This window comes from Acidimangrovimonas sediminis, assembly GCF_002871005.1.
Lineage (GTDB): Bacteria > Pseudomonadota > Alphaproteobacteria > Rhodobacterales > Rhodobacteraceae > Acidimangrovimonas > Acidimangrovimonas sediminis.
The window spans coordinates 111201-168620 of record NZ_PHSN01000017.1 but is presented as its reverse complement, the minus strand read 5'-3'; the positions used below and the strand labels follow the sequence as shown (position 1 = coordinate 168620).

General features: G+C 67.8%; 48 protein-coding genes (2 of these 48 running past the window's edge). 24 read left to right on the top strand and 24 right to left on the bottom strand.

Features of this window, described 5'->3' with window-relative positions; genetic code table 11:
- Positions 1–484, top strand: partial view of a glycosyltransferase gene (locus CVV76_RS16540; RefSeq protein WP_102225789.1) — the end only. It extends 758 nt beyond the left edge of the window; only the last 484 of its 1242 coding nucleotides appear in the window; its start codon lies beyond the left edge, outside the window; it ends in the stop codon at positions 482–484.
- 25 nt (positions 485–509) lie between these two features.
- Here the strand turns inward: CVV76_RS16540 and CVV76_RS16535 are convergent, their stop codons facing one another.
- Complete coding sequence (locus tag CVV76_RS16535) at positions 510–1811, bottom strand: BamA/TamA family outer membrane protein (protein ID WP_102225788.1); 1302 nt, start codon at positions 1809–1811, stop codon at positions 510–512.
- Between the two features lie 260 nt (positions 1812–2071).
- On the opposite strand from CVV76_RS16535, the gene CVV76_RS16530 reads away from it, so the two are divergent.
- Positions 2072–3694, top strand: coding sequence for a pilus assembly protein TadG-related protein (locus CVV76_RS16530; RefSeq protein WP_102225787.1), 1623 nt, complete (start codon positions 2072–2074; stop codon positions 3692–3694).
- 6 nt (positions 3695–3700) lie between these two features.
- Here the strand turns inward: CVV76_RS16530 and CVV76_RS16525 are convergent, their stop codons facing one another.
- From CVV76_RS16525 to CVV76_RS16480, 8 genes are all read right to left on the bottom strand, one after another.
- Entirely contained in the window at positions 3701–4165 is a 465-nt protein-coding gene (locus tag CVV76_RS16525; protein WP_102225786.1) for a TadE/TadG family type IV pilus assembly protein, read from the bottom strand.
- Positions 4166–4183: 18 nt separating this feature from the next.
- Positions 4184–4795: a hypothetical protein gene (locus CVV76_RS16520; protein WP_146010317.1), complete on the bottom strand. Its 612-nt coding sequence runs from the start codon at positions 4793–4795 to the stop codon at positions 4184–4186.
- 4 nt (positions 4796–4799) lie between these two features.
- Positions 4800–6182, bottom strand: coding sequence for a type II and III secretion system protein family protein (locus CVV76_RS16515; RefSeq protein ID WP_102225784.1), 1383 nt, complete (start codon positions 6180–6182; stop codon positions 4800–4802).
- A 48-nt stretch (positions 6183–6230) separates the two neighbouring features.
- Positions 6231–7406, bottom strand: coding sequence for an HlyD family efflux transporter periplasmic adaptor subunit (locus CVV76_RS16510; RefSeq protein ID WP_102225783.1), 1176 nt, complete (start codon positions 7404–7406; stop codon positions 6231–6233).
- Positions 7403–9535, bottom strand: coding sequence for a type I secretion system permease/ATPase (locus CVV76_RS16505; protein WP_102225782.1), 2133 nt, complete (start codon positions 9533–9535; stop codon positions 7403–7405). Before CVV76_RS16505 ends, CVV76_RS16510 begins: the two co-directional genes overlap by 4 nt.
- A 36-nt stretch (positions 9536–9571) precedes the next feature.
- Positions 9572–10858 (bottom strand): TolC family protein, encoded by a 1287-nt coding sequence (locus tag CVV76_RS16500; protein ID WP_158243184.1) that lies wholly within the window; start codon positions 10856–10858, stop codon positions 9572–9574.
- 76 nt (positions 10859–10934) lie between these two features.
- Positions 10935–12077, bottom strand: a complete 1143-nt coding sequence (locus CVV76_RS24990) for a BapA/Bap/LapF family prefix-like domain-containing protein (protein WP_158243183.1) — start codon at positions 12075–12077, stop codon at positions 10935–10937.
- A 270-nt stretch (positions 12078–12347) separates the two neighbouring features.
- Positions 12348–14975 (bottom strand): BapA/Bap/LapF family prefix-like domain-containing protein, encoded by a 2628-nt coding sequence (locus CVV76_RS16480; RefSeq protein WP_146010314.1) that lies wholly within the window; start codon positions 14973–14975, stop codon positions 12348–12350.
- A gap of 360 nt (positions 14976–15335) precedes the next feature.
- Between CVV76_RS16480 and CVV76_RS16470 the strand changes: the two genes are divergently transcribed.
- From CVV76_RS16470 to CVV76_RS16440, 8 genes are all read left to right on the top strand, one after another.
- Complete coding sequence (locus CVV76_RS16470; RefSeq protein ID WP_102225776.1) at positions 15336–16121, top strand: tetratricopeptide repeat protein; 786 nt, start codon at positions 15336–15338, stop codon at positions 16119–16121.
- Between the two features lie 80 nt (positions 16122–16201).
- Positions 16202–16423 carry a hypothetical protein gene (locus tag CVV76_RS16465; RefSeq protein ID WP_102225775.1) on the top strand — a complete coding sequence of 74 codons (222 nt, stop codon included), beginning with the start codon at positions 16202–16204 and terminating at the stop codon, positions 16421–16423.
- A 60-nt stretch (positions 16424–16483) separates the two neighbouring features.
- Positions 16484–17389 (top strand): CpaB family protein, encoded by a 906-nt coding sequence (locus tag CVV76_RS16460; RefSeq protein ID WP_102225774.1) that lies wholly within the window; start codon positions 16484–16486, stop codon positions 17387–17389.
- An 8-nt stretch (positions 17390–17397) separates the two neighbouring features.
- Positions 17398–18738 carry an AAA family ATPase gene (locus CVV76_RS25450; RefSeq protein WP_233192987.1) on the top strand — a complete coding sequence of 447 codons (1341 nt, stop codon included), beginning with the start codon at positions 17398–17400 and terminating at the stop codon, positions 18736–18738.
- Positions 18725–20128: a CpaF family protein gene (locus CVV76_RS16455; protein ID WP_233192986.1), complete on the top strand. Its 1404-nt coding sequence runs from the start codon at positions 18725–18727 to the stop codon at positions 20126–20128. The genes CVV76_RS25450 and CVV76_RS16455 overlap by 14 nt, the downstream gene beginning before the upstream one ends.
- A complete protein-coding gene (locus CVV76_RS16450; RefSeq protein WP_102225772.1) occupies positions 20128–21099 on the top strand; it encodes a type II secretion system F family protein in 972 nt (323 codons plus the stop codon). The genes CVV76_RS16455 and CVV76_RS16450 overlap by 1 nt, the downstream gene beginning before the upstream one ends.
- 29 nt (positions 21100–21128) lie before the next feature.
- The gene (locus tag CVV76_RS16445) at positions 21129–22016 is read left to right on the top strand and encodes a type II secretion system F family protein (protein ID WP_102225771.1); all 888 of its coding nucleotides are present in this window, start codon (positions 21129–21131) and stop codon (positions 22014–22016) included.
- Between the two features lie 14 nt (positions 22017–22030).
- Positions 22031–24490, top strand: coding sequence for a hybrid sensor histidine kinase/response regulator (locus CVV76_RS16440; RefSeq protein ID WP_102225770.1), 2460 nt, complete (start codon positions 22031–22033; stop codon positions 24488–24490).
- A gap of 57 nt (positions 24491–24547) precedes the next feature.
- Here the strand turns inward: CVV76_RS16440 and CVV76_RS16435 are convergent, their stop codons facing one another.
- From CVV76_RS16435 to CVV76_RS16370, 15 genes are all read right to left on the bottom strand, one after another.
- On the bottom strand, positions 24548–25543 hold the full coding sequence (locus CVV76_RS16435; protein WP_102225769.1) for a type VI immunity family protein: 996 nt from the start codon (positions 25541–25543) through the stop codon (positions 24548–24550).
- A gap of 37 nt (positions 25544–25580) precedes the next feature.
- Entirely contained in the window at positions 25581–26534 is a 954-nt protein-coding gene (locus tag CVV76_RS16430) for a PAAR-like domain-containing protein (RefSeq protein WP_102225768.1), read from the bottom strand.
- Complete coding sequence (locus CVV76_RS16425) at positions 26531–27673, bottom strand: hypothetical protein (RefSeq protein ID WP_102225767.1); 1143 nt, start codon at positions 27671–27673, stop codon at positions 26531–26533. Before CVV76_RS16425 ends, CVV76_RS16430 begins: the two co-directional genes overlap by 4 nt.
- Positions 27670–28713 (bottom strand): DUF2169 family type VI secretion system accessory protein, encoded by a 1044-nt coding sequence (locus CVV76_RS16420; RefSeq protein WP_102225766.1) that lies wholly within the window; start codon positions 28711–28713, stop codon positions 27670–27672. Before CVV76_RS16420 ends, CVV76_RS16425 begins: the two co-directional genes overlap by 4 nt.
- A gap of 33 nt (positions 28714–28746) precedes the next feature.
- Complete coding sequence (locus tag CVV76_RS16415; protein ID WP_102225765.1) at positions 28747–28998, bottom strand: hypothetical protein; 252 nt, start codon at positions 28996–28998, stop codon at positions 28747–28749.
- Positions 28985–30181 (bottom strand): hypothetical protein, encoded by a 1197-nt coding sequence (locus tag CVV76_RS16410; protein WP_102225764.1) that lies wholly within the window; start codon positions 30179–30181, stop codon positions 28985–28987. Before CVV76_RS16410 ends, CVV76_RS16415 begins: the two co-directional genes overlap by 14 nt.
- A 67-nt stretch (positions 30182–30248) precedes the next feature.
- Complete coding sequence (locus tag CVV76_RS16405; protein ID WP_146010313.1) at positions 30249–31340, bottom strand: hypothetical protein; 1092 nt, start codon at positions 31338–31340, stop codon at positions 30249–30251.
- 42 nt (positions 31341–31382) lie between these two features.
- Complete coding sequence (locus tag CVV76_RS16400; protein ID WP_102225762.1) at positions 31383–33440, bottom strand: type VI secretion system Vgr family protein; 2058 nt, start codon at positions 33438–33440, stop codon at positions 31383–31385.
- A gap of 191 nt (positions 33441–33631) precedes the next feature.
- Positions 33632–35452: an adenylate/guanylate cyclase domain-containing protein gene (locus CVV76_RS16395; protein WP_102225761.1), complete on the bottom strand. Its 1821-nt coding sequence runs from the start codon at positions 35450–35452 to the stop codon at positions 33632–33634.
- A gap of 87 nt (positions 35453–35539) precedes the next feature.
- Entirely contained in the window at positions 35540–36448 is a 909-nt protein-coding gene (locus tag CVV76_RS16390) for a formylmethanofuran dehydrogenase subunit E family protein (protein ID WP_102225760.1), read from the bottom strand.
- Positions 36449–36785: 337 nt separating this feature from the next.
- The gene (locus CVV76_RS24985) at positions 36786–36929 is read right to left on the bottom strand and encodes a hypothetical protein (RefSeq protein WP_158243182.1); all 144 of its coding nucleotides are present in this window, start codon (positions 36927–36929) and stop codon (positions 36786–36788) included.
- Positions 36930–37365: 436 nt separating this feature from the next.
- Positions 37366–38709, bottom strand: coding sequence for a c-type cytochrome (locus CVV76_RS16385; RefSeq protein ID WP_102225759.1), 1344 nt, complete (start codon positions 38707–38709; stop codon positions 37366–37368).
- A gap of 13 nt (positions 38710–38722) precedes the next feature.
- Positions 38723–40327, bottom strand: a complete 1605-nt coding sequence (locus tag CVV76_RS16380; protein WP_102225758.1) for a GMC family oxidoreductase — start codon at positions 40325–40327, stop codon at positions 38723–38725.
- Positions 40328–40364: 37 nt separating this feature from the next.
- Positions 40365–40871 carry a sugar dehydrogenase complex small subunit gene (locus tag CVV76_RS16375; protein ID WP_269844495.1) on the bottom strand — a complete coding sequence of 169 codons (507 nt, stop codon included), beginning with the start codon at positions 40869–40871 and terminating at the stop codon, positions 40365–40367.
- Positions 40872–41227: 356 nt separating this feature from the next.
- Positions 41228–42178: a helix-turn-helix domain-containing protein gene (locus tag CVV76_RS16370; protein ID WP_158243180.1), complete on the bottom strand. Its 951-nt coding sequence runs from the start codon at positions 42176–42178 to the stop codon at positions 41228–41230.
- 216 nt (positions 42179–42394) lie between these two features.
- Between CVV76_RS16370 and CVV76_RS16365 the strand changes: the two genes are divergently transcribed.
- The 14 genes from CVV76_RS16365 to CVV76_RS16300 form a co-directional block, all read left to right on the top strand.
- Positions 42395–43846 carry an aldehyde dehydrogenase gene (locus CVV76_RS16365; RefSeq protein WP_102225755.1) on the top strand — a complete coding sequence of 484 codons (1452 nt, stop codon included), beginning with the start codon at positions 42395–42397 and terminating at the stop codon, positions 43844–43846.
- Between the two features lie 80 nt (positions 43847–43926).
- Positions 43927–45246, top strand: coding sequence for an ABC transporter substrate-binding protein (locus CVV76_RS16360; RefSeq protein ID WP_158243179.1), 1320 nt, complete (start codon positions 43927–43929; stop codon positions 45244–45246).
- Positions 45247–45253: 7 nt separating this feature from the next.
- Positions 45254–45991 carry an ABC transporter ATP-binding protein gene (locus tag CVV76_RS16355; RefSeq protein ID WP_102225753.1) on the top strand — a complete coding sequence of 246 codons (738 nt, stop codon included), beginning with the start codon at positions 45254–45256 and terminating at the stop codon, positions 45989–45991.
- The gene (locus CVV76_RS16350) at positions 45991–46701 is read left to right on the top strand and encodes an ABC transporter ATP-binding protein (RefSeq protein WP_102225752.1); all 711 of its coding nucleotides are present in this window, start codon (positions 45991–45993) and stop codon (positions 46699–46701) included. The genes CVV76_RS16355 and CVV76_RS16350 overlap by 1 nt, the downstream gene beginning before the upstream one ends.
- Positions 46702–46703: 2 nt before the next feature.
- Positions 46704–47570 (top strand): branched-chain amino acid ABC transporter permease, encoded by an 867-nt coding sequence (locus CVV76_RS16345; protein ID WP_102225751.1) that lies wholly within the window; start codon positions 46704–46706, stop codon positions 47568–47570.
- A 4-nt stretch (positions 47571–47574) separates the two neighbouring features.
- On the top strand, positions 47575–48597 hold the full coding sequence (locus CVV76_RS16340) for a branched-chain amino acid ABC transporter permease (protein WP_102225750.1): 1023 nt from the start codon (positions 47575–47577) through the stop codon (positions 48595–48597).
- Positions 48597–49370 carry an SDR family NAD(P)-dependent oxidoreductase gene (locus CVV76_RS16335; protein WP_102225749.1) on the top strand — a complete coding sequence of 258 codons (774 nt, stop codon included), beginning with the start codon at positions 48597–48599 and terminating at the stop codon, positions 49368–49370. The genes CVV76_RS16340 and CVV76_RS16335 overlap by 1 nt, the downstream gene beginning before the upstream one ends.
- Positions 49371–49423: 53 nt before the next feature.
- Complete coding sequence (locus CVV76_RS16330) at positions 49424–50875, top strand: aldehyde dehydrogenase (RefSeq protein WP_102225748.1); 1452 nt, start codon at positions 49424–49426, stop codon at positions 50873–50875.
- A gap of 279 nt (positions 50876–51154) precedes the next feature.
- A complete protein-coding gene (locus CVV76_RS16325) occupies positions 51155–52591 on the top strand; it encodes a hypothetical protein (RefSeq protein ID WP_102225747.1) in 1437 nt (478 codons plus the stop codon).
- Between the two features lie 404 nt (positions 52592–52995).
- Positions 52996–53796: a M55 family metallopeptidase gene (locus tag CVV76_RS16320; protein WP_102225746.1), complete on the top strand. Its 801-nt coding sequence runs from the start codon at positions 52996–52998 to the stop codon at positions 53794–53796.
- 121 nt (positions 53797–53917) lie between these two features.
- Entirely contained in the window at positions 53918–55471 is a 1554-nt protein-coding gene (locus CVV76_RS16315) for an ABC transporter substrate-binding protein (RefSeq protein ID WP_158243178.1), read from the top strand.
- A 90-nt stretch (positions 55472–55561) separates the two neighbouring features.
- Positions 55562–56497 (top strand): ABC transporter permease, encoded by a 936-nt coding sequence (locus tag CVV76_RS16310; RefSeq protein WP_102225744.1) that lies wholly within the window; start codon positions 55562–55564, stop codon positions 56495–56497.
- On the top strand, positions 56494–57366 hold the full coding sequence (locus CVV76_RS16305; protein ID WP_102225743.1) for an ABC transporter permease: 873 nt from the start codon (positions 56494–56496) through the stop codon (positions 57364–57366). The genes CVV76_RS16310 and CVV76_RS16305 overlap by 4 nt, the downstream gene beginning before the upstream one ends.
- An 11-nt stretch (positions 57367–57377) precedes the next feature.
- Positions 57378–57420, top strand: partial view of an ABC transporter ATP-binding protein gene (locus CVV76_RS16300; protein ID WP_102225742.1) — the 5' end (the start) only. It continues 983 nt past the right edge of the window; the window shows 43 of its 1026 coding nt (coding positions 1–43); it begins with the start codon at positions 57378–57380; its stop codon lies off the right edge, out of view.

The window sequence follows — 57420 nt, the reverse complement described above, 5'->3', positions numbered from 1 at the left end:
CTACGAGGCGCAGTGGGTGCAGCGCACCTACAAGGGCGAGGTCAAGAACTTCTGCGAGCATGTCCTGCGCCAGCATCCGCGCGCGGCCGAGGCGATCGAGTTCATCGGCAAGCTGCCGTACGACGCCTATGTCTCGCGGCTGGAAGAGGTGGACATGTTCCTCTACCCGCTGCGCCACGGCGTGGGAAACTGGGGGCTGATGGAGGTGCTGGCCCGGGGCGGATGCGTCCTTGCCCCGAACCGAGGCTACACCGCCGAGATGATCTTCGACGATGTGAATGGCCGCCTGCTGCCCGATGACGACGACGCCTGGATCGAAGAGATCCTTGCGCTGCGCAACGACCCCGAGCGGCGGCTGCGCTATCGCCGCGCGGCGCGGACGCTGGGGCTGCGCTATCACATCAAGTCGGTCGCGCCGCGCTACATGCAGCTTTTCAACCAGGCGGTCGCCAATCGGCGGGAGCGGATCGGCGCCCCCGCCTGAGGGTGCCCGCGCCCGAGAACTCCGATCAGAACCGGGTGGTGATCGTCAGGCCGAAGTTGCGGACGGAATCGCCCGGTTCCTTGTTCAGCGGCTTCGCGACATAGAGCGAGACCGGAACCTTGCCTACGTCGAAGGTCATGCTGATGCCGATCGAGCTGCGCAGCTTGATCCCGTCGTCGATCCGCCCGCCGTCGGTATCGTCGAGCGACCAGAGCGAGCCCACGTCGACGAAGGCCCCCAGCCGCGCGGGCGTGTTCCACAGCTCGCCGATGGAACGCTGCACCTCGACCGAGGCCACGAAATACTTGTTGCCGCCCACCGCATAGCCACCCTCGCGCGGGCCGATCCCGCGGGGAGAGAAGCCGCGGAAGGTGTCGCCGCCGATCTCGAAGCGGTCGGTTGCCCGTGTGGAGCCCCCGTCAAGCGCCGCCACCGCCCCGGAATGCAGGCCGAGGAGAAGGTCGGTCTTGGTGCCGAGCGGCAGCCGACTGCGCGCATCAAGGCGCGCCTCGGCGACCTTGTGATCGGTGCCGATGCCCCAGAGATAGGTCTCGATCTTCAGCGAGGAGCCGGGCGCGTTCGGCGCATCGGCACCTGGCGTCGCGAAACTGTAGCCCAGGCGCAAGTACGGCGCGTCGGTCGACCCGGCTTCGCGGCCCAGAAGCGGGCTTGCGCCGTTCGAGGCATCGGTCATCTTGTCGGACCGGTAGCCGAGGCCCGCCTCCAGCCGGCCGCCGCCCTCGATCCGCTTGGCGATGTAGGCGCCGATCCGGGCGCGGGTGTCCTTGAACCCCTGGTCGTCGTATTCCGTGTGCCGCAGTTCGGTATCGAGCCCGAGCCCCCAGCCGTTCTGCAACCCGCTGTAATAAAGCGCCGTCGATAGCGCCCGCGAATCCCGCGACAGCGCAAGGTGGAAGGCGCCGAAGGTATGGGGGAACAGGTTGTAGCGCTGGAAGTCGAGCGCGCCGAGGATGTTGTCCTCGGTGTTGTAGGCAAGGCTGAGCGAGAAGCTTCCCGGCCGCATCGGGATTTCCTCGACATCCACGACCAGTGTCCGGCCCTCGGGGCGCAGGGCCACGGATTTGAAGACACCGGCGGAACGCAGACACGCCTCACGCGCGCGCAGATCGTCGGGGGTGTAATCGACCCCGGGCGCGATCTGGCACCCCGTCAGGATCGACTGCTTTGCGACGAACTGCGTTCCCTCGACCTTCACCGCATCGAAGACCCGGGCATTCGCGGGCCGGGGCCCGGCAAGACCCGGCAGAACCAGAAGCCCCAGGCTGAGGGCAGAGACCTGACGCGAGAAGCTGCGTTTCCTGGGCACGGTCGATCCTTTCCGGACGCGGTTTCAGAGGGAGGGAGCCGCACGGAGCGATCTTCCGTCAGGATGTATCGGAAAGAATTCGTAGGATCTCAAGCGCATTGCGTCAAACACTGTGGCCAAATTGCAATCTGTGGCTGATTTATGCAGTTTCATTTCCACTTGCGCCGCCGTGACTGTCCTTAAATCTCTATGAAGTCAGGACGGGCAGACGATAGACGATCGTTCGATCCGTTCGACAGAATCTGGAGAGGGGATGCGGCGTGCGGCGGATCTGGCTGCCCGAAGCTGGGACGATCACCGTTCTGTGGCTTATCCTGCTGCCCGGTATGCTGCTGGTGGGCGGGTTCGCCACCGATATCTCGCTTGCCAATGCCCAGAAACGCTATGTCCAGTCGCAGGCCGATCTTGCGGCCCGCAGCGCGGTGCAGTTCCTGCCCGACCTCGCCGCGGCACGCGATGCCGCGGACCGGGTGGTCGCGCTGAACGACGGTTACGGAACGATCTCGCTCGCGTCGGACGACGTGATCTTCGGTACGGTCTCGTCCGACGGCAGCTTCGTCGCGGCGTCCGACCAGACGGATGCGACCGGGGTGAACGCGGTCGAGGTGATCGTGCCTTCGCCGTTCTCGCCGCTGTTGCTGCGGTCTGTGCTGACGGCGGACGATTACACGATCACCCGCAGCGCGATCGCCAAGCAGCAGGCGGCCCTTGCCTTCACCTTGCGAAACCGGCTGCTCGGGGTCGACACCTCGCGGTCGATCCTCGATCCGCTGCTGAACAATCTGCTGGGGCTCGGGGTCACGGCGCAGGTGCTGGGCTACCAGGGGCTGGCGAATGCCTCGGTCGGGATCAACGACCTGCTCGGGGTGCTCAGCACCGGGGTTGGCGTGGATGCCGTGACCTTCCAGGACATCCTTGATGCGACCGTCGGCACGTCCGATTTCGTCTCGGCGCTGACATCTGCGGGGGCCCTGCCTTCGACGGTGTCGAGCGGCTCGTCCAAGGGGCTCTCGCTCGGGTCGCTGCTGTCGCTGTCGCCGCAGGTGCTGGAAGCCAAGATTGGCCGGGTGCTGCCCGACCTGCAGGTGGACGCCTTCGACCTTCTGATGGCGGCGGCAAGCCTGAACGGCACCGGGGCGGCAAATCCGCTGGGCACAGCTTCGGTCGGGCTGTCGCTGCCGCCGCTGACCGACACCGCCCTCTCGCTCTCGCTGATTTCGCCGCCGGTGATCGCGGCGGGCTTCATCGACGACACGCCGCCGGTGACCGCGCATCTGGCGCAGGTGGATCTTGCTGTCTCGGCCTCGCTCCTGAACCTGCTCACGCTCGATCTGAAGGTCGAGGGGGCCTCGGCCACCGCGACGGCGCTGACGCTGAATTGCAGCGCGACGGAGCCGGGCGATACCCTTGCGACGTTCCAGGTCGACACCTCGCCCGTCACGCTGACGCTCACCGCGTCGCTGCTCGACCTGATCCAGGGCAAGCGGATGAGCGACAGCGTTCCCATTTCGGTGCTGGGCGACAGCCAGATCGTCACCGTGCGCAAGGACCAGCTGGGTAAGCCGATCGCCGTCTCCAACCCGCTGAAGCTGTCCTCCGTCACCACCGCGCTCAGCTCGGTCCTCGAACAGCTGCGCGACAGCACCGATACCGAAAAGCCAAGCTCCTGCGGCCTTCTTGGCCTCGGGTGCCTGCTGGGCACGACGCTTCGGGCCGTGTTCGATTTTGTCGACGGGCTGGTGAACCAGCTCAACGCGCTCCTGGTCAACACCGCCGTCCTCGACAGCGTGGCGCAAAGTCTGCTCGATGCGCTGGGTATCCAGGTGGCGCAGGCGGACCTTATCCTGAACGACTACAGCTGCGGCAGCCGCCTCGTGCGCTGAGCGCGCTCAGTCTACGATGACCGAGGCCTCGCGCGTGATCTCGCCCAAGTTGATGCCCAGATCGCTGGCGAAGGCCTGCGCGTAGCTGCTGGCAAGATTGTAGGTGACGTCGATCGTCAGGACATCGCCCGATGGCTGCCCGGGGCAGGCCTGAAGCGCCGAGAAGCCGGAGGAGGACAGCGTCACGCTGTTGGCGATCAGCTTGGGCAGGTATTCTGTGTTGAGGGTGGAGCAGATGTCGCCCGAGAACTTCGGATCGTCCGCCAGCACCAGCCCGAAGCGCGCCAGTTCGAAGGCCACCTGCTGAACCTCGCTTTGGGCCGAGATCGCGAAGCTGACGAAGCCGATGAACGCCAGCAGAAGGATGATGACCGGCAGCAGAACGACGAATTCCATCGTGACCACGCCGCGTTCGTCGCGCAGGAAACGCAGGATCTTGCGGATCAGCAGGGAGACGGTCGAGATCGGCATCGGGTCACTCCTGTCAGGTCAGTTGATCAGACCGCTCGTCGTCGTCATCGTCGTGGTCCGGGTCGAGGTGGAAGTGCCGGAATTGCCGCCGGTCGTGCCGGCGGGGTGCACCCAGTAGCGGTTGCCGGTGTCCGGCAGGAAGGTGTCGCGCGGGTCGGCGATCATCGCGGCGAGGTTTTGCGACTGAACGCAATGCCCGTCCTTGGCGCAGGTGGCGCTGTCGACGGACACGCCGGTGACATGGGCGATCCGCACGATGCCGCGGCGTGTCACGGGGTCGTCGGCATGCGCGATCTCGAACCGGACCTCGTCGCCGCTCCGGCCGATCAGGCCGTGCAGCGTGACAAGCCGCTGGTCGCTGACGCGCCGGTTGCAGGCGCGCGGCACTGAGACGACCACGACCGAGTCGCCGCCGACGTTGGCGTGCAGGTAGCTGCGGATCCGCCGTGCCTGCGCCGCCGGCAGCGAAGCCGAGCAGCTGCCCGCGAAACTGTAGGAGATGTGCTGGCTGGCGACGCTGGGCTGAAGCCGCTCCACCGTGGTGGGGGTCGGGTCTGCCGTGCATCCGGCCAGCGCGAACGCGGCAAGCAGGGCAGGGAGGGTGGATCGGGCAGGAAACGAATGGGCCACGCTGTCACCTGTTCAGAAGGAAGGTCGCGCCACTGCGCGTGTTGACGCCGTTGAACGGGCGCGCGCGACCCGACAGCTTGCCGGTCGCCATCTGGGAAACGCCGTCGGCCGCGGGGCGCAGATTGTCGAGCGGCGTGTGCAGGTTCTTCCTGTCGGTCGGGCGCACGATGTAGGGCGTCACGATGATCACCAGCTCGGTCTCGCCGCGCTTGAAGGCCGAGGACCGGAACAGCGCGCCGAGGATAGGGATCCGCGCGATGCCCGGAAGCTCGGACAGCGATTGCTGCCGCGTCGCGCTGAACAGGCCCGCGATGGCAAAGCTCTGGCCGCTGCCCAGCTCGACCGTGGTCTGGGCGGAGCGTTCGGCAAAGGCCGGGTTGTCCGCGGTCGAGTTGCTCTCGTCGAGCTGCCGCACCTTGGTCGAAAGCTGGATCTGGATCTGGTTCTTCTTGAACACGCTGGGGGTGAAATCCAGCTCCACCCCGATCTTCTCGAACTGGACGCGGGTGTCGTCCTGGGTGGCGCCAACCTTCACCGGGATCAGGCCGCCGGCCAGGAAATTCGCCTGCTCGCCCGACCGCGCGGTCAGGTTCGGTTCCGACAGGATCGTCGCCAGCCCCGAGGTGGCAAGCGCGTCGAGCACGGCGTTCAGGTTTCCGCCGTTCGCGCTCAGCGCAAGCTGGAACCCGCCCGAGGCGGAGCTGGGGGAGCTGAAGGATTGGCGCCCCGACGCGGTGCTGGACGAGAGCGAGATGCCCAGATCCTGCTGCACCTGCCGCGATACCTCGGCAATGGTGACCTGCAGGTTCACCTGCGGCGGTGTCGTCAGGGTCAGGTTGTTCACCACGACCGCCGCCTTGCCGACCAGCTTGGTCACGATACGGTCGGCGGTCTTGGCGTCCTCCTCGGTATCGACGGTGCCGTCGATGAACACCGCCCCCTGGTCGGTCGACAGGTTGATCGCGCCCGATTGCAGGGCCCGGGTGACCGCCCGTTCGATGCGCCCGAGGTCGAGGTCGACCTGCACCTTGCCCTGGATCAGCGGCTTGTCGTCGTCGCCCAGCACGAAGAGGTTCGTGGTGCCGATGGCATGCCCGACGATGTAGATGTAGCTTGCCGATTGCAGCGTCACATCCGCGACGTTCGGGTTCGACAGGAACACCGCCTTGGCCGGGCGGTCCAGCTTGATGAACTTGGCCTCGCCCACCTTCAGCGACAGCGAGGTCTTGTCGCCGCTCGCGATCTCCTGTGCCGCCGCCGGGGTCGGCGTCAGCGCGCCGAGGCAGGCAAGGCCAAGCCCCGCCACCAGCGCAAGACGCGCGAGAAGGGACGCCGCGCCGCGGCAGGCGGACCGGTCGGGGGCGCTCTGCAGGCGGGGGGCGGTCATCGGCGGGGCTCGTTCATGGGCAACCTCGGATCGGGGGAAGGGCGGTCTTCAGCGTAGCTGGGCACGCAGAAGCGGACGGACGATGTAACTCAGTACCGACCTCTGGCCGGTCTCGATGTCGACCTGGGCCACCATGCCGGGGCGGATCGGGTATTTCTGGCCGTCCCGCTCAAGGAAGTTGCGGTCGGTCTTGACCATCACCTTGTAATACTGCTGCTGGTTCGGCGACTTGCTGTCGGAGGTCACGGTATCTTCGCTGATCTGGGTCACCTTGGCCTTCAGGTCGCCGTAGACGGTGTAGTCGTAGGCTGTGATCTTCACGCTGGCGGGCATGCCCGGCGCGATGAAGGCCACGTCACGCGGGCGCACCTTGGTCTCGATCAGCAGCTGGTCGTCGATCGGGGTGACCTCCATGATCGTCTGGCCGGGCTGGACCACGCCGCCGAGGGTGGTGATGTTGATGTTGTTCACCCGCCCCGCCAGCGGCGACCGGATGTCCGTCCGGGCCAGCAACTCCTTCTTGTTGACGATGTTCTCCTTCAGCGAGGCGAGCTTGGCCTTGCGGTCGGCGAGGTCGTTGTAGGCGTTCTGGACGTAGGTGTTGCGGATCTCGGTTTCCTTGCCGACGATCGTCGACTTCTGCTGTTGCAGCTTCAGCAGGTCGACCTTGCTGATCGACCCGTCCTTGGCCAGCGGCTCGGTGATGTCGATCTGCGCCTGGATCGACTGCTCCTCGTCCTTGAGCGCGGCGATCGACTCTGTCAGCTTGGAGCGGCGGGCCGTGAACAGCTTTTCCTCGGTGGCCTGGACATCGGACATCGGCTGGGGAAAGCCGATGTCGGGCTTTTCCAGCACCTCGGCCTGGAGCCGGGCGACCTCGGCGGTCAGTACCTCGATTTCTGATTTCGTCTGGAGGTAGTCGGAGCGGGCCTGCGTCGGATCCATCTTGACGAGGATCTGCCCGGGTTTGACCTGCTCCCCCTCCTGCACCATCAGCTTCGACAGGATCCCGCCCTCCAGGCTCTGGATCGTCTGCTGGCGGCTCAGCGGGATCACCCGCCCCTCGCCCTGGGTCACGTCGTCGACCGTGGCGAAGGCGGACCAGAGGATCCCGATCAGCACGCTGGCGGCCACCAGCCAGATGGTGAGGCGGGCCACGCGGACCGCCTGCTTGCGGTGGGTGCCGTCGATATGGCTCGGGTCGATCGTGCTGACGCTGGTCATTGGACGGCCTTCACGTGGTTGGGATTGGCAAGGCCGCGCGCGGCCATCTCGAGGATCTGCCCGAGCTGGCCGTCATGGGTGACCTGGCCGTCCTTCAGGACCACCGCGCGCTCGGTCAGCGTCAGCAGTTCCTTCTTGTGGGTCGCGATGATCGCGGTGCGGCCGGCAAGCCAGTTCTTGAGGTGCAGGATGACGTTGCGCTCCGTCACCTGGTCGAAGGCCGAGGTGGGTTCGTCCAGCAGGACGACCTTCGGGTCCTGCAACAGCACGCGCGCCAGCCCGATCGCCTGCCGTTGGCCGCCCGACACGTTGGAATTCCCGTCGATCTGCAGGTCCAGCCCGCGCGGATGGCGCCGCACGAAGACGCCGAGGCCCACCGCGTCGAGCGCGGACATCAGTTCGGCGTCGGTGTGCAGCCCGTGGTCGAGCAGCAGGTTGTCGCGCAGGGTGCCCTGAAACAGCGCGACGGATTGCGGCAGGTAGCCGATCTGGCGGCGCCGGTCGAGCGGGTCGATCTGCCCGAGCGCGAGGTTATCGAGCAGGATGCTGCCCGCCTGCGGATCGAGATATCCCGCGACCAGCCGCAGGAAGGTGGACTTGCCCGCGCCGTTGCTGCCCAGAAGCGCGACCGTCTCGCCCGGCGCGATCTGAAGCGACTTGATCGAGACGACCGGCGGCGCGTCGCGGTCGTGGCCGAAGGTCACGTCGCTCACGTCGAACTTGCCGGTGATCTCGGACGCGCGGACAAAGGCGCGGTCGGCCGGGCGTTCCACCGGCATCGCCATGATGTTGTCGAGCACCTCGAGCGCCGCCCGAACCCCCTGCCAGCGCGCCAGCAGCCCGGCGACCTGGCCCATCGGGCGCAGGCCGCGGCCCGACAGCAGGGAACAGGCGATCAGCGCCCCTACGGTCATGTGCCCCTCGCTGACCTGGTAGACCCCCACCAGGACCACCCCCGCGTAGGAGAATTGCTGCACCGAGGCGACGAACTGGTTGATCACGGTCGTCAGCTCGCGGTTGCGGATCGAGGATGCGGCGATCGTCTCGGACAGCTGGGCATGGGCGCGCTGCAGCCGGTTCTCGGCCCGCGCGGCCTTCACCGTCTCGAGGTTCGACACGGTTTCCAGCAGAAGCCCGTTCAGGGCCGAGCTTTCGAACGCATGTTCGCGTGAGGCCTTGGCAAGGCGCTTCTGCAACACGATGCCGGGCAGCACGATCAGCACCGCCGCGGCGACCGGAACAAGTGCGACCGGCCCGCCGATGAAGGCGATGATCCCCACGAAGATGAAGACGAACGGAAGGTCGCTTACGGCCGCGACCGTGCCCGAGGTGAAGAATTCGCGCACGGTGGCGAATTCCCTGACCTGGTTGGCGAAGACCCCGGTCGACTTCGGCTGATGCGACAGCCGCAGGTTCGCCACCCGCTCGAACAGCTGGGCGGAAAGCTTGAGGTCGAGGTCGCGCCCCGAGACGTCGATCAGCTTGGAGCGCATGACCCGAAGCATCCATTCCAGTGCGATCGCCAGCCCGACGCCACTTGCCAGGATCCACAGCGTGTCGAAGGCACCGGTGGGCACCACCCGGTCATAGACCTGCATCGAGAACAGCGAGGTGCTGATGGCAAGAAGGTTGGCCACGAAGGCCGCGATGATCACGTCGCGGTAAAGCCGGGCATTGTCGAACACCGGCCCGAGGATCCAGTGGCGGCGATCCTTCAGCTTCTCGCCCAGCCGGTCGGTGAGCACGTCGATCGGACGCGAGAAGAGAACCCGCCCGGTGCAGGCCGCACGCAGCGCCTTGCGGCTGATTTCCTCGCGGCCGCCGCCGGTTTCCGGACGCAGGATCGTGGCCCCCTCGGCAGTCAGCGCCTCGAGGATGACCACCGCGCCGTCCTTGAGGAACAGCAGCACGGGAAGGGAGGACAGCGGGATCTCATCGAGTGCGACATCGGCGATGCGGCAGCTCATGTTGACCCGCCGCAACGCGACCGTCACCTCCTGCGCGCCAAGGCCGCCCTCCGCCGCGATCAGCCCGTCGGCCAGCCGATCGGGGTGGACCTGTACGCCGTTCAATCGGCACAGCTCGACGAGTCCGAGAATAAAGGGGTCATTGCCGGTCTGACGTGTCATTCTCGAACCTCCTGGCGTCTGGCGCCTTCTGTTCCGCTAGTTCCGCTTTCCCGAAGCGATGATCAGCGAACCCAGCATGCCCACCGCGTGGGCCGCCTCGTATTCGGTCTTGAGCCGCTGGCTGAAAGTGTCGGTCTCGTCGATCTGGGCGTCGTAGAGATCGCGCCCCGCGGTCAGCACATCCACCAGCTCGCGCTGGCCCCCTGTGAACTGCTGTTCGTAAACCTGGCGCACCGCCTCCGCCTGCGTCAGCTGCGCGCTCTGCGCCTGCTCGGTCGTCGCAAGCGACTGGATCTGGCTGACATAGGTTCGCAGCTGGTTCTGAAGCTTGCGTTCAACCGCCAGCTGGTTGGCCTTGGCGGCGGCCAGATCCTGGCGCGCGCCCTGCACGCCCCGGCCCGCCAGATTGCCGGCATCGAAGCTGAGCGAAGTGGTGATCCCGATAGAGGCACTGGTGCCATGGCCGCCGTCCAGTTCTTGCAGGCCGACCGCCTTGAGGATGATCTTCGGCTTGCGCGAGGCGCGGGCGGTATCCACCGCGGCCGCGGCGATCTGCACCTCGGCCTTCGCGGAAAGATAGTCCGGCGCATTCATCGCCGCACGGATGACCGCGGCGCTCGACTTGAAGCGGCGGGTCACGGACAGGGCAGGGGGCGGGCCGATCTCGGCGACCGGCTGACCGGTGTAGAACTCCAGCTCCGTCATCGCCGTCTGGCGGTCCGAGTCGAGCTGCGCGATCTGGTCTTGCGCCCGCGCGACCTCCAGCCGGGCGCGGGCGATCTCGGAGCGGTCCGCAGCCCCGGCGGTCACCCGCCGGTTGGACACCTTCTCGATGCGCTGCGCGAACTCAAGATAATCCTGCGTTTTCCGAAGCTTGATCTTGTCGATTGCGACCTCGATGTACAGGTTCGCGACGTTGAGCGCGAGGTCCTCGACCGCGCTCTTGAGGTCGGCGACGGCCTTGATGCGCGCCTGCGACGCGCTGCGGATCTTGCTGCGGGCGAGGCCCCAGTCGAACAGCACCTGCGACAGCGTCAGGGTCGCGACGGGAATGTTGTCGCCAACCGATGTCGTATCGCCGGCAAGCGCGAGCGAGGGGCGAAGCGCGTCCTTGGCCGACTGGATGTTGGTGGTCTGGCGGGCGATCTTCTGCCGGTTGCCGGAGATGCCCGCATCGCGGGCCGACGCGGTTTCAAGTGCCTGGCGCAGGCTGAGCGGTGCGGCCTGCTCCGCCGCCCTGCCGGCGCCCGCCGCCAGCGCGAGGCACAGCGCGCCCAGACAGCCCGCTTGCAGAACGGCCCCGGGCACCCGTGTCCGTGGCACGCGTGTCCGTGGCAGGCGCGTCCCTGGCCGGCGGGGGCGGAAACCGGGCCGTCCCATATCAGACCCCGCGCTCATGTCAGACCCCGTGCGAGGTGTCGGTGTTAAGCAGGTCGTCCAGCAGGGATTGCGTCGTGTCGGTGCTGGCGGTGTCGGCGCTGGTACCCAGCACCTGCGACGTGCTGCTGTCGGTGCCGGAATCCGTGCTGTCGGCAAAGATCCCGCCCGAAAGCGCGCTGGAGCCGGTGCTGTCCGAGCTGGTCACGGTGCCGTCGCTGCTGGTCGTGCTGTCGGTTGTTCCGCTGTCCAGCCCCAGAAGCGTCAGCACGTGGTCGAGGGTTCCCTGCACGACCTGGGTGTCGGTCGTGTCCGTGGCATCCGTCGTATCCGTGCCGTCGGTCCCGTCCGTCGCATCGGTGGTGTCCGTCGCAACGGTGGTGTCCGTGGTATCGGTGGTATCGGTCGTGTCCGTGGTATCGGTTGCATCCGTGGTATCGGTCGCATCCGTGGTGTCGGTCGTGTCCGTCTGGTCCGTGGTATCGGTCGCGTCGGTCTGGTCCGTCGCGTCGGTGGCCTGGGTGTTGTCCGTCGGGTCGGTCGTATCCGTCGTATCCGTCGTGTCGGTTGCCTCGGTGGCCGAGTTGCCGCCCGAGGAGTCGAACCCGTGAAAGGCGATCAGCCCGCCCGCGATGGTGGCCCCGCCGATCAGCAATTGCCCCGCGTCCAGGCCGAAGCCGAAGCCGCCGCTTGCCCCGGTGTCGCCGGTGCCGCTGCTGTCACCGCTTCCGTCGGCGGCCTGGTCGGGCGATCCTGCCGCCGCGCCATCCCCCGCCGCGGCATCCGCTGCGCCGGCTGCGGCGGCCGCCGCATGATCCGAGGACGCGGTGGTCATGTCGTGCTGCGGTTGCGCGTCGTGCGGGGCGGAGGGGTCGGGCTCCGGCTCGGGGGCCAGCATGCCGGTCACCTCGGCCGGGCCGTTCTGGCTCAGCAGCAGCCGGCTGAAATCCCCCTTGGCATCGACGACGAAGAAGTCGTGCAGCAGGATCTCCTGCCCGTCGAGGAGGGTAACTTTCAGATCCGCGCCGGACTTGTCGAAATAGGCGATGCCGGGCGCATCGGGGCCGAAAAACACATCAGACGAAGAGCTAAGCGTCGCTGAACTTCCGTAGGTCCGGTGAATTCTTCCGTCAGACTTGGACAGGCTGAAAATCTCTACAGCCATTCAGCTCTCCATTCGCGCGCGGACATACATTCGGATCCGTTACCATCTGGAGTTTGTCCATGCAAACTAATGCTGAATAAGTTTTCCAAACGATATATGCCCGCATTCCGCTGGAAATTAAGGATATTCGAACGGCTTTCGCCGTGAGAGGGATTGCGGATCGTTTCCCGGTCGTGGCCGCCGCGCCACAGGCGGCGACGATTCTCGTCCAGGTTGGGTCTCGTGCAGGTTGGGTGCTGGGCGGGCGGACCCGCCCAGCAGCTGTGATCGTCAGCCGATTCCCGTATCGCTGAGCGAGCTGGCCTCGTGCAGGAGCGACGAGACCAGATCTTCGCCGGTCGACGCGCCAAGCAGGCCCGAGGCGGTGTCGCCCACCGTTCCCAGCAAGCCCCCCACGGCCGAGCTGGCGCTGCCGGTGTCGCCCAGCGAGCTGGTCAGCGAGGACACCGTGTCGGTCAGCGAGGAGGTGGCGCCGCTGGTATCGCCCCCGGTCAGACCGGCCAGGATCTGGTCGACCCCGCCGCCCAGAAGGCTGCTGACCGTGTCGGTCACGCCGCTGAGCGGGTCGGAGCCACCGAGCAGGCCGTCGGTGAGACCACTCACGGTATCCGTGAGCCCGCTGAGCGGGCTGGATCCGTCGCCACCCAGAAGGCTGCTGACCGTATCGGTCACGCCGCTGAGCGGGTCGGAGCCACCGAGCAGGCCGTCGGTGAGACCACTCACGGTATCCGTGAGCCCGCTGATCGGGCTGGATCCGTCGCCACCCAGAAGGCTGCTGACCGTATCGGTCACGCCGCTGAGCGGAGCGGAGCCACCGAGCAGGCCGTCCGTCAGGCCACCCACCGTATCCGTGAGCCCGCTGAGCGGGCTGGATCCGTCGCCACGCAGAAGGCTGCTGACCGTAGCGGTCACGCCGCTGAGCGGGTCGGAACCACCGAGCCGGCCGTCGGTGAGGCCACTCACCGTATCCGTGAGGCCGCTGATCGGGCTGGACCCGTCGCCACCCAGACGGCTGCTGACCGTATCGGTCACGCCGCTGAGCGGATCGGAGCCGCCGAGCAGACCGTCGGTCAGGCCACTGAGCGTATCCGTGAGCCCGCTGATCGGGCTGGACCCGTCGCCGCCCAGAAGGCTGCTGACCGTATCGGTCACGCCGCTGAGCGGATCGGAGCCACCGAGCAGGCCGTCGGTCAGGCCACTCACGGTATCCGTGAGGCCGCTGATCGGGCTGGATCCGTCGCCACCCAGAAGGCTGCTGACCGTATCGGTTACACCGCTGAGCGGATCGGAGCCGCCGAGCAGACCGTCGGTGAGGCCGCTGAGCGTATCCGTGAGTCCGCTGATCGGGCTGGACCCGTCGCCGCCCAGACGGCTGCTGACCGTATCGGTCACGCCGCTGAGCGGGTCGGAGCCACCGAGCAGGCCGTCGGTCAGGCCACTCACGGGATCCGTGAGGCCGCTGATCGGGCTGGATCCGGCGCCACCCAGAAGGCTGCTGACCGTATCGGTCACGCCGCTGAGCGGGTCGGAACCGCCGAGCAGGCCGTCGGTGAGGCCGCTGAGCGTATCCGTGAGTCCGCTGATCGGGCTGGACCCGTCGCCGCCCAGAAGGCTGCTGACCGTATCGGTCACGCCGCTGAGCGGATCGGAGCCACCGAGCAGGCCGTCGGTCAGGCCGCTGAGCGTGTCGGTCACGCCGCTGAGCGGGTCGGAACCGCCGAGCAGGCCGTCGGTCAGGCCGCTGAGCGTGTCCGTTACGCCGCTGAGCGGATCGGAACCGCCGAGCAGACCGTCGGTCAGGCCGCTGAGCGTGTCGGTCACGCCGCTGAGCGCATCAGTGCCACCGAGCAGCCCCCCGAGGAGGTCGCTTCCACCGCTGCTGTCCGAGGTGTCGTCCCCGAGGAGCGGCTGACCCGTGAGCTCGCCGACCAGTCCGTCGATCCCCGTCAGGCCGCCGAGGGCACCGTCGTTGCCGACCAGATCGCCCAGCAGGCCGTTCGCCCCGGTCACATCGCCCAACAACCCGCTGTCGCCGGTCACGTCACCCAACAGGCCCTCATCCGCGATCACCGGGTCGAGAATGCCGTCCGCCGCGGTCGGGGAGTCGGTCGAGTCACCCAGCAGGCCGACGCCGAGGAGGTCGCCCACCAGGCCATCGTTGCCCGTCACGTCGGAAAGCGTGCCGTCGTTGCCGGCGAGTTGCTGCAGCAGCCCGTCGGATGCGGTCAGCGTCCCGAGCAGGGAGTTGTCGCCGACAAGGCCGGTGCCGCTGAGCGGCCCATCGGTTCCAAGCAGACCATTGTCGCCCGCCACCGAGTCGAGCAGCCCAAGCGTTTGGGTTGTATCGGTTGTATCGGTTGTATCGGTGTTGTCGGTGTTGTCGGTGTTGTCGGTGTTGTCCGTGGTGTCGGTGTTATCCGTGTTGTCGGTGTTGTCCGTGGTGTCGGTGTTATCCGTGGTGTCGGTCGTGTCCGTGCCGCCGGTGGTATCGGTGGTGTCGGTGGCGTCGGTCGTACCGGTGGTATCCGTCGTGTCGGTCGTATCGGTGCTCGAGCTGTCGCTGCCGCCGCCGCTGGCGGCGAGCGCCGCGCCCAGAAGGCCGAGGCCGACGGCCGCAAAGGCCGCCTGGTTCTCGTCCATGCCCTGGCCGATGCCAGCGATCTCTTCCGCCTGGGTGTTGCCGTCGATCAACGAGAAGGTCCCGTCAGGGTAGAGCAGGCGGCTCACCTCGCCGTTGGGGCCTTTCTCGAAGAAGTCGTGGATGAGGATCTCGTTCCCGCATTTCTCGTGCACCACGAGATTCTGTCCGACCCTTTCGAACTGGGCAACGTCCGACTTGGGGACGGGCAGGGTCACGTCGCGTGGGGATTTGACGTCAATGGTAATGGTGTCGGGCATGGTCGGCTCTCTCGGTGTTTGGTTGCTTCGTAGACTTCTGATCGACGCGCTCGGTGGTCTCGGAAGACTCGGAAGATAAGCGTTGGTATGTTTAAACCTACTAAAGTATGTATAAGCAATCTTATGGATTGGAAACAATGCGTTTCGGGTTGTTTTTCTGCAACATTCGTCAAGCTGCTTGAACTTCAGCTTCCGTCCGAAAGAATGTCTTGATGATGATGAGGACGTGGGATGGAGTCGTTTGGAGGGTGGTGGTCTCCAAAGTGTAAACGGCGCTTGCGTTGGTCTCTGTCCTGACTGAAAAGAGGCGAGTTGCCGCGCCTGCGCGCAACTTTGTGCCGAACCGTGGGATGAGGGGTGATGAAGCGGATCTGCTTTCTTCTGCTGACGGTTGCACTGCTTGGTGGTTGCGCGTCGCTGGGCGGCGGAACGGGCACGCCGTTCTCGCCCCGGGCGAGTTCGCAGGCGGTCAAGGTCGCCGACGCGGCCTATGTCAGCGGTGATTACCGCCAGGCCGCGACCTTGTACGAGCGCGCCTCGCGCAAGGAACTCGACAGCGTGCCGGCCCTGCTGGGCCTCGGACGTAGCTACATCGCGCTGGGTCAGTACGTGCGCGCGGGCAACGCGCTGGAACGGGCGCATCAGCTAAGCCCCCGCAATGTCGAGGTTTTGACGGAGCTGGGCTTTCTGTCGCTGTCGCGCAAGCAGCCCCGCAAGGCGCAGGTCTTCTACGGCGACGCGCTGAAGATCGCGCCGCGCAACCTGGCGGCCCTTACCGGCAAGGCGGTCTCGCTGGATTTCCTGTCGGAATACGCGGCGGCGCAGAAGGTCTATACCCAGGCGCTGAAATGGTATCCGACCGATTTCGCCCTGCTGACGAACTATGGCCTGTCGCAGGTGCTGTCTGGCCAGATCGGCGCCGGCACACGGGTGCTCGAGGAGCTGGTGCGTGATCCGGTCCGCGGCGACACCGTCCGCCAGAACATGGCGCTGGCCTATGTGCTGGACGGCCGCGACGCGGATGCGCGCGCCGTGCTGGACGGTGTGCTGTCGCCCGACGAGATCGAGGCGAAAATCGCCTACTACCGCAAGATCCGGGCCGCCGCCGCGGCAGGAAAGCCGATAGGATATCTGGTATTCAATTAGGATATCTATGTTGACGAAAGTATTGCTGACTGAAGATCCTGTGCTAGGAAGGCGGAGACGTTTTCCGGCGGGGGGCTGGCATGACGCGGATGAAAAGGTTCTTCCTGTGCGAACGAGGCGCTGTCACCGTGGAATGGGTGGTGCTGACCGCCGGGGTTGCGGCCCTGGCGTCGGGCGTTGGCGTGTTCGTCGACGGGCCTTTCTCGACCAGCCTGGAACGGACCCGTTCGCGATCGCTGCAAAACGCCATGGCGGCGACCACACTGCCCTCCGCGGCGACCACCATCACGGTCTCGGATTAGGCCGGCAGGCCGGGGCATCCCCTGGGACGGGGGGGCACCATGCAACCTAGGATCCTTTTGATGATTGCCGTCGGGATCCTGATGATCCTCGCCTCCGGGGCCGGCACCTTCTACGTCATACGCAAGAGCGAGGCGCATGCGGAGGCGGTCCAGCATCGCCTAGACATCCTGGGCGAACGCATCAGCGTGGCCGTCCCCGCGCGCAAGATCGACCCGGGCGCGCGGGTCGCCGCCGACGCCTTCACCACGCTGCGGCTGCCGCGCACCATGCTGCCCGCGGGGATGCTGCACCAGCTGCCGCCCCTGCCCAAGACCCCCGGGGCCACTTATGTCGCGCTGGTGCCGCTGAAGAAGGGCCAGCTTCTCCTCCCTTCCGACATCGGGATCGACAAGGCGGGCCCCGAGACCGGTACCATGGCGACGGCAAGCCCGGATGCGATCGGCATATACCCCGCCAACCTGGCCCAGATCGGCCACCTCCTGACAGCGGGCAGTATCGTCGACGTGTTCTGGCAGCGGGCGATCGGCGGCGGGTCGGTCGAGACGCGTCTTCTGGGGCAGGGGCTGCGGGTGGCATCGCTGCCGGCGACAGACGGCAAGGGCGCGTCGGGAACCACGGGGGACAAGACGGCGGCCGGGGGGGCGCGCGCGCCGCTGATCGTCCAGACCGACAGCCGCATCGTCGCGCGGCTCTTGCAGGCGGCGGTGTCGGGCAAGCTCTTCGTCGCGCGCGCCCAGCCGCTGGAACATTCGGCGGATGGCGAGGTGGTGGTCAGCGAAGCCGAGCTGAACGACCTGCCGATGATCCATCAGGCCCATGCGGTGGCGGCCCCCACGACTGCGGCCCCCACGACTGCGGTCTCGCAGACGGTGAAGGATGCGCTGACCCCCGGTGCGGTCGGCCTTTGCACGCTTTCTGTCGTGCGGTCGAACGCGACGACTCAACTCAAGGTCCCTTGCAGATAGGAACACAGGTGGCGGAAGAGGCACTCAGGATCTGTACGGTTTCGGAAGGCCTGGATTCGGTTCTCAGGCTGGCGGCGCTGGTCGTGAACCTCCGCGACGTGGCGCACCGGACGGATCTCCAACTGAACGAGGCGCTCGCGGTTCTCGGGCAGAACGGCAGCCGAAGCTTCGACATCATTCTCGTCGCCCCGATCGGCGAGGCGACCGCCGGCGGCCGGTCCTGCGACATGACGCGGGCAGTGCTGACGCGGGCCTGCGAGATCTGCGACATGGTCTACCTCGTGATGCCGGAGGGCAGCGACGCGCCCGCGCAACTGCCGGGTCGCGCGCGGTTGCTCTACGGGCCGCCGTTCCCCGAGGGCGGGCCCGAGGCGCTGGAGGCCGCCGCGCGCGCGGCCGAGGCGGGGCCGGACACGGGCGAGGGTGCAGCGCCGGCGGCCGTTCCCGGGGCAGGGCGCGCCGGCATGGGCGTTCTCCTTCAGCGTCTGCTGGGGCGCGAGGACCCGGCGCCACCGCCGCCGGAGCGGGCGCCGCCGCCGGGGGGCATCCGCACCATCGTCGTGCAGGGCACCTGCGGCGGTGCGGGGGCGACGACCCTTGCCCTCAACCTTTCCGCCGAGATCGCCGCGCGGCGGCAGCCCTCGGGGCCGGCCACGGAAGTCTGCCTGCTGGACCTCAACCTTCAGTTCGGCGCGGTCGCGGAATACCTGAGCCTGCCGCCGAATTCCCGCCTGACCGATGCCTACCGCAGCCTTGGCCGGCTGGATGCCGAGGCGTTCCGCGCCTGCCTGCAACCGGCGGGCGAGGGGCTTCAGGTCTTTGCCGCCCCGGCGGAGGTGCTGCCGATGGATGCCCTCGATCCCGAGGGGTTCGAACGGCTTCTGGGGTTCGCCCACGGCGTGGCGCCGCTGGTGGTGATCGACATGCCGCCCGTGGTTCTGGACTGGTCCGAACGCGCGTATGCGGTCGCCGACCGGATCCTCTGCGTCAGCCAGCTGGACTTGCGCGCCGCGCGCAACACGCGCTACCTTTCGGGGATATTCAATCGCATCGACCTGCCCAAGGGGCGGGTCAGTCATGTCCTCAACCGTGCGCCGTCGCGCCGGGGGCGGGACTGGTCCTTCCGGCGCGACAGTTTCGAGCGCGGCCTGCATGGCCGGTTCGAGGCGGTGTTGACCGATGGCGGCGCCGAGGTTGCCGAGGCCGCCGATACCGGCGTGCTTCTGGGCCGGCATTGCGCCGGCAACGTCTTCGCCCGCGAGATCCGCTCCATGGCGCGGGATCTGGCGCGCGGCGTCGACGCCCCCGCCGCAGCAGGTTCGAAAGGAGGCAAACATGCCGATCTTTGACAGTTTCCGGCACAGCCAGGCCGCCGAAAGCCGCTCCGCCCAGGCCCCCCAGCCGGAGCCCGCCCTGCCGGAAGAACCGATCGCGACCGATCCCCCGGCCGAAGACCAGATCCTGCGCGACCGGCGGCGCAAGCTGGCCGAGCTGCGGCAGGCGGCCCACGGCAAATTGCTGGAAACCTTCAACCTTTCTGCGCTGCTTCAGGTCTCGCAGGAGGAGATAAAGGCCGAGATCGGCAACGTCGTGCGGGCGATCATCCCCAAGACCGCCGTCGCGCTGAGCCGTTCCGAGCGGGAGCATCTGATCGACGACCTCTATTACGAGGTCATGGGGCTGGGGCCGCTCGAGATCCTGCTGAAGGACGAGACGATCTCGGACATCCTGATCAGCGGGCCCGAACAGGTTCTGGTGGAGCGCAACGGGATCCTCGAGGATACCGATGTCCAGTTCCAGAGCGAGGCGCACCTGCGGCGGATCATCCAGAAGGTGCTTGCCGCGACCGGGCGCCGGCTGGACGAATCCACGCCCTATGTCGATGCGCGGCTGCCCGACGGATCGCGACTGAACGCGGTGATCGCGCCGATCGCCCTCGACGGGACGCTGGTCTCGATCCGCAAGGTGCGGAAGGATCAGCTCAGTCTCGACCAGATCCGGGTCTTCGGCGCGCTGAACGAGAATATGGCGGCCTATCTGCGTGCGGCCGTAACGTCACGGTTGAACATCATCGTCTCGGGGGGGACAGGGTCGGGCAAGTCGACGCTGCTCAACGCGCTGTCGGCCTTCATCGGGCGGCGCGAGCGCATCCTGACCATCGAGGATACCGCGGAATTGCAATTGCAGCAGTCGCGCGTCGGCCGCATGGAAAGCCGTCCCCCCAATGTCGAGGGCAAAGGCGCCGTCACCCTGCGCGATTGCCTGCGCAACTCACTGCGGATGCGGCCCGACCGGATCATCGTGGGCGAGATCCGCGGTGACGAGGTGATCGACATGCTGCAGGCCATGAACACCGGTCACAGCGGGTCGATGACCACGATCCACGCCAACTCGGCCCGCGATGCCACGCTCAGGATCGAGAACATGATCGCCATGGCCGGGATCGAGATCCCGCTGACGGCGCTCAGGCGCCAGATCGCCAGCGCGGTTCACGTCATCGTCCATGTCGAGCGTTTGCAGGACGGTTCGCGCAAGATCGTCTCGATCGAGGAGGTGATCGGCTGCGAGGGCGACGTGCTGACCATGCAGGAGCTGTTCCGCTTCGATTACGACGGCATCGCCGCCAACGGGCGGATCGAGGGGCGCTTCGTGCCCGGCGGTGTGCGCTCGCATTACGTCGACCGGTTCCGGCGCTGGAACATCGTCCTGCCCGACAACATGTTCCGGGACGCCGGCTGATGGGGCTGGCGGTGCTCTTCATGATCATGGCCGCGGCGGGCGTGGCGTTGCTCTCGGGGGCGATCGTTCTCTATGTCGTCGGGGCGATCACGCGGCAGCGCGACCGCATCGCGGCGCGCTACGCCGGAGAGGTCGAGGTGGAGGCCGGAACCGAGGCCCCCGCCGGGGTGGAGGGCCCGCAGATGGGCCTGCTGATCCCGGCCGAGCGGGGCGGGCTGATGCGCAGCCTCACGGGGCTGCTGCCCGACGCGGTGCAGGCGTTCCGCGCCGACCTGCCGCGACTGTTCTGGCCCGGGCTGGGGTGCGCGGTACTGGGGGTCGGCTTTGCCCTCATGCGGCTGCTGGGCCTGCCGCTGATCTGGACCGGGCTGCTGACGCTGCTGATCGTCGGCGCCGGGTTGTTCTTCTGGATCCGGCTGCACGACCGCCGCCGCCGGACGCAGATCGACATGCACCTGCCCGAGGCGCTGGACATCATCTCGCGCTGTCTCAAGATCGGCATGCCGGTCAGCGCCGCGCTGCGCATGGTCGGGCACGACCTGACCGGCTCTATCGCGCGCGAATTCCTCGCGACCGCCGACCAGATCAACTACGGCAAGGAGATGCCGGCCGCCCTGCACGAACTGGCCACGCGCTGCGACAGCATGAGCCTGCGGTTCTTCGCCGCCGCCGTCGCGATTCAGGCCGAGACCGGCGGCAACCTCGTCGAGGTGGTGGAGCGGCTCTCGCGCCTGACGCGCGAGCGCATCCAGCTCCGCCGCAAGATCGACGCCATGACCTCCGAGGCGAAGTGGTCGGGCCGCTTCCTGTCGTTTTTCCCGATCGCGGCGGTCGTCGGGATCATGCTGATAAACCCGGATTATTTTTCAAACCTTCAGAACAGCCCGTATCTGATGCCGATGGCGATCGGGGGCGGGCTGATGCTGGGGCTCAACATCGTTTTCATGAACCGCCTCGTGCAGTTCGAGTGATTTCCGCACCGGGGGGAAGAGGATAGGCAATGATCAGCGTCACGCTTGCGCTCGTCCTGATGGCCGGAGGGGGCCTGTTCCTGGCGGGGCTTATGATCACGCTGCTCAGGGTGTCCGAAGACCCCGACGACGCCGAGGACGCCCGGCTGGCAGAGCGCGAGTCGGCCCCCACCGCGCTGGTCCCCGCCGCGCTGGTCCCTGAGGCCCAGCTGGACGACACGGGGGAGCTGCGTCGCACGCTTGCGCAGGCCGGTTTCGCCCATCCCGCGGCGCCTGCCGCGTTCGGCGCCATCAAGGTCGCGGTCGGCTTCGCGGTTGCTCTGCTCGTGCTTGCGCTCGTGCTCTGGGTGCCGGCCCTGGCCCGGCAGCTCGACGCAGGGACGTTCAGCCTCTGCGTCACGGCCTTCGCCCTGGGGTATCTGCTGCCGGGCTACGTCGTGCGCCGCCGGGTGCGTCTCTATCACCAGCGGATCGAGAAGGCGGTGCCGGACGCGCTGGACCTGATGCAGATCTGCGTCGAGGCGGGGCAGTCGCTGGACCTCGCGTTCCGCCGCATCTCGCGCGAGCTGGCGGGCGTCCACCCCGAGCTTGCGGCCCATTTCGCCTGGGCAAGCCAGGCCATCGCGGCCGGGCTCGACCGCGATTCCGCCTTGCTGCGGATCGCGCAGGAAACCGGGAACGACGATCTGCGGCTGCTCGCGTCGACCGTGGTGCAATCTGTACGGCTGGGCACCCCGATCGTGCCGTCGCTGCGCGCCTTTTCCGAGGATCTTCGCGACCGCAGGGTCCGCAAGATCGAGGAGCGCGTCAACGTGCTGTCGACGAAGATGACGTTGGGGACGATGGTCTTCACCGTTCCGCCGCTGCTGCTTCTGCTGCTGACACCGGCCCTCCTGCGCATCGCGTCCGTCCTGTGAGCGGGAGGAAGGCAATGACCGGCATCGGCAGTTTCTGGAAGACAACCCGCGCGACCGGGGCAAAGACCCGGCGGACTCCGCCCGACCCCGGAAGCTTCCCCGCCTTTGCCACGGTCTTTGCCCTGGTGCTGGGCTGCCTGACCCCGATGGCCTGGCTGGTCCCCAGCGACACGACGCTTTATCTCGGGCTTGCGGTGGGGATGATCACCTTCGGCGCGCGGCGTTCGCAGGTGGGGAAAGGCTGGCAGCTTTACCTCGCCCTGCCGCTGGGTGCGCTCTTCGTGATGTATGTCGACCTGCGCCAGCCGCTTCTGCTGCATCCCCTGCCGCTGATCTACTTCTACCTGATCGGCCTCGCCGCCGCCTTCCCGCTGATCGAGCTTGACCGCTGGCTGCCGTCGCTGGGTCGGCTGGGAGACCGGGTCAGCACCGCCGCCTTCGCCGCGCGTTGGCAGTTCCTTGTGGTCCTCGTGGTGCTGGTGCAGCTGGGCGAGGTGCTTGCCGGCGACCGGGAGGTGGATTTCCTCTGGGCGCTTTCCGCCGAGATGAACGCGCTCCATCTTCTGGTGCTGGCGCATTTCTTCTGCGTCGGCATGCGCTGTCTCACGGTCAGCCCCGAAAGCCGGACGCGGACGCTGGCGATCGCAGTTGCCACCGGGGTGATCGCGCTCGTTCTCTACACCCTCTGCCAGGCAGAGGTTCTGCCGCGCTGGTCGGAGCTGGCAATCGCCGTGGTCCTGACCCTCGGGATGCTGCCGCTTCTGCTGCTGGTCGGGGTCGAGCGGTCGGCCCTCGTGGTGGTGGCGCTTCTGTCCACGCTGTTCGGCGCCGGGCTCAGCGGTTTTGCCGCACGCCACGGGCTGGGCCACGACATCGCGATGAAGCTTGGCAAGATACTGATCTTCTTCACCACGATAAGCCTTTCGCTCCGGCCCTCGCTCTGGCGCTCGGATGCCGACAGCATCGCCCATATGGTGAACAGGTTTCAGGATCTGTCGCAGGCCTGGCTGACGCGGATCGAGGTTGATGCCCGGACCGTGGTCTTTCCGCGCGCGCCGTCGCAGGAAAGCCTGACCGTGCCCTTCGCCGACTTCTTTGCGCCGACCGACCACCGACGCCTGATGGATTTCCTGACCTATGTCGCCGGCCGCAGTACCGGGCCGGCAGGGGAGACCGGAGCCGAGGGACAGGGCGAGGCGAAGGAGGCGCCGACGCTGAACGTCGCGCTGCCCGAGCTGGGCGTGCGCACCGCGACGGCGGCGGTCATCTCGCGCTTTCCGGGCGGGGCCTGGGTGGCCTTCCGCGGCCAGAGCCGCGACATGGACCTCGCCGCACGGCTGGAGGATTGCGAAACCCGGCTGGCCCGGGCGATGGTGCGCGAGGAGCGGCTTCTGTCGGTCGCCTCGCACGAGATGCGCACCCCGGTCACCGTCCTGTCCATGCTGGTGGACGAGCTGAAATCAGGCGGCGAGTGGCAGGAGGTCGAGCTGAGCTTCGAGACCACGCTCAACCGCCTTCTGGGCATCCTCAACGACCTTCGGGTCACCGATGACACGATGCGCGGGCTGAACGTCTTCACCCTGCAGGAACTGAGCCTGCACCTGCTCGAGGCGTTCAGCGCCTCGGCGGCGGCGCAGGGCATCACCATCCGTCTGGAGATGTCGCAACGGTCCAACCTGCTGCTCCAGGGGGATCCGGCGCGGGTGACGATCGCGCTGTCGAAGATCCTTCACAACGCGATCGTCCACTCGCATGGGACCGAGATCGTCCTCGGCGCGTTCGTGACGCTGAGCGACGGGCAGGCGGCGACGGTCTCGTGGTTCATCCAGGACAACGGACGGGGGATCCCGCCCGCGATCGTGGATACCTTGTTCGAACCCTTCACCGCCTCCGGCCAGGAAGGGCTGGGAACGCACGGCGCGGCAGGGCTGGGGCTTTACGCCGCGCACAAGGCACTGTCGCTGATGGGCGGCGAGATACGCATCGAAGAGACAGGCGACACGGGAACGCGTTTCGGCGTGACACATCCGGCCCGGGTCATCTCCACCGACACGCAAGAGCAGGGAGGCAGGGACATGGAAGCGGCGGAAGGCGTCAGGTACACCGATCGACGGGTATTGCTGGTCGAGGACAACAAGCTTGTGGGAGAGCTGACCGCGAACCGGTTGCGGCGGCTGATCTCGACCGTCGACTGGTCGGAGACCGGGGCCGAGGCGCTGGACATGTTCCGCAGGACGCGCCCCGACCTCGTCCTCGTCGATCACCTGTTGCCGGGCATGACGGGCAGCGAACTGATCGTGCAGATCAGGCAGATCGACGCGAAGGTGCCGATCATCGGCATCACCGCCTCGACGCTGGGCAACGAATGCGAAAGCCTCGAGGTGGCGGGTGCGAACCTGGCGGTCGAGAAACCGCTGAGCTTCTCGCAGATCGAGCTTCTGGTCGACGACCTGATGGGGGGCGCCCCGCACTGACCGGCCCGGGTACAGGGCCCAGCCACAGGTCCCAGCCAGTGAACTCCGCCCGGCGCCTCAGTCGAAGCGCCGGATCCAGGCCAGGGTCTCGTCAAGGCCGTCGAGGGGCGGTTCGACCGTCAGCACGCCAAGCTTGTACTCCTCGAACCTAAGCGCCCGGGTCGCGGCGCTGACGGCGCGGTATTCGGCGGGGATCAGCCCGCGGTTCACATCGCCGGGCTGCGGATAGGGACCCGCCTGGAGCACCGCGCCGCCGTCGTACCGGTGCACCGGCAGATCGGGGCCCAGCGTCGCGGCAAGCGCACCGGCCCCGCCGACCTCTGCCAGCATGTCGTCACAGAGCACCGTCAGCCAGTTGACCGAGAAATAGCGGTCGGCGCGGGGGCGGCGCAGGCCGATCTCGCTTCCGAATTGCGTGTCCATGCCGCAATGAATGCCCGGGAACCGCTTCACGATCGGAATGCTCGCGGCGTGATCGGACGCACTATCCATCATCCGGTCGAACTGAACCCCCAGCCCGGCAAGGCCGTGCAATGGCCTTAGCGTCGCCGCCGCGGAGAGAACCCGCTGACGCTGGCGCGAAAAGTCCTCCCGGGCGTCCCAGGAAATCGCGGTCGAGAACTCAAGCACCGACAGATCCGCGCTGACGCTCAGGAGCGGGCCGCTGGCAAGGACGCTGCCGCCCCATTGCGTCACGCCGCCATTCGGCGTGGCGAAAGGGGCGCCGTTGAACAGAAGGTCCAGGTCGCCGGGATCGCCATCGGCCGCCCCCTGCGTACGGATATTCCGCCCGGACTGGTTTCGGAACAGCGCCGCGTCGTAGGGTACGATCCGCGGATCCGTGCCCGCCGTCTGCATGTGGGTGAGGTGCTCGCCGACCTCCTCGCCGAGACTGGCGAGCGTGTCGAGCGCGCGCAACTGGCCCTCGACCGTGCCGCCGCCCTCGAAGAACAGCACGAGCTTGAACACCAGCCGTGCCGACAGCCGCCCGTCGCGCCAGCGGATCTCGGCCGCGTCGAGTTGCTGGAACTGTTTCAGTTTCTCGCTGTCCATTCTCTGGCCTCGTCCGCTATCCGGCGTCTTTCCGATGTCACAATGCCGGAGCCAGCACCAGGCAGGCCCCTTCGGTGGCAAGCGCGCAGGCGGCAATGCCGATCAGCCCAAGCACCACCAACGCCCCTGCCGCGGTCGTGGTGGTGTCGGGATGCGGCAGGTCGACCGGCGCGTCCTGCGGTTCCTCCTGCGGTTGGCGTTGCCCTTCGCAATCGTTGCAATCCTGCGGGATGGTCATCAATTGCAGGGTCTTTCCGTTGAGGCGCGCAATCTGGTCATACCGCCGCTTCTGAGTGCCCCGAAGGCGATCCCCCGGAAATTTCATCTCGACGAACTCGTCGGGTTGCCCGCCGCTCACCCGGGTGATGTCGAGGCGCGACCCGGGCACGCCGTAGCGGGTCATGGGGGTGCCGTCCGGATGGCGGTACATCTGGCCCGCACGGTCGAAGGTGATTTCGGAATAAAGCCCGTCGCTCGGGATCTTGGGCAATGCCTTCACCGCCTGGTCGACGCAGGTCTGCTTCTGCCCCGCGGCAAGGCAGGTGCAGGCGATCTCGCACAGAAGGTCGAGCGTGGGACGGCTGGCGCCGGCGACTGGTCCGGTGAAATAGCCCCCGGCCGAGATCGTGTTGCCCTTGTTCATCAGCATCCGGTCGGTCAGCCGGGTTGCTGGCTTGCCCTCGAGAAAGACGTTGGGCGACCAACTCAGGAAGGTCGCGCGGTGCATGTTCACACCGCTCTTGACGCCGCCGCCGGTGCCGGGTTCGTCGGCGATCGAGACCGAGAATTCCGACCCCTTGATGCCGCACATCGCGCCGCGGTGGCTTTTCACCGTGGTCGTGCCCTTGGCGAGGTCGCGGGCGAAGGCGATGTTGGGCCACGGCACCGGGTAGCCGGGAGAGCGGCAGACATCGGGCAGGGTGGCGCGCACCAGCCCCGAGGAATGCTTGTGCACGAGGCTGAGGCCGTTGATGCCGACGGTTTCGCTCATGTCCGCGTCTCCTCGGGGGCCGGATCCGCCTGCGGGGCGGCGGCGTGGGATCTGGTCGCGCGGGGCGGCAGCGCGCGCGCGACCTGCGCCACCAGCCGTGCCCCGCCGCGGTGGCTGACCGAGATCCGCGTCCGCTCGACCCCGGTGCCGTTCGCCATGACGTCCGGGGGGGCGCCGGCAGGGCCATCCCCCAGCGCCAGCGCCAGCATCAAGGCCGGCCCCGCGACGCCGCAATGGCCCAGCGTCAGCGGCGGCGTCTCGAACCCGGCCAGCAACGCTTCGGGCAGGCGGTCGGAATGCGACGACAGCACGTGCGCCGCCTCTTCCGCCCGCCAGCGTTCGCCGTCGAGGTCGATCATCAGCCGGTCGACCGCGTCGCCGGGCGGCAGCCCCGCCCAGAGGCCGCGGAGCACCCGGCCCAAAAGGCCCGCAGGCGCCTCGGGGCGGTCGTCCTCGTGCCCGGTGCGCAGCGAGCCGATCAGGCCCACGCCGCGCGGCGCGCGCGCCCGGTCCGGCGTGGTGACCCGCACGATCACCGCCGCCTCCGAGGGGATCAGGCCGTGCGGCTGGCCGCGCGACAGAAGCCGCCCCCGCGCCGCCATCGCGTCCAGCACCTCAGCGTAGAGCGCGCTGTCGGCGATCGCCACCAGAAATTCCGGCGGGGTCTGGGCCCCGGCGCCGCGGCAGGCCCGGGCCAGCGCGGCAAGCCAGCCCTCGGCCGGTTCGCGCGCGGCATGGATCGGGCCGGGCGCGACCTGCGCCAGCGCCCGCCATTCCCGCTCGACCCGCGCGGCGCGGGGCCCGGAGGCCAGCCACGACGGCAGGAACAGCCACACCGGCAACCTCGGGGCAAGGCCACCACCTTGCTGGCCCCCCTGTTGGCCGCCGGATTGACCGCCGAGCTGCGCGTCGAGATCCTCGAACGCCAGTGCCAGAAGCCGGGCGTGGCGGCGGAACGGGTCGCGCTCCTCGGCGGCGGGCAGAACCTCGCCGCGGGTCAGTGGCCGCCCGTCCGGGCCGATCAGCGCGCCGTCCCGGCGAAACCGCTTTTCGCCTGCCGCATAGGCGGCAAGCGTGCCCGCGTAATCCGGCGCCAGCGGCGAGCAGAGGCCGATGCCGTTCAGCCCGCCGCCGCTCATGCCCGTACCATCCCCGAGGCCTGCCGCAACCGCACCCGGCTGTAGGCGACCTCGGCATCGCGCCCCGGGCAGGGGACGGCGGTGTTGTAGACCATGGTCAGCCGCGCCCGGTCGGCATCGACGATCACCGCGACCAGCCGCATCCGCGTCTCGACCAGGTCGCGGCCGATGCGGGTCTGCGCGTCGATCAGCAGCTGGGGCAGGCGAAAATCGACCGGCACGCCGCCGGGCACGAGATTGACCAGGCGCATCGGCTCTCCGCCGACCAGCGGTGCGCGCTGCGCGGCGGGGGCGGCATGGAAGAAGCGGGCGTCGAAATCCTCGGGCATCAGCGGGTGACGCTCGGCCTCCCACCGGGCGTCGAAACGCCCGGCGAGCGGCAGACGCACGGCCCAGTGCGGCGCGATGGCGCCGCAGCCGGCGGGGGCGGGCAGGGGGGCGCCGGGCACCACGGTGTCCCCCGCCACCTCGATCGGCGGCAGGTCGAGCGCGCCGCCCTGCGGGATGCGCCCGGCCGGGTCGACGCTCCAACCCCTGCCGACGGGGTTGTCGCGGTTCAGCGCGTCGGGACCCTCCGGTTCCCCCGTGCGGGGGAAGCGTTCCCGCCCGCCGAAGGTCTCGCGCCACGAGATCGGGGTCGCGACGGCGGGGCCCAGCGTCTCGACCGCCAGCGCGGTGCCGCGCCGCGCCATCCGGCGGGGGCCGTGGCAGACCATCTCGCGCCGGATCCGGCCGATCAGGAAGCCAAAGGAAAACGCGCCGGTCTGCCGTGGCCCCGGGGGATGCGCCGTGCCTCGCAGCACGATGTCGGCCTCGGGCCGGAACGGGGCGAAGTCGCTTTCCTCGATGAGTTCCTGCCCGCTGTCGTCGAAGCACTGGGCAAGGCGCACCGGGGGCTGTTCGGGCGTCACGCGCGGCAGCGCCCCGGCCGCGAGGTCAAAGCTCGCACGGACAGCGCCGACCCAGTGCTCGCGCCCGGCGGGGTCGCGCTCCAGGTAGCCCTGCGCCGCGAAGGGCGTGGTGTTCCGCGTCTCCCACATCGGGCCGGTCGTCCTTCGCGCGTGCCCTTCGGGTCAGTTCAGGTCGATCCAGGCGGCGGAGAGTGCGATGTCCTCCTCCGCGGCCTCGACGATGCGGCGGCCCTCGATGCGGATCGTGCCATCCTCGCAGAGCACGATGCGCGCGGCCCCGTTGGCGATCACCAGCCGCCCAGAGGCCGGGTCGACGCGGATCCGCTCCGCCAGTGCCAGCAGGCGGTCCATCAGGTCGGGCGGCACCGGGCGGGCATCGCGCCCGAGGTGTCGGCTGTCGCTATGGCTGGTCATGGGCGGTCACCTCCTTCCAGTAGCTGGTCAGCGCGTCGAGGCCGAGCGCCAGCGCGAAATCGCTGTGGATCAGGCTGCCCCAGAGCGCCTGCGTATGGTCCGGCAGCGGGCCGAGGCTGGCCACGCCGAGCAGCGCGCCATCCTTGCCCACGGTCTCGAGCACGCTGATCTTGGCATCCACCGCCTTGCCCTGCAGCCGGGCCAAGAACACGAAAAGACCGTTCGCCTGCGTGATCCCGTCGAACTGGGCAAAGGCGTTGCGGGTCTGGGGTTCCAGCGTGAATTCGGTGTCCGGGATCAGGTTCAGCAGCATCGCCTGCGCGAGACCCCCCGCCGCGTCCGCCATCCGCTGCGGCGTCACGGGCTTGTCGGAGGGAGCGAAGCGGAACGCCATGAATCCCGCGTTGCGCGCCGGGTCGGCGGCGTCGTACCACAGGTCGGCATGGGCGCCCGGCGTGATCTGCGCCAGGTCGAGCCGACGCCAGTTCGCCGGGGTCCGGTAGGCGAAGGGCGGCAGGCCCGCGGGCATCGGCAGGCTGGCCGTCTGCTCCGCCGCGCGGACCGGGTCTCTGGCGAGGCGGTCCTTGAAGGCGAGCGTGCCAAGAAACCGGGCGATCACCGGGCCTGCGGTATCGAAATGGTCGGCGTCGAACTTGGCACGCACGATGAGCAGAAGGTCGCCGCGACGGAACACCGCGACGCGGTTGACGATCATCGCGCCGCTGTCGTCGTTGCCGCCGATCGCCTCGCCGAAGTCGATGTCATGGCCGAGCGCACCGAAATCATGGCGGCCCCAGCCGCTGGCCAGCGCCTGGGCATAGCCCGATCCGGTCGCCACCCGATCGGGCACCACGCGGGCGGTCAGCACGGAAATCTCAAGCCGGTCGCGGTTCATCGGGTCGTAGCCGATCCAGCGCCGGGTCAGGTCGGTGAACAGGCCGAACTCGGCGAATCCCTCGGCCGGGGTGTCCGAGGTCATCCAGCGGAACGCCTCGGGCGTGGCCGTGACGAAGTCGAGCGCGGCCGCGTCGAAGGCGAACTCGGTTGCCGCGGGCCCCTGGTCGACAAGCGCGAACTTGGGGTCGGCGGCGGCGGTATCGGTTCCTGCGCTCATCGCGGCGACCGGGCAGGCCAGCGCCGCCCCCAGAAGCAGGGTGGCAGTGAGGTTTCGGATCGCGCGCATCGCGGGCCTTTCCTTGGCGGTTGACGTCTCATCGGGTTCCGTTCCTGCATCCTGATCTGTCCCGGCCCTACCAGAGCTTGTCGAGCCCGACCACGCCAGCCCTGACCTTGACCCCGGCGCCCACCCCGAGCGAGGCCTTGGCGCCCAGTTCCGACACCCACTTGCCCTTCTTGTAGCTGGTGCAGGCGGAGGCACCGGCACCGGCGCCAACGTTGCCGTTGACCCCCGCGCCGACGACAAAGCCGATGTCCCAGTCCTCGCTCAGCGGCGTCACGTCCTCGTTCACCGCCCAGTTGTATAGCCGGATCAGCGGGTTGGCGAGACGCCGCGGGGTGATGGTCAGGTCGCCGTTCGCCTCGGCCTCGACCAGGTTGACGCTGGCGCCCAGCTTGCCGCAGAGCGTTGCCTCCTCGGGGGTCAGCTTGACCTCGCCCTTCGCCTCGGCTTCGGCCTTGAGCGCGGAGGCCTTCGCGTCGCCGCCGAGCATCATGTCGTCGCGGGTCTTGATCGATCCCTCCAGCGCATGGGCCTCGGCCTTGGCGCCGGCGCTGGCCGACAGCTCCTTGCGGCTCAGCTCGAACCCCGCCTGGCCCTTCGCGCTTGCCCCGAGGGCCGAGCCGGAGCCGCTGGCAAGGGATTTCTCGCTGCCGAAGTCGCCCTTGGCGGCGGATTTGTCGAACAGCGACGCCTTGTAGTCCGCTCCGGCCAGCTTGGCGTCGTCCCACTTGCCCTTGAAGTCGCGGTCGACCTTGTGGGTGCCGTCGGGGTTGTGGCGGGTGTAGCCCGACTTGTGGTACTCCTTGAGGCCGCGCTGCTCGGTGACGGAAATGCCGCCTTCCTTGGTCTTGCGCGAGGGGCCCTTGAGGGACCAGCCGTCCTCCTCGTCCTTCTTGCCGGTCTCGGCAGGCTTCGTCTCGGCGTCTGGCGTGCCCGTGCGGGCGTTCGGCACCATCAGGTTGCTGTCGCGCCCGTTCAGATAAAGGCGCAGCGCCTTCAGGTCGGCCTCGGTCAGCTGCGAGGTGGGCAGCGTCACCCCCGGCGCGCCGGACGGTGCCCAGGGGGCGCCGGGATCCCTGCGGAACTTGTCGTGCAGCGTCAGGTCGCTGTCGAGCATCGACCAGGCGGGCCGGACCCCCCGTGCCTGGTCTTCGGGGCGCAAGACGAAAGGCCCCTTCTGTTCGCCGCCATCCGCCATCGCCGCCTAGTTCATGTTGATGTCGTCGGCCTTGAGCTTGATGCTCTTGCCTTCGATCAGGATGTCGCCCTCCTTCGACATGGTGAGGACCGAGTTCTCGCCCACCTTGATGGTGAACTGCTCCCCGACGCGGATGTTCATCACCTGGCCGATGTCGGTGTCGTAGCGGCCGCGCACGATGGTGCTCATGGCCTTGCCGACGGTCTGCTGGAAGGAATGGCCGACGATCGAGGATTTCGCGACCCCGACGATCTCGGAGAAGGCGAGGTTGATCACCTCGGATTTGTTCTTCTCGACGAAGACCTGCATGTTGCCCTTGCCGAAGTTGAACGGGTCCGGGATCTTCAGCTTTTCCATGAACCGCGCGGCGCCGTCGAACAGCACCTTGGTCTTCGCCATCAGGGTTTCGGACAGGGGGTTTTTGCCCACCGCGATCGACATGTTGCCGCCGATCACCTCATCATGGTCGCCACCGACCTGAATCGACTTGTCCGCGCCCACCATCTCGGACTGATCGCGCCCGACACGCTTGGAGCGGTCGTTCAGGATCTCGAGGTTCATGTCCTTCTGGGCGTGAACGAAGATCTCCTCGGTGCCGTTCGCATCCTCGAAGCGCAGCTCGTTGTAGCCTTCGCCCCGGTGCGTGTCGGTGCGGAAGACCGAGCGGGTCTTGTTTGCGGGCAGGTCGTAGGGCACGCCGTTCTTGCCGTTGTAGACGCAGCCGGTGACGAGCGGCTTGTCGGGGTCGCCCTCGAGGAACTCGACCACCACCTCCATCCCGACGCGGGGGATCACCATGCCGCCCCAGCCGCCGCCCGACCAGCTTTGCGAGACGCGGCAGCGCATCGAGATGGCGCCGGACAGATCCCATGGGAACCGCACGAGGATGCGGCCGTACTTGTCGCAGTCGATCTCGTCCTCGCCGACCACGACGGCGGTCTGCGGCCCCTCGACCAGGGCGCGCGGGGTCCTTGCCTCGGGCACCATCGGCGCCTCCACCGGCAACAGGACGTAGCGCCCTGAATAGGCGAGGCCGTCGCTTTCGGTCTCGCCGGTGCCGTAGGCTTCCGAGACGAAGCGGTGGGTGGCCGACAGGCACAGGTATTCGGCGCCGCGCAGCGTGGCGGGATGCGGATCGCCGCCCAGCGTCACCCGCATGCCACCGCCGAGCGCGGCGATGTCGCCCTCCGCGGCAAGCCGGGGCGCCTGACCGGCTTCGCGGTCGCGGCCCAGCGACGCCACCAGCCGACCGCGGCCCTGATCGGGATAGGCGCCGGGGTAGTCGAAGCTTTCGATCCCGCCTTCGGCATGGCTCGGCTCGGCCTGTGCCTCGGCCTCCATCGCGGCGACCGGCGTCTCGAAGTTCCAGTCGGTCAGGCGCACCGCCCCGGTGACGATGCGGCGCGCGGGGCCCCACGACCAGAAATGTTCCTCTTCCTCGAGGTGGTGGCCGTCGTAGGCGCGGCACGGCCGGCTGCCGATCGAGGCATGGGCCGCCGGGTCGTCGCTGAGCACCATCGTGTGCGCGCCTTCGGCGGCCTCGAAGTGATAAGAGATGCCGAACCGTTCCATCATGCGGCAGGCGAAGGCGTAATCGCTCTCGCGGTACTGCACGGTGTATTCCAGCGTCGGGTATTCCTTGCGCAGCCGCGTCTCGAGCGCGCCGGCTCCGGCATAGTCGGACAGCAGCTCCTGCAGGATATCCACCACCGACTTCTCGTGAAAGATCCGCTGGTTGCGCCGTAGCGTGGCAAGCCAGAACCACGGCCTGAGGATCAGCCGGTAGCGCCAGCCGTTCTCGCCCGGGCCGATCCAGCGGACTTCCGCCACGATACCGTCGAAGACCCGTTCGACGCCGCCAAAGCTCTGCAGCACGACGGTCGCATGGGTGCCGAGCAGGGCGTCGAAGTCGATATCGGGGCTGGTGGCGAGGCAGTCGACGTCGAAGCGGAACGGCGCGTTGATGTGGTCGCTGCCTTCAAGCCGCAGCAGCACAAGCACATCTTGCCCGAGCATCGTCTCCAGCCGCCCCACCCGGTCGGCCTGTTGGAAGATGCTGTTCATCGACAACCCTGGGAATGCTACAACGTACGCGCGAACATTAGCAGACGCCGGGGCGGGGTCAACCGGCCAGGTGCCGGGCCGCTTCGCCCCCGCGCATATCGCGGCGGGAAGGCGCCGACCGGCGTGACCCCGGGGCCGGCATGGGGCAGGGTGGGCGGAGATGAAAAGGCCCTAATCTGTTCGCTCCCGGCTCAGAATCCCTGCGCCGCCAGCGCCGTGCCGAAATGGGCCCGGCTCAGCGGATCGCGCATTGGCAGCGCCGAGAAGAAGTGTTGCTGATTGGCGTCGGGCCGGCGCGCCCGCACCTTTTCCGCCCAGCGTGCGGCCTCCGCCGTCCGTCCGGCCATCCCGAGGCAGGCCACAGCGATCAACCATATGATGAAATGCGCCCCCGGCGCATTGGCCGCGCGCTCCGCCCAGTCGGCCGCCTCCTCCTCGCGCCCGGTCTGGGCCAGGATCAGGGCCTTGGCGGCGATCATCCCGTAAAGCAGCGGGTCGAGGGGGCTCAGCCGCATCGCGGCCTCGACGCCCTGGCTGACCGTGGGTTCGTCGCCGACGAGATTTGCCGTGAAGGCGCGCGCGTAGAAACCCTGGGCGTAGTTCGGGTTCAGCCGGGTGGCGCGCTCCAGCCAGCTTGCCGCCGATTCCGGTGCATCGCCCAACCAGAAGGACCGGCCCATGTTCAGGTTCACGAACGGGTCCAGCGGGTCGAGCTCCAGCCCCCGCTCGGCATGGCGCCTTGCATCCCTGGCCGCCTCGGCGGGATCGGGCACATAGCGCATGAAGGAATCCTGGAAGCGGGTGAACGAAAGGCCGCCATGGGCGCGTGCGAACCGCGGGTCCAGCTCGATCGCGCGCTCGAAAAGCGCGTTGGCCTTCGCGTTGTCCTCGGGCGTGAAGCGGTACATGTGGTGCAGCCCAAGGTGGTAGGTCGCCCAGGCGTCGAGGCGGTCGCTGCCGCCCAACCGTGCCTGCATCGCCTCGTTGAGGGGGACATAGATGTCCAGCGACTCGACCACGTGCCCGACGATCCGGGCGCGCAGTTCCTCGACCGCATCGGCGCTGACGGTCAGCCGGTCGGCCCAGATCACCGCGCCCTCGGTGGTTTCGGCCAGTTCCAGCGTGGCCGATAGCTGGTTTCCCGAAAGGTCCAGCATGCCGGAAAGGACATAGCGCACCTGAAGCCGGGCGCCGATGTCGCAGGGGTCGGGCATGCTTTCGCGGATCCGGAAGGCCGAGCCGCGGGCGGTGATCGCCAGCCAGCGCAGCCGCGACAGCGCCTGGATCAGGTCGTGCGACACCGCGTCGGCCATCAGCGCCCGTTCGCGCGGCAGGCCGAGCGCGCCAAGGGGCAGCACCGCGATTGACGGGCGCCCGGCAAGGACCGGCGGCAGGTGCTGTGCCTCGGTCCCGCCCGACGCATCGGGCGCAGGCGCCGGGCGCGCCGTGGCATGGTGCGTAGAGGGGGAGGCAGACACCCGTGGTGCAGAGCCGTCCTCGGGATGCCATTTCCAGATCCGGATCGGTTGCACGATGTTCTTGACCCGCGCCTCCCCGCCATCTCGAAAGGCGATCCCCACCCGGTGCCCGACGCTTTCGTTGACGATGGAGGCCACGCAGATCCCGCCGGCCTCGGCCAGAGGTTCGAGGCGGGCGGCGACATTCACCCCGTCGCCGAACACGTCATCGCCCTCGACGATGATATCGCCGAGATTGATCCCGATCCGCAGTGTCACGCCCCCCGGCGTGCCGAGCGCGTGGATCCGCGACTGGATCTCGATCGCGCAGCTGACCGCGTCGACGACGCTTGGAAACTCGACGAGGGCGCCGTCGCCCATCAGCTTGAACACCCGCCCGCGATGGGTGGCGACCGCAGGATCGAAGACCTCGACCCGATGCTGGCGCAAGGCGGCAAGCGTGCCCGCCTCGTCGCGCCCCATCATCGTGGAATAGCCCACGACATCGGCCGCAAGGATCGCCGCAAGCCGTCGTATGTTCGCGTTTTCGGCCATGTCCTGCTCTGTTCCGCAAATGGGAATGTCGGGCCATAACGGCCGCTGCCCGCTGACCGGCGTCGATCTTCGGTGACGCGCGCCCGCTCACTGACCGGGGGCGTCGGGTCCGGAAATCGGCCTTGGCCGGTAGGGATAGTTCTTCAGGCGTGTGTCGGTTCGGGCAAGCGGCGCCGCGATGGCCCTTGCTGGGTCGATCCAATCCTCCCATCGAAAGTTTTCGAGAACCTGAACCTGGTAGCTCCGGTCCAGCGGGTGCTCCAGGATGTCGTTGACATGTTTCCACTGCAGATACCGCAGCAGGTCGACCTGATAGGGCGTCGGTGTGCCCCCTTGCGCCTTCACGTCGGACTTGAGCTTCATCACGACGTTCTGGTCCACCGCCGGTTGCCAGTCGATCGCGTCGGGCAACATCACCGGCTCGCCCGGGATGTTGTTGATCCCCTTCTTCCATGTGGCGAGGACGGCAACCTGCGTGTCCTCGCGGTAAAGAAGGATCGCGTGCCCGTAGCGGGCATCCTTGAAGTAGCCGAGATTGCCGTACTGGATGCGGGCGCCGGTCAGAAAGGCGACAGCGTCGGACCAGCAGGGCGAGGGGCCTGAAATGCCGCGCAGGACGCTGCGGTCGATGATCCCGTCGGGAAACAGCAGGTCGAACGCGACCCGCACGTTGGCAGCGGCATGAATGGTGCCTTCGCAATCGTGGCCGTGAAACCGGATCATGTCCTTGAGGGTCACCGGGTAGGTGTAGGAATAATAGCGCCCCTGCGTGCCCCGGGTCGCAAGCATCTCGAACACGGGGGCATAGGGCTTGCCTGCCATCGGGGCATACCAGCTTGGCGCCCTGTCCGGCGCCTCGATACCCGTCTCGATGAAGGTGTTCACGCCCTCGACGTAAGTCGGGTCACCGGCCGATGCGGGCCGCGGCGCGAGTCCCGTCGCAAGGACGAGAAATCCGGAAATGACAGCCCCGCGCCACACTGAGCCTCGTTTCATCGCACAACCCCTGCCTAAGTCCGATCGGATCGCGGCAGATTGTCAGCCCAATTCCGCCCGCGTCGCCCTCTGCCAGAATGGCAGCGAGGTCGGCATACCGGCATTGACGGCGCTCAAGCGCGCCCGAACGGCGGCGGAGATCCGCCACCGGTCAACGGCCGGCGCCCTGATGTCAGGCGGCGGGCCTGTCCTTGTCGTGGATCGGGGAGTCCTCTGCGGGGCCACCGCCGCCCGGTGGGATCCGACGGGGGCCGGATCGTGCCGAGGTGGGCCCGGAATAGACGCGGCCCCGGCAAGCCGGGCATGTCCAAGGGGGCGTTGAATTGGCGGTGCCCCGTCAATGCCTGCCGAGAGACGCGTCGCCCTGGGGCTCGTCCTGGCTCTCGGTCTTGCGGATCCGGTAGAAGGCGTAGCCGATGGTGCCGAACAGAAGAAGATGCACCACCAGCAACCCCAAACCGATCATATTACCTTCCAGCATCGTTTTGCCTTTCCTGGTTCGATCCTCGTCCGAAGGGGCCAGGATCCGTGTTGGCCTTGACGTGGGGGCGCGGGAGGCGACATCCGGCCTCCCTCAATGGCGTTCATATTGATCGTATATTGTGCGATCAATATGGAATCAATTGTGCGATCAATCAAAGGGGCAAAGGGACGCAGTCGGTCGGGTGCCGGCCAATACGTGCGCACGCCCGAATCAAGGCGGTCGCGAAGGCTTGGTCTGGTGAAGCGGAGAAGGGTGCCGAAAGCCGTCGCCCACGGGGGCAGGCGTGCGAGTTCGGAGGGGCGCGAGGCCCCGAAACGGGTCGTCGCCCGGGCGCAGGGGGGGGGGCGCAAGACCCAACAGATGCCGCGGGGCGCGCCAGTGCGGTTGGTGTGCCCCACCGCGGTTCGCGCGGTGGGGGGAGTTTGCAGTGGGGTCAGGCCGTGCGGCGGCGGCGGCTGATGCCCCAGGCCAGCAGCGCAAGGATCACCAGCAGGATCACCACGCCCGCGGCGATCACGCCGTACTGGGCGATCGCAAGCAGGGGCGAGGGCGCGCCGCCGTTGCGCAGCTGGGTGACCCGTGCGGCGGTGGTCTGCACGCCCGCATCGCCGAACTGCTTGAACACGAAGTTCGTCAGCGTGGCGACCTGTGCGTCGTTCAGCCGGCCGGCGAAGGGCGGCATGACCTGCCCGTCGGTCGGATGCAGACCGGTCAGGATCGTCATCGACACGTTGTCCGCCGTCGGCCGCCTGACCGCCGCGTTCCGCAGCAGCGCCGGAAGCCCGTGGCCGCCCTGACCGTTCGCGCCATGGCAGGTCGCGCAGCTGGAATCGTACAGCGTTTCGCCCGCGCTCGCGGTGCCGTTGTTCAGCGCGATGTCGTCATGCAGCAGCGCGGCGGCGCCGGTCTGGCCCGGGGCGGCGGTACCGGCCTTGGCGGGCAGCGATTTCACGTAGACGGCCAGCGCCTTGATGTCCGCGGGCTTGAGCTTCGACAGGCTCTTGTCGATCGCCTCCAGCATCGGGCCGCCGGCCTGCGACCCGGCGCCGTTGCGGCCGGTGGACAGGTAGGACCCGATCTCGGCCTGCGACCAGGTGCCGATGCCGTGATCCTTGTCCGACGTGATGTTCGGCGCGTACCAGGTGCCGAGCGAGGCGCCCGCCATCAACTCACCCGACTTTTCCGCCATCAGCGCGTTGCGCGGGGTGTGGCAGGTGGAACAATGCGCCAGCGCGCCGGCAAGATAGGCGCCCCGGTTCCACTCGGCCGATTTCGACGGATCGGGGGTGAAGGTCTTGTGGTCTAGGAACAGGAGGTTCCAGCCCATCATCGAGGCCCGTACCGAGAAGGGGAACGGCAGCTCTGTCTTCTTGCTGGCCCGATCGACTGGCTTCACGCCCTTCATGAAGTAGATATAGAGCGCCCGGACGTCCTCGTCGGTGAGCTTGGCATAGGAGGTGTAGGGCATCGCCGGGTAGAGGTTGGCGCCATCCTTGCGGACGCCACGGCGCAGCGCCCGGGCGAAATCCTGCTCGGTCCAGCTGCCGATCCCGTCCTGCTTCGAGGGCGTGATGTTCGAGGCGACGATGTTGCCGATGGGCGTGGCGATCGCCTTGCCGCCGGCGAAGGGCTTGCCCCCGTCGGCGGTGTGGCAGGCTGCGCAGTCGCCCGCCGTGGCAAGGTACTTGCCCTGCGAGACGAGATCGCCGTCCTGTGCGGCGGCCAAGGTGGCGTTGCCGAGGATCAGGGCGGTCACGAGTGCAAATGTGCGTTTCATCCGCGTGCCCCCCTCAGACCTGACCAAGGATCGCCGCGGCCGTGCGCAGGCCGAGCGCCGAGGCCGTCAACGTCGAGTTGGCGGTGGCCACGGTCGGCATCACGCCGGTCGAGACCATGTAGAGGTTTTCATGCGCATGCGCCCGGCCGGTGGAATCGGTGACCGAGGTCTTCTCGTCATCGCCCATGGCGAGGGTGCCGCAGATGTGCTGGTTGTTGGAATATTTGCCCTTCGGCGAGTACCGCACCTCGGTCGCGCCCATCAGTTCCACGATCTGCTGGTAGACCTCGTGCGTCGCGTCCATGCCGCGTTCGACGTAATCGTTGATCGAATAGGCGATCGCGGGCGTCGGCAGCCCCAGCGCGTCTTTCTTGGTCTTCGACAGCATCACCCGGTTGTCCGGATCAGGGAGTTGCTCCAGCACGTTCTTCATCGACATCTGGCGCGCGGCGCGTTCGCGGATGAACCGGTCGAGGGCGTCGCCGGTCAGGCCCTGCTTGATCCCTTGCTCGGTCACCGCCGTGACCTGCGAGCCGTTGGAGAAATCGAGGCGGAAGGCCGAGTGATCCTTGCGGAAATCACCGTCGCGCATCTGCTGAATCGAGATCGGGCTTTGCGGACCGCGACCGGCCCAGATCGGCTCGTCCGCAAGGAAGGTGCACTTGCTCGACGGGTGGTCCATCAGGTTGCGGCCGACCTGGTCGTAATTGTTGGCCAGACCGTTCGGGAACTTGTCCGAGGCCGACATGAACAGGATCTTCGGGATCTCCAGCGCGTTCGCGCCCAGCACGTAGGTTTCGGCCACCGCCTTGTGCGACTGCTTGTTCCAGTCGTAGTAATGCACGGCGGTGATCTTGCCCTGCGCGTCGTGGTCAAGCTTGTAGACAACCGCCTGGGGGATCACCTTGACGCCTGCCGCCTGCGCCTGAACCACGGCCGAGCCGCCCGTGTACTGCGCGTCGATCGGGCAGATCGGCATGCAGTTGTTGTTGCCGCAGCATTGCGGGCGCCCGTCGTAGGGTTGCGAGTTGCGGCCGGTGGTGTTGGTCAGCACCTCGAACTGCGGCTTCAGCCGGTTCACCACGGTCTGCGACAGGAAGGATTGCGCGACCGGTGGCATCGGGAAGGGTTTCGAGCGCGGCGAATATTGCGCCATCTCGTCGGGGCCGGACACGCCCCACAGAACCTCGGCCTCGTGATAGAACGGCTCCAGGTCCTCATAGCTGATCGGCCAGTCGCGGCCGACATCATAGGCCGACTTGAGGCGGAAGGCGTTGGGGACCAGCCGCCAGGCCTGCGCCGCCCAGTGCCAGGTCGTTCCGCCCACCACGCGAAGGTACATCGCGGGGTAGGGATAGGGACCGAGCTGTTCGAGATAGCCGTTGTCTTCCGGCGTGTAATCCGGGAACGGCGCGAATTTCGAATTCGGATAGGGCTTGTCGTCGTCGCCCTTCCAGGCTGAACGGCGGAAGTTCTGCACGATCTGGTCGCGCTCGATCATGGGGCCGGCTTCCAGCATCACGACGGATTTACCGGCGAGGGCCAACTTGCGGGCGGTGAGCGCGGCCACGAGGCCCGCGCCGACGACGATCACGTCGGCCGAGAGAGTATCTGCCATTTCGGTGGTCTCTTGCGTGGGGGGAGGAGGGGGACGATCAGACCGGCTTTGCCGACCACGAGCCATAGGCGCCGTAGGCATAGCTTTGCGGCCGCAGGACATCGGCGACGGTCTGGTTCGCGAAGTTCGAGGCATAGGCCACGCAGATCGCGTCCTTGCCCGATCCCGCGATACCCAGATACCAGCCGGTCAGGATCGCCTGCGGCAGCGCCGCCACGTCCTTGTCCGCGCCGGCCAGCTTCGCCTTGAGCGTGTCGGCGTCGACGGGTTCGCTGCCGATCAGCTTGAGCAGGGCCGAGACCTTCGCGCCGAATTTCGGATCGTTCTTGGCGAAGGCCGCGACAAGTGCATCGCCGTAAGCCGCCGTCATCTTGTGTTGTCCGACAAGTGCCTTTGAAACCGCCATGAAGTCGGATTGTACCGGGTTCGCGGCAGAGGCCCATCCGGGCATGGCGCCTGCAAGCGATGCGCCTGCAAGCGATGTCATGCCCTTGAGCACGACGCGACGTGTGGCCCCCGTGGGGCCGTCATCATATTTTCTCATTTTATACCAGAGCCTTGGGAAGGCCCGGCGCTCCCTCAGCAAGGCTGATTCCGGCCTGCTGCTCCTTCCGGTGCACATCCGCATACAGAACGAAGCTAACGTGTACTTCGTATCAGGAAGCAACGGGAGGGACAGTAAAAAGCCGCCGACAAATGATGCTCATTTCGGGCATGTCTGGCAACATTTTGTCTCTGGTAACATGGTTGTCATACCTTGCCGGGGCGCTTCACTTTTGGCGCGCCGGGGCTATCGCGCGCGTCCCGCCGGGTTGGCCGAACGCGTGGCGCCGGGCGTTTCCCCGGATCCGTCGCTCCGTTGCCGCGGGTGAGGCACGCGTACTCGCCGTCGATCGCCCCCTAGGGCCACGCGGCGTAGGAGACGGGTGCCGGGTGTGTCTCGGCGCTGTGGGTCGCGGCGGCCGCCTTGCGGAAGGTGCCGGGGGGCACGCCCGTGTGCCGCTTGAAGAAGCGGCTGAAATAGCCCGGGTCGCGGAAGCCCAGCCCATAGCCGATCTGCTCGACCGGCAGGGTGCTCCGGCTCAGCCGCCGCTCCGCCTCGGCGATCAGCCGGGCATGGACCAGCGTCAACGGGGTGTCCGAGGTCTGGCGCAGGCAGATGTCATGCAGATGTGCGCGGGTGATCCCCAGCCGGGCCGCGTAATCCTCGATCGTCAGGTGCTCGCGGTAGTGCAGCTCGATCAGGTGGCGAAACCGCCGCAGCGTGGTGGCCCCGGTGCCGCGCGCAGCCCCCGGCCGGTCCGCGTCGCCCGAGGCGCGCCAGAATTGCAGGAGGATCAGGGTAAGATGCGCGCTGATCACCGCCATCGCGCCGGTCTTCTGGTCGCGCGCCTCGCGGGTGATCGCCGCGAAGGCGGTCTCATACTCGGCCAGGTGGGGCGCGATGCTTTCGGCCGGCAGTGTCAGCATCCGGGCGAGCAGCGGGCGCAACTGGGTGCCCGCGGCACTGTCGCCGATAGCGCGCCAGGCCTGCGCCTCGGGGATCGAGAACATCGCCCCGTCTCCGCCGGCCGAGATCCGCAGCGTGGCCCCAACGCCGGGCGGCATCCACAGGATCGTCGGGGCCGTCAGTTCGACCTCGGCACCATCGCGGCGGGTCAGGACGGCCTCGCCATGGCGGATGAGAAAGACATGACACCGCGCGTCGCGGGGCGCGGAGGCGATCTCCCAGGTCCGGTCCGCAAGCCCGGTGTCGATCCGCGCGGCAACGACCGAGGACTGGCCCGCGGCGGGCAGCCCGGAAAAGGGCGCGCCGGACGACGGCGAGCGGGGCGTCGCGGTCAGTGTCATGCCTCTGGATCCTCCGGCGGGCAGGCTGCACCGGGGTCGAGAATAGTGCAAGTTATTCTGACAATAGTGCATGTTCAGCGCCCCGCTTTCCGGGTTTTCTGCCGGTCAGGGAGGAAGGCCGGATCCACGGCAGGCAACCGCCCGCGCCGAAGGGCGCGGGGCGGGGGCGGCATGTGGGGCACCATGCCTCCCGATCGAACGCGGGATCCGAAGGCTATGTTGCTGGCACCCCTCTTGATAAACGGTGAAGATCGCTGGGCGTCGGACGGGGGCCGGTTCGAGCGGCGCAATCCGTTCTGCGACAGCGTCGCCACGCGGGCCGCGGCCGCGACGACGCAGGACATGCACGACGCCATCGCCGCCGCCGCGCGGGCCTTTCCCGCCTGGTCCTCGGCCGGTCCGGGTGCACGCCGCGGCGCCCTTCTGCGGGCCGCCGAGGCACTGGCCGCGCGAGAGGACGAGATCGTCGCGGCGATGGCGCAGGAAACCGGGGCGACCGCCGCGTGGGCGCGGTCCAATCTTGCCCTCGGGGTCGACATGCTGCGCGACGCGGCGCTTCTGACGACGCAGGTGGGCGGCAGGATCATCCCGTCGGACCGCCCGGGCACCACGGCGCTCGCCCTGCGGACGCCGGTCGGCGTGGTGGCGGGGATCGCGCCGTGGAACGCGCCCGTGGCGTTGGCGGTGCGGGCCATGGCGATCCCGCTGGCCTGCGGCAACACGGTGGTCCTCAAGGCGTCGGAGCTGTGCCCGGCCACGCACCGGCTGGTCGGGGATGCGCTGAAGGCGGCGGACCTGGGGCCGGGCGTCGTCAACGTGGTTTCCAACGCCCCCGCAGATGCCGACCGCGTGGTCGAGGCGCTGGTCGCGCATCCGGCGGTGCGGCGGGTGAACTTCACCGGGTCGACCCGGGTCGGGCGCCTCGTGGCCGAGGTCGCGGCGCGCTACCTCAAGCCGGTGGTCCTGGAACTGGGGGGCAAGGCGCCGCTGATCGTGCTGGACGACGCCGATCTCGACGAGGCGGTCAAGGCCGCGGCGTTCGGGGCCTTCATGAACCAGGGCCAGATCTGCATGGCGACCGAGCGCATCGTCGCCGATGCCGCGATCGCCGATGCCTTCGTCGATAAGCTGGCCGCGAAGGCCGAGGCACTGGTCGCGGGCGACCCCGGCGCCGGCAAGACCCCGCTGGGCACGATGATCTCGCTCGACGCGTCGCAGCGCCTCGACGGCCTTCTGCGCGACGCGGTGCTCAAGGGGGCGCGGCTGGCCGCCGGGGGCGCGATCCGCGGCACGCTTGTCGATGCGATCGTCCTCGACCACGTCACGCCGTCGATGCGGATCTACGACGAGGAATCCTTCGGCCCGGTGATCGGCGTGATCCGGGTTCATGGCGTGGACGAGGCCGTGCGGGTCGCCAACGATACCGAGTACGGGCTGTCGGCGGCGGTGTTCGGCCGCGACATCGGCCGCGCGCTTTCGGTGGCGCAGCGCATCGAATCCGGCATCTGCCACGTCAACGCGGCCACCGTTCATGACGAGGCGCAGATGCCCTTCGGCGGGGTGAAGGCCTCGGGCTATGGGCGGCTGGGGGGCGAGGCCGGGATCCATGAGTTCACCGATCTGCGCTGGGTCACCTTCACCGGCAGACCCGGGGACTACCCGCTATGACCAGCGGCCGCCCGCCCGGTGGAGGAGACGGGGCGCCGGCCGGAACCGAAGCAAGGCGACATCGGAAGAGGGAGGAAACCATGACCGATCACACAGATCACAAGGACCGCGAGACCGCGCCCAAGGGCCTGACCCGGCGCAAGCTTCTGACCACCACGGGCGGCGGTGCGCTGGCGCTTGGCGCAAGCCAGTTGATCGCGCCCCTCGCGCGGCCGGCCTTTGCCGCGCCCAAGCCGATCAAGATCGGGCTGGTGGCGCCCAAGACCGGCCAGCTGGCGATCTTCTACAAGGAAGTGCCCTTCGTGATGGACCAGATCCAGAAGCACACCGGAGGCGAGATCGAGATCGGCGGCCAGAAGGTGCCGTACGAGTTCGTCATCAAGGATTCCCAGTCGAACCCGAACCGCGCCTCGCAGGTGACGCAGGACCTGATCTTCAACGACGGGGTCGACCTTGTCGCGACCTTCGCCACGCCCGAGACGGTGAACCCGGTCTCGGACCAGTGCGAGGCGAACGGCGTGCCCTGCATCGCCACCGACTGCCCGCTGGAATCCTACTATTTCGGCCGCGGCGCGCCGAAGGACGGGTTCGAATGGACCTATTGCTTCTTCTTCAGCCTGAAGGAGCAGGCGCCTGCGAGCATCGCGGAATGGGACCAGATTCCGACCAACAAGGTGGTCGGCGCGCTCTGGCCCAACGGCGACGATGGACACGCCTATGCCCGGACCTATCCGCCGCTTCTGAAGGAGAAGGGGTACAAGCTGGTCGATCCGGGGCGTTTCGACCTGCCGTCGAATTATTCCGCCCAGATAGCTGCCTTCAAGGCGGCGGGGGTCGAGGTGATCTCGGCCGTGTTGCCGCCGCCCGAGTTCGTCACCTTCTGGAACGCCGCCGCGCAGCAGGGCTTCAAGCCCAAGATCGCCTGGGTCGGCAAGGCGACCGAATTCCCGCCCGCCGTGACGCCGCTGGGGGCACGCGCCGAGAACCTGTCGATCGAGGTCTGGTGGACGCCCGCCGCCCCCTTCACCTCAGGGCTGACCGGGATCACCTCGCAGCAGCTTGCCGACAGCTACGAGAAGGCCTCGGGCGAGCAGTGGTCGATGACGCTGGGGATCCGCCACGCGCTGTTCGAGGTGGTCTTTGCCGCGCTCAAGGGCGCCAAGGAGATTTCGGCCAGTGGCATCCGCGACGCGATCAAGGGGATGAAATATGCCTCGATCGCCGGACCGATCGACTTCACCCCAGGCGGCGGGCCGTTCCCGAACACCGCGGAGACCCCTCTGGCGATCGGCCAGTGGCGCAAGGGCGACAAGTTCCCGCTGGACCTGAAGGTGGTGGCGAATTCGGCCGCGCCGCAGGTGCCGGTGCAGACGAAGCCGCAGCCGATTGCCTGGAACTGAGGTCGCAATGACGGCGGAAAGGACCTCTGCGCTTCTGGACCTGCGTGGCGTGAGCATGCGCTTCGGGGGGCTGAGCGTGCTCGACACGCTCGACCTCGCGGTCGCACCGGGAGAGATCCTTGGCATCATCGGCCCCAACGGCGCCGGCAAGACGACGCTTTTCAACGTCATTGCCGGCGTCCTGCCGCCCAGCGAGGGCCGGCTGATCTTCGACGGGCGGGACGTCACCGGCCAGAAGGTCTGGCACCGCTGCCGGATGGGGATCGGGCGGACCTATCAGATCCCCAAGCCGTTCGGAAAGATGAGCGTGTTCGAGAACGTCATGGCCGCCGCGATCCACGGCGGGGGCGTGTCGATCCATACCGCCCGGGGGCGGGCGGAGGAGGTGCTGGAACGCACCGGCCTTCTGCACCGCGCGACGCTGGAGGCCGAGCGCCTGTCGCTGCTGGATCTGAAGCGGCTCGAGCTGGCCAAGGCCCTCGGCCAGCGGCCGCGCCTCCTGCTGCTGGACGAGATCGCGGGCGGGCTGACGCAGGCGGAATGCGACGTGCTGTTGCAGATCGTCCGCCAGACCCACGTCGAGGGCACCACGATCGTCTGGATCGAACATGTCATCCACGCCCTGCGCAGCATCGCCGGTCGGATGGTCGTGCTCTACGGCGGCAAGCTGATCGCCGACGATACCCCCGACGCGGTGCTGGCAGACGAGCGCGTGCGGTCGGTCTATCTTGGCGAGGTGACGTGATGACGGCGGATGACGCGCTTCTGCGGATCGACGGTCTGCGGGTCTTTCACGGCAAGTTCGAGGCGCTGCCCGGCGTCGACATGCAGGTCGGCGCGGGCGAGGTCGTGTCGATCATCGGCGCCAACGGGGCGGGGAAATCCTCGCTGCTCAAGGCCATCGTCGGGCAGGTCGACCGGATCGAGGGCGAGATCGCCTTCGGTGGGTCCAGCCTTGCAGGCCGCGCGACACCCGCCATCGTTGCCGGGGGCATCGCGCTGGTGCCGGAGGGGCGCAGGCTCTTCCCCTCGCTCAGCGTCGAGGAAAACCTGTCGATGGGCGCCGAGGTCGGGCGCAAGGGCGAGATCGGCCTCGACGAAGTATTCGGGATGTTCCCGATCCTGCGCGAGCGCCGTCGTCAGCGCGCGCGCGAATTGTCCGGCGGCCAGCAGCAGATGATTGCGGTGGGCCGGGCGCTCATGGCCAACCCGCGGCTGCTGCTGTGCGACGAGATCAGCCTCGGCCTTGCGCCGACCATCGTCAACGACATCTACCGCATCCTTCCCCAGGTGCGCGACCGCGGCATCGGCATCGTCGTGGTCGAGCAGGACATCGGCCGCTCCCTCAAGGTGGCGGACCGGTTCTACTGCATGCTCGAGGGGAAATTCTCGCTGACCGGGCGGCCGGAAGAAACCGACCGCGCGACCGTCATGAAACACTATTTCGGGCTGTGACCATGTTCGACGGATTGCTCAATCAACTGGTGCAGGGCGTCCTTCAGGGCGGGCTTTACGCGATGTTCGCGGTCGGGCTGTCGCTGTCGGTGGGGGTCATGCGGCTGGTGAACATCGCGCATGGCGACTTCATCGTGCTGGGGTCCTTCACGCTCTATTCGATCTGCACCGCGCTCGGCATCTCGCCGTTCCTGGCCATGCTGATCATCCTGCCGCCGGCCTTCGGCCTGGGCTACCTGCTGCAGACGCTGCTGTTCCAGCGCATCGTCGGCAAGGACATCCTTCCGGTGATCCTGGTGACATTCGGCCTGTCGATCATCATCCAGAACGGCCTGCTCATGGGCTACGGGCCGAACCCGCGCGACCTGAACGCCGGTGCGCTGGAGACGGCGTCGCTGAACCTCGGGGGCGGGGTGGCGGTCGGGGTCTTTCCCCTCCTGACCTTTGTGTCGGCAGTGGCGCTGATCTTCGCTCTGGACCGGTTCCTTTACCGCAGCCGGACCGGGGCCAAGATCCGCGCGGTCTCGGACGATGTCGAGGCGGCGCGGCTGATCGGCCTGTCGTCGCGCAAGATCTACGCCACCGCGATGGGTCTGGTGATGGTGACGATCGCGATCTCGGCCTGCTTCATGGGGGTGCGCACGAACTTCAACCCGGCGTCGGGGCCAAGCCAGCTTCTGATCGCCTTCGAGGCGGTGGTGATGGGCGGGCTCGGCAGCCTCTGGGGCACGCTCTGGGGCGGCATCCTGATCGGGCTGGCGCAGGCGATCGGCGCGCGCATCGCCCTGCCGTGGGAGGTGCTGTCCGGGCACCTGCTGTTCCTCGCCGTCCTTGCCCTCAGGCCGCAGGGCCTGATGCCAAAGGAGTAGAGAGATGACGTTTTCCAAGACCCGCCGGCTTGCAATGACCGGCCTCAGGCTGGGGCTGCTGGCGGTGGTGGTCGTATTGGCCTTCGGGCCGGGGTTCCTCGAGGTCGGAACGATGCGGCTCTGCGCGCAGGTGTTCCTGCTGATGGTGCTGGCGATGATGTGGAACCTGCTGGCGGGCTATGCCGACATCGTCACCGTGGGGCAGCACGCCTTCGTCGGCATCGGGGCCTACGCGCTTTACGGCCTGACCGCCAAGGCGGGGCTGAGCCTGCCCGTCGCGATCCTCGGTGCGGGGGCGGTGGCGCTGGTGCTGGCGGTGCCGATCACCGCCATCGTGTTCCGCATGCGCGCGGCCTACCTTGCCATCGGGACATGGGTGGTGGCCGAGGTCTGCACCCTGCTGGCAAGCAAGATCCCCGGCTACGGCGGGGCCACCGGGATCACCCTGCCGGGGCAGGTGATCCGCGCGCTTGGCGGCAACGTGCGCGACCGTTTCGCCAATCTCTACTGGATCTCGCTCGGCCTCGTCGTCGTCGCCTACCTTGCAACCGCACTTCTCCTGCGCTCGCGCGTGGGGGTGGGCCTGATGGCGATGCGCGACAACGAGGAGGCGGCGGGCGCGATCGGCGTGAACCTCGTGGCAAGCCGGATCATCTGTTTCCTCTGGGCCGCGCTGTTCCTCGGCCTCGCGGGCGGGGTGCTGGCGCTGCTGAACCTGCGCATCCAGCCCGCGGCCTCGTTCAGCCTGATCGACTATACCGTCTACGTGATCTTCGCCGCGGTGATCGGCGGCGTCGGCAGCATCGAGGGGGCGATCATCGGCGTCCTCGTCTACGTGGGCCTGCGCAACGCCTTCTCGGATTATTCCAACCTCTACCTGATGTTCCTGGGCGCGTTGTCGATCCTGATCATGCTGGTCGAGCCGCGGGGCATCTGGGGGCTGATCCGCCGGGTCCTGCCCGAGAACATCATCCTCGTCTCGCACCCGTACCGGGGTCGGGCGGGGCGCGAACAGGGAGAAAGCTGATGGGCCTGATGGAGGGCAAGACCTGCCTGATTACCGGTGGTGCGGGCAGCCTGGGCCTTGCCTCGGCGCGGCTGCTGCTGGCCGAGGGCGCGCGCGTGGCGCTGATCGACCGCGAGGCCGGCGCGCTGGACGAGGCGGCGGGAAGGCTGGCGGCCGGCGGGGCAGATCCGGGGCGCGTGCTGACCCACGCCGCCGACATCACCCGGCCGGAGGAGGTGCGCGCCGCGGTCGAGGCCTGCGTCGCGCGCTTCGGCCCGATCGACGTGCTGTTTTCCAACGCCGGCACCTTCGGCACCGTCGCCCCGATCGAAAGCTATCCGCTGGAAACCTTCGAGGCGGTGATGGCGGTCCACGTGACCGGCGCGTTCCTGATCTGCCAGCGTGTCGTGCCGCGCATGCGCGACGGCGGCGCCATCGTCATCACCTCCAGCGTCGCGGGCACCCGGGGCGATCCCGGCGTCTATGGCTACATCACCGCCAAGCACGCCCAGGTCGGCCTGATGCGCTGCCTCGCGAAAGAGTTGGCGCCGCGCGGCATCCGGGTCAACACGCTGCATCCCGGGCCGGTCGACAACGGCTTTCAGGCCGACGTGGAAAGCGGGCTGGGCGGGATCATCGGCCGTGACGCCACGGATTTCTTCAACGAGCAGATCCCGCTTGGCCGCCACGCCAGCCCGGAGGAAATCGCCCGCTCGGTGCTCTACCTCGCGTCGGACCTCGGCAGCTTCACGACGGGTAGCATGCTGATGGCCGACGGAGGTATGAGCGCCTGAGCGCCGACCGGTACCGATACCATGACAGACAAGACGACCAAGGAGAGACCCGAATGAGTGTGAGCGAGATCGAGCTGATCGTTGAGGGCGCGGACAGCCCGGCGGAGGGTGGCGCGACATTCGAGCGCCACGATCCGATGACCGGCGCCATCGCCAGCCGCGCCGCCGCCGGCACCCCCGAAGATGCCCGCCGCGCCGCCGCATCGGCCGGCGCGGCCTTTGCCGACTGGTCGCAGACCGGCCCCGGCGCACGCCGCAAGATCCTGCTCAAGGCTGCCGACCTGATGGAGGAGCGCGTGGCCGAGTTCACCGACCTCATGCTGCGCGAAACCGGGGCGACGCGGCCCTGGGCCGGGTTCAACGTCATGCTCGGCGCGGGGATGCTGCGCGAGGCCGCCGCGCTGACCACCCAGATCACGGGCGAGGTGATCCCCTCCGACAAGCCCGGGGTGCTGTCGATGGCGGTGCGCCAGCCGGCGGGCGTGGTGCTGGGGATGGCGCCTTGGAACGCGCCGGTGATCCTTGGCGTCCGGGCGGTGGCGACGCCGCTTGCCTGCGGCAACACGGTGATCCTGCGCGGGTCGGAAACCTGCCCGGGCACGCACCGGCTCATCGTCCAGACGCTCAATGACGCGGGGCTGCCGCCCGGGGTGGCGAACTACGTCACCAACGCGCCCCAGGACGCCGCCGCCGTGGTCGAGGCGCTGATCGCCCATCCGGCGGTGCGGCGCATCAACTTCACCGGCTCGACCCATGTCGGACGGATCATCGCCAAACTCGCGGCCGAAGAGCTGAAGCCCGTGCTGCTGGAGCTGGGCGGCAAGGCGCCGCTGATCGTGCTCGATGATGCCGACCTCGACCAGGCGGTTGATGCGGCGGCCTTCGGGGCATTCATGAACCAGGGGCAGATCTGCATGTCGACCGAGCGGATCATCGTCGATGCGGCGGTGGCCGACGCCTTCGTGGCCAAGCTCGCCGCCAAGGCCGCGGCCCTGCCCGCGGGCGATCCGCGCGGTGATGTCGTGCTGGGCTCTCTCGTCGATGCCAAGGCGGCGGAACGGATGGAGGCCCTGATCGCCGACGCGAAAGCCAAGGGCGCCACGCTGGCCGCGGGCGGGGGCGTCGACGGCAGCGTGGTCGAGGCGACGCTGATCGACGGCGTCACGCCCGAGATGCGGATCTATGCCGAGGAATCCTTCGGCCCGGTCAAATCCATCATCCGCGTCGATGGGGTGGACGAGGCCGTCCGCGTCGCCAACGATACCGAATACGGCCTGTCCTCGGCGGTCTTCGGGCGCGACGTGACCCGGGCGCTGGCGGTCGCGAAGCGGCTGGAAACAGGGATCTGCCACGTCAACGGCCCGACCGTCGCAGACGAGCCGCAGATGCCCTTCGGCGGCACCAAGGCCTCGGGCCATGGCCGCTTCGGCGGGCGCCAGGGGATCGACGCCTTCACCGAAACCCGCTGGATCACCATCGAGGGCGCGCAACACTACCCGTTCTAGAGGCCCGCGCGGCCATCTGCCGCGCCCAACGACGCCGGCCCGTTCGGGTCTGGCGTTCCGGGCCGGCCTTTCCGGGCCGGCCTTTTCGGGCAATGACTGCGGTATTTGGCAGATCACCGGCACCCGCGCCGTTCCGACCCGGGCGGGTCGCGCGGGCGCCTACTCCGAGATTTGCAGGGCGATCAACCCGGCATCCCCCCGTCAGGCATTCAGTTCCGGCGCGAAAGGCGCTACGTCGGCCCCAGGGAGGGCCCCGGAACGCTGGAGCCACGACAGACCATGACCGACACCCGGGCCGCGCGACCCGAAACCGCTGCCGACGCCCCGCCCTCGACCACTTCGCTGATCATCGGGGCTTTCCTGCTGGCGATCGTGGTTCTCAACCTCCTGCACGGGTTCGGCGTCGGGGAGGGGACGTCCGGCCTTGCCGACGCGCTTTCGATCGCCGTGCTGGTCTTGCTGGCGCCGCGGGTGCGGGGCTCGCGTCACGTGTTCCTTGCGCTCTCGGTCCTGATCGGCGGCTATTGCCTGTTCTTCCTTCCCGATCCGATGGCGGTTCTGAAACCGGCGCTCGACCAAGGCAGCTTCATCGTCGCGTTCTTCTGCGCGCTGGCCAGCCTGCAACATGTCGCAAGCCGGTCCGCCGCGATCAGCCGTGCGGCCACCTTCCTTGCCAGCCAGCCGTCGGGCCGGCGCTACCTCGCGCTCGCCTTCGGGGCCCAGGTCTTCGCGCTGATGCTGAACTACGGGGCGCTGTCGCTGCTTGGCACCATGGCGCGCCGCTCGGCCGAGCAGGAGCCGGAGCCCGCGGTGCGGGCCTTGCGCACAAGGCGGATGCTCCAGGGCGCGCAATGCGGCTTTTCCGCCTCGCTGACATGGTCGCCGCTGGCCTTCGCGCCGGTGATCACCTCGGCGCTCATCCCCGGCGCGACGCTGAGCGGGGTGGTCGTCCACGGGTTGGGGTCGGCGCTGATCATCGTCGTTCTCGGCTGGCTGGTCGACCGGCGGCTGAAGAACAGCCTGCCGAGCGGCACCGTCGTCGCCCCGCCGAACGAGGCGGCCGCGCGCGATACCCGGTCGCTCTGGCCGCTGGCGTGGCTTCTGATGGGGGTCGCGATCCCGGCGGTCCTGCTGGAGGTATTCGTGGGGGTCGAGCCGTCGCGCTCGGTCCTGGGGCTGGTGCCGATCGTGGCGGCGATCTGGGTCCTGGTCGAGACCGAGACCGGCGGCAAGCGACGCGAACTGGGCGCGCGCAGCCACCACTACCTTTTCCGCGACCTGCCGTCGTTCAAGGCGGAGCTGGTGCTGCTGAGCACCGCAGGCTTCATCGGCAGCGCGGCGGGGGCCGTCCTGGCGCAGTGGATCGCCGCGGCGGGCATCGACCTGGGCGCTGTGCCCGCGCGCCTGCTGCTGGTGCTGCCGCTGATCCTGGTGCCGCTGGCCGGGCAGCTGGGCCTCAACCCGATCCTGTTCGTGTCGCTCTTCGCGCAGCTTCTGCCGAGCCCGGCCGAGATGGGCGTGGCGCCCGTGGCTATGGTTCTGGCGCTGACCGGGGGCTGGGCCCTCTGCGCGCCGACCTCGCCCTTTACCGCCTCGGTCATGATCATCGCGCGGATCTCCGGCGCCTCCCCGCGGGAGATCGCATTCCGCTGGAACGGGGTCTTCGTGCTGCTGGCGATGATCGGGCTGGCACTGTGGGTGCAGGTCCTGGCCTGAGGTCACCCCGCGCGCGGGGGAGGGGTGGGCGCCGGCGGAGAGACGGGTGAGTCCGCCCGAGGCGTCAATTCCCAGGCACGCTTCCGGCGGTTCGCGGGCCGATCGTTCGCGCGCTGCCTGAATCGGAGGCAGCCCCGCCCGATGACAATTTACAGGGCTTCAAAATTTTCTTTCACGAAAATTATTTCTTGACCTTCTGTTCATGCGGTCGTCAAGGTTTGCCCAAAGCCCGCGCCCTTGTCGAGTGTAACGCATTGTTTTGGCATGTCTATTCTGTAGGCATGTCTGTCTTGGCGCGCCAGCCGCATGTCATGCGACATTGCTTTGGGCTCGGCCCGGATGCCGTGCAACACGTGCGCTGGCATGTCCGCGGGCAACTCAGGTTTTGCAGGAGCGACAGGAACATGAAGGTCTTTATCAGCGCCGATATCGAGGGCACGGCCGGTATCGCGCATTGGGATGAGGCGGCGCGCACGCATCCCGCCTACGCCCAGTTCCAGGAGCTGATGACCGCCGAGGTGGTTGCCGCCTGCGAGGGGGCGCGTGCTGCCGGGGCGGAAGAGGTGCTGATCAAGGATGCGCATTCGAGCGCGCGCAACGTGATCGTCGACAGGCTGCCCGGCTATGCGCGCATCATCCGCGGCTGGCCCGGCCATCCCGATCTGATGATGTTCGGGCTGGACGCGGATTTCGCCGCGGCGATCTACACCGGCTACCACGGCAAGGCCGGAAGCGAGCTGAACCCGCTTGCCCATACGCTGACCATGCAGATCCACGGCCTTACGCTGAATGGCGCGCTGGCCTCGGAACTGACGCTGAACGCGCTTTGCGCCGCCGGCTACGGGGTGCCGTCGGCCTTTGTCTCGGGCGATGCCGACATCTGCGCCGATGCCGAGGCGATGGTGCCGGGCATCGCGACCGTGGCCACCCTGAAGGGGGCCGGCCACAGCGCGGAATCGATGGCGCCGGAGCGGGCGAGGGAGCTGATCCGATCGGGGGTCGAGCGGGTGCTGGGGCAGGACATGTCCGCGATGATGCCGGCCACCGCCGACCGTTACGAGATGATCATCGAGTTCAACAACCCCTCGGATGCCTACAAGGCCTCCTGGTACCCGGGCGCAAAGGCCCATGGCCGGCGCGCGGTCGCCTTCGAGGCGGCGGAGTTCTTCGATATCCAGCGGGCGATCCGCTTCATCTGCCTTTGAAGCGCGGGGTCACCGCGCCGGTGGCGGGAAACGGCAGGCAGGGCCGAGAGCAGACAATCGGGGCGGGGCAGAGAATTCCCGTCCGCACGTCAAGAAAACATGGCTTCAGGGAGCATGGACTATGAAGACAACGAGAGTCACCGCACGCCTTGCCGGGCTGGCCGTCGGGCTGGCCCTGGGGGTAAGCGCGCTTGCCGTCACCCGCGCCAGCGCGGCCGATACGCCGCAGAAGGGCGGCGATCTGATCATGTTGCGGGCCGAGCAGCTGCGCACGCTGCTGCCGTCGCAGCCGACCGACAACGCCTCGATCTGGCCGATCGAGGAGGTGTTCAACACGCTCCTCGTGCCGAAACAGGACGGGTCGGGCGTGGCGCCGTCGCTGGCGACGTCGTGGGAGCAGTCGAAGGACGGGCTGGACTGGACCTTCCACCTGCGCCACGGGGTGAAGTTCACCAACGGGCAGGAAATGACCTCGAAGGACGTGAAGTTCTCGATCGAGGAAACCTCGAAACCGTCTAGCCCCTTCGCCTTCATCAACGCGGCGATCACCAAGGTCACCACCCCCGACGCTTACACCGTGGTGATCCACACGGCGAAGCCCTTCGCGCCGCTTCCCGCCGACATGGCGATCTTTGCCAACTCGATCGTGCCCTACGATTACGCCGGGATGACGCCCGAGGCATTCTCGAAAAAGCCGATCGGGACGGGGCCCTTCATGCTCAAGAGCTGGACGCCGGGGGTCGAGGCCACCTTCGAGCGCAACCCGAACTACTGGGACAAGGGCAAGCCCTACCTGGATTCGATCACCTTCAAGGTCGTGGCCGACAGCAACACCCGGGCCAATGAGGTGCAGGGCGGGCAGGCGCAGATCGACGAATTCCCCGCCTTCTCGAGCATCACGGCACTGCAGAACTCCGGCACGGCGAAGATCGGAACCTATGCCTCCAGCCGCGTCGACTTCCTGTCGATCAACACCCAGAAAAAGCCCTTCGACAATGTCGACGTGCGCCGCGCGATCGCCTCGGCCGTCGACAAGAACACGCTGGTCAAGGTGGTCCTGTTCGGCCACGGCAAGCCCGCCGGCGCCTACATGTCGCCCAGCTCCTGGTCGCACGACCCGAGCATCACCGGCTATCCCTATGACCTGAAGGCGGCCAAGGCCTTCCTTGCCAAGTCGCCGGTTCCCGACGGGTTCAAGGCCACGATCACGGTGGCAAGCGGCAACTCCGACCAGCAGACCATGGCTCAGATCATCCAGGCGTCGCTTGCGAAGCTGGGGATCAAGATCACGATCCAGACGCTGGACCCGTCCGCCGCCTATGATGCCAAGCAGAACGGCAATTACGACATGGGCTTCAGCTACGATACCACCGACATCGTCGACCCCGACGAGATCATCCGCTTCACCGGGTCCTACGACGGCGGCTCGCACGGGCTGTACTCGTTCTACAAGAACAAGGAGATCGACAGCTGGATCGCGAAGGCGGCGACGCTGAACGACCAGGATGCGCGTCAGAAGATCTACTTCAAGGTCGAGAAGGCGTGGAACGAGGCGCAGCCGCTGGTGCCGCTGTTCTACACGCCGGAGCTTTACGCCTACGCAAGCAACGTGCACGATTTCCACCCCTTCGTGACCGGCAACTACAACCTTGCCGATGTCTGGATGTCGAAGTGATCGGCTGATCACGGGCGCCCCGGCGGCAGGTGCCGCCGGGGCGCTGCCCACCTGATACGCGACGGCCCGACCGGCCGAGGGGACCGCTTCATGCTTCGATTTCTCATCCGGCGCCTTCTGCTGCTCATCCCCGTGGTCGTGGGCGTGGCGACGCTGACCTTCATGCTCATGCACATGACGCCCGGCGATCCCGCGCGTACCTATCTGGGCGACCGGGCCTCGCCGCAGGCGCTCGCCGCGCTGCGCCATCAATGGGGCCTCGACCAGCCTCTCTGGCGCCAGTATCTGGCCTTCATGGGCGGGCTGGCGACGGGCAACCTGGGTCAGTCGATGTTCTTCCATGATTCCATCGTCAGCCTGCTGGCGATCCGGTTGCCGCCGACGCTGCTGCTGATGGCGATCGCCACGCTGTTCAGCATCCTGATCTCCGTCCCGCTGGCGGTCTGGATGGCGCTGAGCCGGGGCGGCGCGGTCGACACCGCCGTGCGCAGCTTCAACTCCGTCGCGCAGGGCACGCCGCTGTTCTTCACCGGCGCCGTGCTGATCGCGGTCTTCAGCCTCAAGCTGCACTGGTTCCCGGTGGCGGGATACGGCAAGACCTTCGGCGAGCATGTCGTCTCGCTCATCCTGCCGTCGATTGCCGTCGCGCTGGTGATCATCCCCTTTCTGATCCGCGGGCTGCGCGGCGCGCTGATCGACGCGCTCAACAGCGAGTTCGTCAATTTCGCCAAGGCCAAGGGTCTGAGCCGCCGCGCGATCTGGACGCATTACGCCCTGCGCAACGCCGCGATCCCGGGCATTTCCATCCTTGGGATCCAGGTCGGATACCTCGCCGGCGGGTCGCTGGTGATCGAGAACGTCTTTGCCATTCCCGGCATGGGCACCTTCCTGATGAAGGGCATCCTGAACCGCGACTTCCCGGTGGTGCAGGCCAGCGCGCTGATCTTCGCGCTGCTGGTGATCTTCGTCTACCTGCTGACCGACATCGCCTACGGGCTGTTCGACCCGAGGGTGAGGGTGAAATGACCGAGGTCATGATCGAAAAGAAACGTGCGGGCCTGATGTCGCGCATCGGGCGGACCGGTCGGCGCCGCGGCAACACGCATCTGTTGATCGGGGCGGTGATCGTGGGGCTGATCGTGCTGATGGCGATCTGCGCGCCGCTGCTGACCCGCTACGGGCCGATCGACCAGGATTTCACCGCGACGCTGCAAGGGCCGAGCTGGACCCACCTCCTGGGCACCGACAACCTTGGCCGCGATCTCTGGAGCAGGATCCTCTTTGGTGCACGCACCGACCTGTTCCTTGCCACCGTGGCCGTGGCCGCGCCGCTGGTGATCGGCACCGCCATCGGCGCACTCAGCGGCTATTTCGGCGGCTGGTTCGACACGATAATCATGCGGATCGCCGATATCGTCGTGGCGTTTCCGTTCTACGTTCTGGTCATCAGCCTCGTGTTCATCATGGGCAACGGCGTGGGCAGCATCTTCGCCGCGATCTCGATCGTGTCCTGGGTCGCCTATGCGCGGATCGTCCGGGCCGAGACGATGGTGCTCAGCTCCACCGATTTCGTCGATGCGCTGAAGGTCGGCGGCCTTGGATCGGGGCGGATCGTGTTCCGCCACCTGGTGCCCAACGTCGTCAGCCAGGCCATCGTCTACGCGATGAGCGATATCGTCGCCAATATCGGGGTGATCGTGACGCTGAGCTATTTCGGGATGGGGATCGTGCCGCCAACGCCGGACTGGGGCAGCATGATGGCCGATGGCCAGCCGTTCTTTGCCGGCGGCTATTACGGGCTGATGGTGGTACCCGCGGCGGCGGTGATCGTGACAAGCTTCGGCCTGTCGCTGGTCGGGGACGGGCTGGCGAATGTTCTGAGGGTGAAGAGATGAACGGGGCAGGGATGGCAACGCGGAAGACCGACGGGCCGGCCGGGGCTGGCGGGG

What these genes read in the sequence shown, in the direction of transcription:
- CVV76_RS16525 (WP_102225786.1), bottom strand. Translation starts at nt 4,165, where the DNA reads ATGCCGATCTCGACCGTCTCCCTGCTGATCCGCAAGATCCTGCGTTTC.
- CVV76_RS16515 (WP_102225784.1), bottom strand. Translation starts at nt 6,182, where the DNA reads ATGACCGCCCCCCGCCTGCAGAGCGCCCCCGACCGGTCCGCCTGCCGC.
- CVV76_RS16510 (WP_102225783.1), bottom strand. Translation starts at nt 7,406, where the DNA reads ATGACCAGCGTCAGCACGATCGACCCGAGCCATATCGACGGCACCCAC.
- CVV76_RS16505 (WP_102225782.1), bottom strand. Translation starts at nt 9,535, where the DNA reads ATGACACGTCAGACCGGCAATGACCCCTTTATTCTCGGACTCGTCGAG.
- CVV76_RS24990 (WP_158243183.1), bottom strand. Translation starts at nt 12,077, where the DNA reads ATGGCTGTAGAGATTTTCAGCCTGTCCAAGTCTGACGGAAGAATTCAC.
- CVV76_RS16480 (WP_146010314.1), bottom strand. Translation starts at nt 14,975, where the DNA reads ATGCCCGACACCATTACCATTGACGTCAAATCCCCACGCGACGTGACC.
- CVV76_RS16470 (WP_102225776.1), top strand. Translation starts at nt 15,336, where the DNA reads ATGAAGCGGATCTGCTTTCTTCTGCTGACGGTTGCACTGCTTGGTGGT.
- CVV76_RS16465 (WP_102225775.1), top strand. Translation starts at nt 16,202, where the DNA reads ATGACGCGGATGAAAAGGTTCTTCCTGTGCGAACGAGGCGCTGTCACC.
- CVV76_RS16460 (WP_102225774.1), top strand. Translation starts at nt 16,484, where the DNA reads ATGATTGCCGTCGGGATCCTGATGATCCTCGCCTCCGGGGCCGGCACC.
- CVV76_RS16455 (WP_233192986.1), top strand. Translation starts at nt 18,725, where the DNA reads ATGCCGATCTTTGACAGTTTCCGGCACAGCCAGGCCGCCGAAAGCCGC.
- CVV76_RS16450 (WP_102225772.1), top strand. Translation starts at nt 20,128, where the DNA reads ATGGGGCTGGCGGTGCTCTTCATGATCATGGCCGCGGCGGGCGTGGCG.
- CVV76_RS16445 (WP_102225771.1), top strand. Translation starts at nt 21,129, where the DNA reads ATGATCAGCGTCACGCTTGCGCTCGTCCTGATGGCCGGAGGGGGCCTG.
- CVV76_RS16440 (WP_102225770.1), top strand. Translation starts at nt 22,031, where the DNA reads ATGACCGGCATCGGCAGTTTCTGGAAGACAACCCGCGCGACCGGGGCA.
- CVV76_RS16435 (WP_102225769.1), bottom strand. Translation starts at nt 25,543, where the DNA reads ATGGACAGCGAGAAACTGAAACAGTTCCAGCAACTCGACGCGGCCGAG.
- CVV76_RS16430 (WP_102225768.1), bottom strand. Translation starts at nt 26,534, where the DNA reads ATGAGCGAAACCGTCGGCATCAACGGCCTCAGCCTCGTGCACAAGCAT.
- CVV76_RS16425 (WP_102225767.1), bottom strand. Translation starts at nt 27,673, where the DNA reads ATGAGCGGCGGCGGGCTGAACGGCATCGGCCTCTGCTCGCCGCTGGCG.
- CVV76_RS16420 (WP_102225766.1), bottom strand. Translation starts at nt 28,713, where the DNA reads ATGTGGGAGACGCGGAACACCACGCCCTTCGCGGCGCAGGGCTACCTG.
- CVV76_RS16415 (WP_102225765.1), bottom strand. Translation starts at nt 28,998, where the DNA reads ATGACCAGCCATAGCGACAGCCGACACCTCGGGCGCGATGCCCGCCCG.
- CVV76_RS16410 (WP_102225764.1), bottom strand. Translation starts at nt 30,181, where the DNA reads ATGCGCGCGATCCGAAACCTCACTGCCACCCTGCTTCTGGGGGCGGCG.
- CVV76_RS16400 (WP_102225762.1), bottom strand. Translation starts at nt 33,440, where the DNA reads ATGAACAGCATCTTCCAACAGGCCGACCGGGTGGGGCGGCTGGAGACG.
- CVV76_RS16395 (WP_102225761.1), bottom strand. Translation starts at nt 35,452, where the DNA reads ATGGCCGAAAACGCGAACATACGACGGCTTGCGGCGATCCTTGCGGCC.
- CVV76_RS16390 (WP_102225760.1), bottom strand. Translation starts at nt 36,448, where the DNA reads ATGAAACGAGGCTCAGTGTGGCGCGGGGCTGTCATTTCCGGATTTCTC.
- CVV76_RS24985 (WP_158243182.1), bottom strand. Translation starts at nt 36,929, where the DNA reads ATGCTGGAAGGTAATATGATCGGTTTGGGGTTGCTGGTGGTGCATCTT.
- CVV76_RS16385 (WP_102225759.1), bottom strand. Translation starts at nt 38,709, where the DNA reads ATGAAACGCACATTTGCACTCGTGACCGCCCTGATCCTCGGCAACGCC.
- CVV76_RS16380 (WP_102225758.1), bottom strand. Translation starts at nt 40,327, where the DNA reads ATGGCAGATACTCTCTCGGCCGACGTGATCGTCGTCGGCGCGGGCCTC.
- CVV76_RS16375 (WP_269844495.1), bottom strand. Translation starts at nt 40,871, where the DNA reads ATGAGAAAATATGATGACGGCCCCACGGGGGCCACACGTCGCGTCGTG.
- CVV76_RS16370 (WP_158243180.1), bottom strand. Translation starts at nt 42,178, where the DNA reads ATGACACTGACCGCGACGCCCCGCTCGCCGTCGTCCGGCGCGCCCTTT.
- CVV76_RS16365 (WP_102225755.1), top strand. Translation starts at nt 42,395, where the DNA reads ATGTTGCTGGCACCCCTCTTGATAAACGGTGAAGATCGCTGGGCGTCG.
- CVV76_RS16360 (WP_158243179.1), top strand. Translation starts at nt 43,927, where the DNA reads ATGACCGATCACACAGATCACAAGGACCGCGAGACCGCGCCCAAGGGC.
- CVV76_RS16355 (WP_102225753.1), top strand. Translation starts at nt 45,254, where the DNA reads ATGACGGCGGAAAGGACCTCTGCGCTTCTGGACCTGCGTGGCGTGAGC.
- CVV76_RS16350 (WP_102225752.1), top strand. Translation starts at nt 45,991, where the DNA reads ATGACGGCGGATGACGCGCTTCTGCGGATCGACGGTCTGCGGGTCTTT.
- CVV76_RS16345 (WP_102225751.1), top strand. Translation starts at nt 46,704, where the DNA reads ATGTTCGACGGATTGCTCAATCAACTGGTGCAGGGCGTCCTTCAGGGC.
- CVV76_RS16340 (WP_102225750.1), top strand. Translation starts at nt 47,575, where the DNA reads ATGACGTTTTCCAAGACCCGCCGGCTTGCAATGACCGGCCTCAGGCTG.
- CVV76_RS16335 (WP_102225749.1), top strand. Translation starts at nt 48,597, where the DNA reads ATGGGCCTGATGGAGGGCAAGACCTGCCTGATTACCGGTGGTGCGGGC.
- CVV76_RS16330 (WP_102225748.1), top strand. Translation starts at nt 49,424, where the DNA reads ATGAGTGTGAGCGAGATCGAGCTGATCGTTGAGGGCGCGGACAGCCCG.
- CVV76_RS16325 (WP_102225747.1), top strand. Translation starts at nt 51,155, where the DNA reads ATGACCGACACCCGGGCCGCGCGACCCGAAACCGCTGCCGACGCCCCG.
- CVV76_RS16320 (WP_102225746.1), top strand. Translation starts at nt 52,996, where the DNA reads ATGAAGGTCTTTATCAGCGCCGATATCGAGGGCACGGCCGGTATCGCG.
- CVV76_RS16315 (WP_158243178.1), top strand. Translation starts at nt 53,918, where the DNA reads ATGAAGACAACGAGAGTCACCGCACGCCTTGCCGGGCTGGCCGTCGGG.
- CVV76_RS16310 (WP_102225744.1), top strand. Translation starts at nt 55,562, where the DNA reads ATGCTTCGATTTCTCATCCGGCGCCTTCTGCTGCTCATCCCCGTGGTC.
- CVV76_RS16305 (WP_102225743.1), top strand. Translation starts at nt 56,494, where the DNA reads ATGACCGAGGTCATGATCGAAAAGAAACGTGCGGGCCTGATGTCGCGC.